We start from the raw sequence: 46,901 nt of genomic DNA, 5'->3' as shown, positions 1-46,901 counted from the left end.
TTTCTATATCAACTACGGATTTGTTTGAGGCAGCATACATTTTAGGACACCACCTCCCACTGTAAACGCAGCGACACCGGCTGACGCATAGCGGTTGCATAATCGCGCCTGCCAACCCCACAACGTTTAGGAGAACGTAATGACAACACCCCCAGAAAATGAGCTGCTGCATAAAGTCGCCATTGAACTTGAAGCTCTTGCAAAAGCCAGAGCGCACTACAGCCCGCAACTCGCTCCCGATTTCAGCGTTTTTGACTATATCGATACCTCGGAATTGGGATTGAGTAGAATCTTAGGAGATTTGCTTAACCCCAAAGGGCGACATGCGCAAGGCACGCTATTCCTGCGGCGGTTTATAGAAACCTGTTTGCCGGATATTGCGCACAATGCGGCTTGGCTGGATTTTATGAAAGACCTGCCCAATACCAGGATTTTTTTGGAAGAACGGACTTCTGCAACAAATGCCTGGCGGCGTATGGATATTTACCTGTCGCAGGCACCACAATTTGGCATCTGCATTGAGAATAAGCCGTATGCACATGACCAGGAAGCCCAAATCTCTGATTACGTCAAAGAACTCAAAGAACGGCATCCCCATTTTCATTTAGTTTATCTGAATGAGCGCGGCATGCCAAGCACATACAGCATCAGCGAAGAAGAACTCAAAGCACTGAAAAAAAGTCAGAGAATTACCTTTTTGACTTACACGAATTTAACAAAATGGTTAAAGGCCTGTATGGCAGATATTCAAAATGCCAGTGTGCTGGAATTTAGCAAGCAACTGGTGCAATTTATCTACAAACAATTTACCGGAGTAAATAATATGAGCGAACAACAACTCTTACTGCAAAATATGGTAAAAAATGAGGAAACCATAACAGCGGCCATAAAAATATCTGCCAATATAACAGAGATGATGAAACTACTTATGATAAAATTAGTTGAAGACTTAGAAAAGTATACAAAAGAGGAATATACTATAACTGCTGATGATTTTACTGGTGCCAGATGGGAAGGAATCAATTTTTCTATACCTGGGAAAGAATATAGCATTCGTTTTGAGTTCGGTAGCACTGGGTTTAATAATCCAGTTTTGGGCATTTTCTCCCCCAAGGATTTAAAAGCATCAGATCATAAGCAAATATTTGATAAAATTGAAAATTTATTCAAGAATCAGGAAAAGAATAGCCTGCATCAAAATATTCGTTTCAAAGATAATGGCCATTGGCCAATGTGGTATTGGTTTTCTCATCTGACTGGTGACAACGGCTCAAAACCATGTACATGGCAGAATGATGCCAAACCTTGGGAAATGATAAAGAGCGGCAAAATGGCAGAAAAAATTATCGCCGAGGTAGATGCGTTATATAAATTTCTGCAAAACGCCGAAAGCGCACCTAAATAAGCCGCAGCAAGGCGCTGCTTACAACCCAAACCGTAGGTAGCAACGCACCATACCATTTACATACACCTGAGCGCTCCATGTGTATGTAAATGTGAGTCTGCAAGGACACCGTGTACATCGTGAGTTCACCCTGCTCCTGCTACGGGTAAGGAATTCTCATATGGCAAACAGCCCTTGAAAGAGATACCCAACCTTTTAAACTAAACCCCGACAGCCGCCTTTCATCAGGCGGCTTTTTCATGCGACACGAACTGACGTTACCCCCTGCATAATGCGTCCCGAACCCTTACCGTTCATCACCCTTTCAAGGAGAACATTATGCAAACTGATACCACAACGACAGCCGCGACCAACTGGCGTCTTGAGCCTTCTTCCCTGAGCCTGTACGCGGAAAAGCTGATTATCCGCATCATTCTGCAACACGACGGCCTAAGAAAAAACTTTGGGCAACATTCCTGGGATGAAGATGTCGCCCTACCGCTGGGACTACCTGAAAAACTGCGGGATGAACCCGATATGCAGCAAATCGTTCGTACCCTGCTGGAAGCGCGCTGGCAAGAAATCCGGCATAAAGAAGATGATGAAACCTCTTTTTTTGTCCAGGCCGAAAAAATATTGACTTTATTACTGCACGTCTCAGTTTTAATGAAACTGAAATTGCCTTATTTCGCTTGGCAGTCTATTTACGTGGCGAAAAAGCATTGCGTGAGATATTTGATAGATATAATATGCGTGATTTTAATCGTTGCAATCATTTTATTGCTGATTTTCTTGATCTTTCACCAAATAATGTTTTTTGCGCTTTGAAAAACAATTCAAAATTATATCTATACGAGTTTATTGAAAGAGGTGGTTATTGCCATAAGGTAGAAGATTACCTCAAATGGGGCGATGCGCTGGAATTTGAGCAATTCATGCACGATCCGTTAACCGAGCAAAGCTGGCTAAGCACTTGCGCTACTGCAAGTGCGCCGCCCTCGCTGCAATGGGATGATTTCTCACACATCACCTTCCTGCGTGACAGTGCCCTGCGTTATTTGCAGCATATGCGCGATAGCGGGCAACCCGGCGCCAATATTCTGCTTTACGGCAAACCTGGTACAGGCAAAAGCGAATTTGCCGCATTGCTTGCCGAAAAAGCCGCCGTTCATCCCTACGCCATACTTAGCCAGGATGAAGATGGCGACTGCATTGATGGCAAAGCACGACTGGTGAAATTTCGTGTTGCGCAAACATTATTGGCAGCGCAGCGTTCTTTGCTGATTTTTGATGAGGTTGAAGACGTTTTTTCTAGTAGCGCATTTCAGCGTTCTGTCGCCGGTTCGCACAAAGCCTGGATCAATGATTTTCTGAGTAACAACCCCGTCCCTACCATCTGGATCAGCAATGATGTTTCCTGCATGGATCGGGCGGCGATTCGCCGTTTTGATTTGGTGATTGAAATGCCGGATTTACCGCGGGAAAAGAAAGCGCGTTTGCTGGAAACGGCAAGTGCGGGGCGACTGTCGGCGGATTATGTTCAGCATTTTTCGCGGCAGCCGCAATTATTGCCCGCCGTGATTGAACGCGGGCTGAAAGTTGCCAGTATTGTTTGCGGTGACAATTCGGATTTTGGCGGGCAGGCGCTGCATATTTTCAACCAAACCTTGCAGGCGCAGCGGCATAAAACGATTGGCAAATTGCCTGCGGCAAAGGCGGCCTATTCTTTGCAATGGGTAAATTGCGACAGCGATTTGGCGGCTATCAGCGCAGGATTGATTGCCCGTCCGCAGGGGCGTATTTGTTGTTATGGCGCGCCGGGGACGGGTAAATCTGCCTGGGCGCAATGGATTGCCGAGCAGGCGGGATTACCGGTGTCGCTGTGCAAGGGTTCGGATTTGTTGGACAAATATGTGGGCGGTACGGAGGAAAATATTGCCGCCGCTTTTCGCCGCGCCGATACGCTTGGCGAGGCACTGATTATTGATGAGGCGGATTCTTTTCTCTTTGCCCGGCAAGGGGCGGAACGCAGTTGGGAGCGCAGTATGGTCAATGAAATGCTGACGCAAATAGAGCAATTCGACGGCCTGCTGGTAATTACCACCAATTTGATGGATGAGCTCGATCCCGCCGTTCTGCGCCGTTTTGATTTGAAGCTGAAATTTGACTGGCTCACCGCTGGGCAAGCCGCCGCACTCGCCGCTGAGCATTTATCGCTATTGCATTTGCCGCCCCTGGATGCGGCACAACAGACGCGTTTGCAACAATTAACTTCGCTTGCGCCCGGCGATTTCGCCGCCATTGCCCGCCGCCACCGTTTTGCGCCATTTGTGAATGCAGCGGAATGGTTGCAGACGTTAATGGAGGAATGTCAATTAAAGGCACCGCATCTGCAAAAACGGCGTATCGGTTTTTAAGAAAATCATCACCGGGTTACAATGGCGTTTTCTATTTTGCAGGGAATCATTCATGCAACTCCAATTCCTCGGTACGGGCGCCGGAATGCCCAGCAAATCACGCAATGTTTCCGCGCTGGCGCTTAATCTCGACAGCCCGGCAGCGCAAACCTGGCTTTTTGATTGCGGCGAGGCGACGCAGCACACTATTTTGCATACCACCGTTCGCCCCGGCCGTATTCGCCGCATTTTTATCACCCACCTGCACGGCGATCATATTTTTGGCCTGCCCGGCCTGCTTTCCAGCCGGGGGATGATGGGCAATGACACGCCGATTGATCTCTACGGCCCGGCAGGCATCCGCCGTTTTCTGGAAACGGCGCTGGCGGTTTCCGCCAGTTTCCTGCCCTATCCGTTGCACATTCATGAGTTTGCCGAAGCCGGCACGGTGCATGAAGACGAGCTTTACGGCGTCAGCGCACGTCCGCTCATCCACGGCGTGGCGAGTTTCGCCTATGTGATTCGCGAGGCGGTGCAGCCCGGCGCGCTTGATGTCGCCCGCCTGCGCGCCGAGGGCGTCCCCACCGGGCCGCTGTATGCGCGGCTGAAAAACGGCGAGACCATCACCCTCGGCGATGGTCGCGTGCTGCACGGCGCCGATTACTGCGCGCCCGCTCGCGCCGAACGCCGTGTGGTGATTTTTGGCGACACCCGCCACGACGACGCGCACGCCGATTTTTGCCGCGATGCCGACCTCATCGTGCATGAGGCGACGTTTGCCGGGGGCGAGGAAGCGCTCGCCGCACGCCACGGACACAGCACCGCCGACGAAGCCGCCCGCCTTGCGCGCGATGCCGGGGCGAAACGGCTCTACCTGACCCACATCAGCGCCCGCTACGATGCGGCGGAAACGGCAGCGTTGCTCGCCCGCGCCCGCAAGATTTTCCCCGCGACCGAACTCGCGCATGACCGTCTGGTGGTGGATGTACCGCGGACGGCACGCGGCGCGGGTTAGGTCGCCGAATTTGAATCGGCGTATCATCGCCAAGTGTCAAACAAACAGTCTTCCAGCCAGCCCCCCAAATGACCGCCAAAAAAATCCTCGCCCGCCTCACCGCCTGCGCCGTCGCCCTCTACCTGCTGACGCTGACCGCGCTCTATTGCCTGCAAGAGCGGCTGCTGTTCCACCCTGCCCCGCTTGCGCCAAATCACAGCTTCCACTTCGCCGCGCCGTTTGCCGAAATCCGCCTGCCCGCCGACGGTGCCACCCTGCACGGCCTCTATTTCCCCGCCACACCGCCCGTCAAAGGTCGCCTCCTCTTTTACCACGGCAACACCGGCTCGCTGGACGACTGGGGCGGGGTCGCCGCCCGCTTCGCCGCGCTTGGTTACGACAGCTACGCCTTCGACTACCGCGGCTACGGCAAAAGCGACGGGCGCATCGAAAGTGAAGCGCAGCTCAACGCCGATGCCGACCGCATGGCGGCATACGTCCAACAACAGGGCGATGGTCGCTTTGCCGTCGTCGGCTACTCGCTCGGCAGCGGACTGGCGGCGCGCGCCGCGCAAAAATACCGCGCCGACACCCTGCTGCTCGCCGCCCCCTACGAACGCCTCGACCAGCTCCAGCAGGAAAAGGTCCCCTTCGTGCCGCACTTCCTGCTCAAATACCACCTCCCCACCGCCGCATACCTCGCCGACGCCCACAGCCAAATCACCCTGATTCACGGCAGCCGCGACACCCTCATCCCGCCCGCACACAGCCGCCGCCTCGCCACACAACTCAAACCCGGCGATGCCGCCTTTGAGACCGACGCCGCACACGGCAACCTCCTCGCCGACCCGCAATTCTGGCAGATTGCGACAGCGCAGCTGACGGCGCCTGACCAAATTGACAGCCCGCCGCCGCGCAACCCCGTTACAATCACTCCCGTCCCCAGTCAATAAACAAGGAGCATCCCAATGAACAAAACCCTCATTGCCCTCGCCTGCCTCGCGGCCTTCACCCTAACTGAACCCGCCCTCGCGCAAGCCACCATCAGCAGCGGCAAGGCCACCATCAGCCGTGCCAAAGGTGCGAAAAAAACCGTGCGCAAAAAAGCCGTCGCCAAAAAACCCGCTGCGGCCGCCGCACAAAACAACACCGACGACGTGCAGCACATCGAAGGCCGCATCAGCGGCGAACAAACCGCCGACTATCCGCTTAATCTCCAGCCGGGACAAAGCCTTACCGTCAAACTCACCACGCCGCACACCAGCACCCACTACCTGCTGATGCCGCCCGAAGGCGACGAAGTACTGCACAACAGCGCACTCGACGGCGCCGAATACAAAGGCACCACCAAACAGGGCGGCAAATACCGCGTTCAGGTCTATATGCTGCAATCGGCGGCCAAACGCGGCGAAACGGCGCCATACAACCTCACCATTACCACCGGCAAGGCTGCGGCCAAAGCCGCTACCGTAGTCCCGCCGCCCGCGGACAACCGCAACATTGACGGCCATATCAGCGGCAGCGAAACCCGCGAATACCCGGTGAACATCAAACAGGGTCAGGCGGTCAACGTCCTGCTCAGCAGCGCCAACAAAAACACCCACTTCAACCTGCTGCCGCCGAAAGGCGAAGAAGCCGTGCATAACGGCACCGTGAGCGGCAACCAGTACACCGGCGTCGCCAAACACAGCGGCGAATACCGCGTGCGCGTTTACCTACTTGACGCCGCCGCCAAGCGCAACGAAACCGCCAAATACAACCTGAAAATCAGCACGGGACAATAAGAACCTGCCCAACATCCGCTACAGGCGTCATGCGCGCAGGATTGGGCGGGCTGCGGGATTACAAGACTTGACAAAGTAGCCCACATTACCTGCGTCTTGCACCCTGCATCCCGTTCCAACCTGCACGCATCCGCCTCGCACCAAGATATTGAGCAGGCTCTGAAAACCACAAGGTGCGCCCTGGCGCACCTTTTTTAAGGCCACGCAAAACCCGCCAGACACCCCTACCATGCCCGAACTGCCCGAAGTCGAAACCACCCGCCGCGGCATCACGCCGCACCTCGAAGGCCGCCGCATCCGTGCCATCACCGCCCAAGTCGCCAAACTGCGACAACCGCTCGATGTCTCCGCACTCAACCGCCTCCGCGGCCACACCATCACCCGCGTCGAGCGGCGCGGCAAACACCTCGTCCTGCACGCCGACCAGCCCGAACTCGCGCTGCATATCCACCTTGGCATGAGCGGCGCGCTGCGCGTCGTCCCCGCCGACAGCCCGCGCAAAAAACACGACCACGTCACCATCGCCCTTGATGACGGTCACGAACTGCGCCTGCACGACCCGCGCCGCTTCGGCCACATCGCCCTGATTGACCCCGCCCGGCCACCGGCGAGTCTCACCACACTGGGCGACGAACCGCTGGACGACACCTTCAACGGCGACCGCCTCCACGCACAAACCCGCGGCAAAACCGCCGCCATCAAAACCCACATCATGAACCAGCGCTACCTGGTCGGCGTCGGCAACATCTACGCCACCGAAGCACTGTTTGCGAGCGGCATACACCCCGCCCGTGCCGCCGACAGCCTCAGCCGCGCCGACTGCAGCCGCCTCGCGGATGCCATCAAAAGCGTGCTGCGCGCCGCCATAGAACAGGGCGGCACCACCCTGCGCGATTTCACCCACCCCGACGGCACCCACGGCTACTTCGCGCAGACACTTGCCGCCTACGGCAAAAGCGGCGAACCCTGCCCGCGCTGTCAGCGCCCGCTGCAAAACATGGTGATTAACGGCCGCAGCACCGTCTATTGCCCGTATTGCCAGGAATAACCGCCGCCATCGAACCACCGACACCCACCACTACGAGCCGGTTTATAGCCATCCCCCGAAAGCCTCATACGGTGTTGCGTCGCCTGACCGGGCACCCTAAAAAAAATGGCGAAGCTATTTTTTAGGGAAACCCGCGCCGTACAAGGATTTGTGAGGATTGCTATACAACGGACGCTCAGCGTTTGCGCCGCAATACGGTGGTCGGGATGTCCTGGCTTTCGCGGTATTTGGTGACGGTGCGGCGCGCGATTTTGTGTCCCTGTTCGGTGAGGATGTCGGTGATTTTTTGGTCGGAGAGCGGTTTGGCCGGGTTTTCTTTGGCGATGATGTCGGCAATCAGTGCCTTGATGGCGACGATGGACTGGTCGTCGCCATCGCTGTTTTCCAGTTGTGCCGAGAAGAAGTAGCGCAGCTCGTAGATGCCGCGTTTGCACATCAGGTATTTGCCGTTCACCGCGCGGCTGACGGTGCTTTCGTGGATGTCCAGCATTTCCGCGACTTTTTGTCTGGACAGGGGCCGCATCGCCGCTTCGCCTTCCTGGAAGAAGTCTTGTTGCAGAGCGACGATGAGGTGGGCGACGCGGCGGATGGTGTCGGCGCGTTTGTCGATGGCGGTGAGGAACCAGCGCGCTTCTTGCAGTTGGGCTTGCAGCAGGGTTTTGTCCGCGCCTTTGGCGGCTTCGGCGATTTTGAGGTAGTCCTGGTTCAGGGTGAGTTCGGGGCGGATGTTGTCGCTGGTTTCGATGTAGCTGATGCCGTTTTTTTCGCGGACGATGATTTCGGGTTCGATGTATTGCGGGGCTGCTTCGCTGTAGCTTTGGCCGGGGCGCGGGTCGAGGCTGCGCAGCAGCGCGATGGCGTGGTCGTAGGTCTCGGCGCTCATTTCGAGGCGCTGGCGGATCATCGCCGGGTTTTTGCTGATGAAGCCGAAGTAACGCCGCATGATTTGTTGGAGTTCGGCCAGCCACGGGGTGTCTTTCGGTAATGCCGCGATTTGCAGGTTGAGGCATTCTTCGAGGTCGCGCGCGCCGATGCCGGTCGGCTGGCATTGTTGCACGATGCGCAGGCCGCGCTGGAGTTGTTCGGGCGGCAGTTGGTGGGTGTGCGCGAGTTGGGCGATGTCGGCCCGGAAGTAGCCGTCGTCGTCGAGTTCAAAGGCGATGGTGAGTGCCGCCTGGCGCTGGGCTTCGCTCAGGTGCGGCATTTGGCTGATTTGTTCTTCGAGCCAGGCGCCGAGGTCGGGGCGGCCGCTGAGGTAGAGTTCGAGGTTGGGGTCTTCTTCCTGGTAGGGCTGGTGGTCTTTCCAGTCGTAGTCGTAGTGTTCTTCCCAGGTGCTGTCGTATTCGAGTTCGCCGGAGAGGTGGTTGAGCAGGCCGGTTTCGGGTTCGTAGTCGCCGTCTTCGTTTTCGCTTTCGCCCGGGCTGCCGCGCTCTTGCTGGTAGTCGTTTTTGCGCTCCAGCATGATGTTTTGGCTCAGCATGGCGCTGATTTCGGTTTGCAGGTCGAGGCTGTTCATGTTGAGCAGTTTGATCGCCTGCTGGAGTTGCGGGGTGAGGGTGAGGCTTTGTTTGAGGCTGAGGTCTAGGCTCTGGTTTTGTTGCATGGTCCTTATGCCGGTTAGTTGAGGGTGAAGTCTTCGCCGAGGTACACCCGCCGCGCTTCTTCGTTGGCGACGATTTCGGCGGGCGCGCCTGCGGCAATGATGGCGCCGTCGGAGAGGATGTAGGCGTGGTCGCAGCTTTTCAGGGTTTCGCGCACGTTGTGGTCGGTAATGAGCACGCCGATGCCGCGATCGGTGAGGTGGGTGATGATGTTTCTGATGTCGCCAACGGCGATGGGATCCACCCCGGCGAAGGGTTCGTCCAAGAGGATGTAGCGCGGGTTGCAGGCAAGGGTGCGCGCGATTTCGCACCGTCGCCGTTCGCCGCCGGAGAGGCTTTGGCCGAGGGTGTCGGCGCGGCTGGCGATGCCGAGGTCTTGCATGAGTTCGTGTGCGCGCGCTTCGCGGTCGGGTTTGTTGAGGTCGGTGGCGAGTTCGAGGATGGCGAGGATGTTGTCGCGCACGCTCAGTTTGCGGAAGACGCTGGCTTCTTGTGGCAGGTAGGAGAGGCCGAGGCGGGCGCGGCGGTGTACGGGCAGCGCGGTGATGTCCGCACCGTCCAGCAGGATGCGGCCACGGTCGGGGCGGACGAGGCCGATGGTCATGTAGAAGCTGGTGGTTTTGCCCGCGCCGTTCGGGCCGAGCAGGCCGACGACTTGCGCGGCGTCCACTTGGTAGCTGGCGTCTTTGACCACGCGGCGGTTGCGGTAGTTTTTTTCGAGGTGTTCGGCGATGAGCATGGTTATTTGGTTTTTGGCTGGAAGGTCATGTTGACGCCGCGCCCGCTGACGCGCTCTTGTTTGAGGTTGTAGGTGAGGTGGTCGGCGCGGGTTTCGTTTTTGTCCTGTTTGACGTGGGCGTTTTTGTCGATTTCGACGGTGGAGGTCAGCACGGTGTATTTCATGTATTGGCCGCTGCCGTCTATCGGCGGCTCTTTGGCGGGGACGTAGTGGAAGGTGGTCGGGTTGCCCCAGCTTTCGATGGTGTGGATTTTGCCCTCTTGCAGGCGGATGACGATTTTGTCGCCTTTCAGGTTCATTTCGCCTTGCGTCACGACGACGTGGCCGGTGTAGGTGGCGATGCCGGTGTTGGCGTCGTATTCGCCGCTGTCGGCCTTGAGGTTGATGGGCAGTTGCTGCGGGTTGTTGGTCGCTTTTTCTTGTGCGTGGGCAATGGTCGCGAGGAAGGCGAGTGCGAGCAGGGTTTTAGCGGGCGGTTTCATAGGTGCTCCTGATGTCGTGGTCGAGGGTGATGCGGTTGCTGTTCATGTCCCAGCGTGCGCCTATGGCGTCGGTGCGGCTGGTTTCGCTGGCAAGGGTTATCGGGTCGGCGGTTTCGGCGATTTGGCTTTCGGGGTGGTAGTGCAGGCTCGCGGTGTCGATTTGGTAGTGGTGTGTGCCGCTCTTTTGTTCGCCGTGGACGCCGCCGCTGAGGGTTATCAGGTTTTTGGCGTCGTTGCGCTCGGCCAGCGCCGCGCGCAATTGGCGTTCGCCGTTTTGCAGGCGGGCGCGCATTTGTGGCTGGTAGAGGCGGTCTTCGCCGCTTTTGAGGTGTTCGGCGCGCGGGCTTTGCAGGACGCTCACTTGCAGGCCGTCGGCGTCGTATTGGTAAAGGGTGCTGTTTTCCAGCGAGAGGCGTACCGGGTCTTCGGCGGCGGGGGCGGTGCTGCCGCTGTTTTCGCGCTGCCACCACCACAGGGCGACGAGGACGGCGGCGGTCGTCCAGATGAGGTCGCGGCGGGTCATGGGCGCGGCTCCTTTACATACAGGGGAGCGCTCATCGTGTATGTAAATTCAAACATCACGCCACCCCCGCGCGCAGCAGGTCGTGGATGTGGATGATGCCGGCGATGCGTTCGCCGTCCAGTACCGGCAGCGCGGTGATGTGGCGTGCTTCCATCTGTTGTAGCGCTGCGGCGGCAAGCACGGCGGGCGCGGTGGTTTGCGGGTCGCGGGTCATGACTTCGGCGATGGGGCGTTGCAAGGCGTCCGGGTATTTTTCCAGCGCACGGCGCAGGTCGCCGTCGGTGAAGATGCCGAGCAGGCGCTCGCCGTCGCTGACGAGTGTCACGCCGAGGCCTTTGTCGGTGATTTGAAACAGCGCGGTTTGCACGCTGGCGTCCAGCGCCACTTGCGGCACGGCGGCGTCGCGGCGCATGACGTCGCCGACTTTGGTCATCAGCCGCCGTCCCAGTCTGCCGTAGGGGTGCGAGCGGGCGAAGTCCTGTTCGTTGAATTGCCGTGCCTGCATCAGGGTGATGGCAAGCGCGTCGCCGAGTGCCAGCGTGGCGGTGGTGCTGGTGGTTGGGGCGAGGCCGAGCGGGCAGGCTTCTTTTTCGATAATGATGGGCAGGTGCAGGTCGGCCTGTTGTGCCAGCGCTGATTGCGGGCGGCCGGTAATGGCGATGGTTTTGACGCCGAGTGCGCGCACAATCGGCAGCATCATCAGGATTTCCTGGCTTTCGCCGGAGTAGGAGATGGCGAGGATGGTATCGTCGGCGGTAATCATGCCGAGGTCGCCGTGTCCGGCTTCGGCGGCGTGGACGAAGAAGGCGGGCGTGCCGGTGCTGGCGAGGGTTGCCGCGATTTTTTCGCCGATGTGGCCGGATTTGCCGAGGCCGGTGACGATGATGTGGCCGCGCGTGGCAAGCAGCAGGTCGCAGGCGGCGAGGAAGGGCGCGCCGAGTTGGTCGATTTGCGCGCGCACGGCGTCGGCTTCGAGGCGCAGCACGTCGCGGGCGTGGTCAAGGCGGGTGTCGCTCATGCGTAATGCTCCAGCGGTGCGGGGGTGCCGCGCAGGGCGTCGAGGTAGAGCGGCACGGCGGCGTCGGCATCGCGCCAGTTTGCCTGTCCGGCGGGATAGACGGCGCGGCTCAAGGGGGTATCGACCCAGCCGGGGTCCACGGTGGCGAAGCCGATGGCCGGGTAGGCGTGTTTTTCGGCGTGCAGGGTGGCGATGAGTTTTTCCAGCGCGGCCTGGGCGACGCCGTAGCTGTGCCAGTAGGCGCTTTGCACGCGGTGCTGGCTGTGCAGGCTAAAGATGACGCGCGGGTTGTCGCCCGCTTGCAGCAGTTCGCGCTGCGTCTGGAACAGCCACAGCGGCGCGGTCAGGTTCACTTGCAGCCCTTGCAGCCAGGCGGTGGGGTCGTCGTGGATGAGCGGGCGCAGGCCGCCGCATACCGCCGCCAGATGGATTTGCGCGTCCAGTTTGCCGTGGTCTTCGCCAATCATCGCGGCGAGGCGGCTGTAGGCGTCGTAGCCGCTGCGCCACAGGTCAAACGGCACGAGGGTGTGGTCGCCGCGCAGTTCGTCGTCGAGCGCTTCCAGCGAGAGCGGGTCGAGGTCGAGCAGCAGCAGGTGATGACCTTCGGCGTCGAGCGCGCGGGCAAGCGCCTGGCCGATGCCGCCGCAGGCGCCGGTGAGGAGGATGGTTTTCATGGTTCAACTCCCAAGAGGTAAGGGCGCAGCGCGGCGACGTCCGCCACGAAAGCGAGCGGGCGGTCAGCAGCGGCGAGTTCGGCGCGGCTGGTGTAGCCGTAGTCGCAGTAAATCGACGGCATCCCGGCGCGAGTGGCGGCGCGGATGTCGGCGTTGCTGTCGCCAATCATGATGCAGCGCTCCGGCCTGACGCCGACGAGCGAGCAGGCGTAGGCGAGCGGTGCCGGGTCGGGTTTGCCAACGGCGAGGGTGTCGCCGCAGACCAGCGCCGCCGCGCGCAGCTCAAAACCGAAATGGCGGGCGATGGCGTAGGTGAAGCGCTCCAGCTTGTTGGTGACGACGCCCCAAGGCACGCCGCGCGCTTCCAGCGCCGCCAGCAGGTCTTCCATGCCGGGGAACCAGCGGGTATGGTCGGCGATGTGTTGCAAATAATCGGCGTAAAAGGCGTCCTGCAACACGGGCAGGCGCGGGTCGTCCGCCTCGGCGGCAAGCGCATGGCGCAGCATCGCGCGCGAACCGTGTCCGGCGTAGGGCAGAATGGCCTCCGGCGGCGCGGCATCGTAGCCGTGTTGCACCAGGGCGCGATTGACGGCGGCGATGAGGTCGGACGCGGTGTCAAGCAGCGTGCCGTCCAAATCGAACCACACCGCCTGATAGGGCGCGCTCACGCCGCCTCCTTGCGCGCGGCGAACAAATAATTGATGTCGAGGTGGCGTGACAGCCGCGCCGTTTGCCGCAGCGGCAAATAATCCATGCCGCAGAAGGCGACCGGGGTCAGCCCGGCGCGCGTTGCCATGCGCGCAAGCTCCGCCGGTTTGATGAACCAGTCATATTGATGCGTGCCCTGCGGCACCAGGCGCAGCAGGTATTCGGCGGCGCAAATCACGCCGAGGCGCGCCTTCACGGTGCGGTTTACCGTCGAAAAAAACGCCCAACCACCCGGCTTCAGCAGCGCGTGAATATCGCGCAGCACCGCCGCCGGATCGGAGACGTGCTCCAGCATCTCCATGCAGGTGACGGCGTCGAACGACTCGCCACGCGCGACCGCATCACGGCTGGATTCGAGGCGATATTCCACCGCCTGCCCGGCACGGTGCGCTTCCGCCGCCTGTAGCGCGGATTCGGCGAGGTCAATGCCGACCACCGACGCGCCGCGTTCCGCCAGCGCCTCACTCAAAATGCCGCCGCCGCAGCCGACATCCAGCACACGCAGCCCCTGCAAATCAACAAAACGCTCAATGAACTGCAAACGCGCGGGATTAATCTGGTGCAGCGTGCGGTAAGGGCCATGCGCGTCCCAAAACGCGCTGCCGTGCTGCTGAAAACTGCCAATATCGGCGGAAAGCGGGACAGATTGCATAAAACCTCCGGTTAAAACGGCTTGAGCGAGGCGAGGAGGACAATGGCAATCAAGGCCACGCTCGGCACCTCATTGAAAAAACGGTAAAACTTGTGACTGCGGCGATTAAGACCTGCGGCAAAGGTGCGGTTGATGCGGCCGCAAACGATTTGGTAGGCGACCAGCCCCGCGACCAAAACCAGCTTGGCGTGCAGCCAGCCCCGGCCAATCAAATGCGCCCAACCACCTGCCCACAGCAGCAGTCCGCCAAACACCAGCGTCAGCCCCATGCCGATATGCCCCATGACATAGAGCTTGCGCTCCATCACACAAAAACGGCGCATCGTGGTGGCATCGCCACCGTCCTGCGCCATCGCGTGATAAACATAGAGTCGTGGCAGGTAAAACAATTCGGCAAACCAGCACACCATGCCGATGATATGCAGCGCCTTCCAGGTCAAATACGCCATAAAACATTGCCTCTTGTAGTGTAATGGCGCGCAGTTTACCGCATTGGCACGAATATTGCTAAGGGCGGCACCCCGCCGCCCCGTTTATAGCCATCCACCGAAAGTTTCAGACAAGGCGCATCGCCGAAGACGGTACGCGGTTGTACGGCGCGGGTTTCCCTAAAAAATGGCTCCGCCATTTTTTAGGGTGCCCGGTCAGGCGACGCAACACAGTATGAGACTTTCGGTGGATGGCTATACATACAGGATAGCGGGGAAGGTGTATATAAACGGCATCCCGTAAAATATCCGCCCCTCCTTTTACAACCTGCCCCGATGACCTTCAACACCCTCGACCGCCTGCTGCATGGCTACTTCGCCGCCTTCATCCTCCTCGGCTGGATTATCCCGAACCACATCGGCGGCGCCCGCTTCATCGCTTGCATGGTCTGGGCGGGGCTGATTATTACCACCCTGATGCGCCGCCAGCACAGTCAGCGCGTCCAGCACCGCTTCCGCAAAGTCGTCGCCACGGGTTTTGGCGCGACCCTGCCGCTGGTCGTCGCCGCGATGCTGTGGTCAGAAACCCTGTCGCTGTTCGATGACTGGCGCAACGGCGACTACCGCGTGCCGCGCGCCGAGCTGCTGTACGCCGCCTTTACCCTGCCGGCGGCGGAACAATGCGACGACAAAAGCTGTCGATTGTCCGCCGATGGTCTCCGCCTGCACTGTACAACCGCAAAAAAATACAACACTTGCGACCACGCCTATCCCTTCGCCGGACAAGCGGCGCAGGTGTGGCATTACGACGGCAGAGTGTACGAACTGCGCGTGGGCGACCGCGTCATTTACGATTACGACGCGCAAATCGCCGCCTTTGAGAACGAGCGCCACGAGCTACGCCTCGGTATGTTGGAGCTGATTTTCTTCGCCGCCCTGCCGCAATTGTGGCTCGCCTGGCAATACTACCGCCTCGGCAAGGCGATGCCGGAAGAAAGCGGCGAAGCGCCGCAATACCGCATCCTGCCGCGCAAGGGCGAACGCGCCCGGCGCAACTGCAACTTCCCGCCGCCATTGAACCGTGCCATCAGCGTCGCCCGCATCTTTGCAGGCGTCCTCCTGCTGCCGCTGCTCGCCGTCTTCGCTCTCGCCGTCGCCAAAGGCACGCTCACCCTGTCGCTGTTCACCACGCTTGCCATCCTTGCCGCTTTTGCCGTTGCCCTGAGCCGCTATCCGGGCAGCCGCTACTGGCGCTACCGCGCGGCCAGTCACACCATCGAGCGCGCCCGCGTTCGCCGTATCGAAGCGGCGTACCCGCTCGCCGACTGGCAGGCGGTCGCGGTCATGCAGGATAAGGAAGACGAATGGGCGGTCTGCCTCATCGGCGACGACGGCGCAAAAACTGTCGAACTGGAACGCTTCCGCGTCTTCACCGGCGGTCGCACCTACGCGCGCCGCTACCGCAAACAGGTCGCCCGCGCCACCGGGCTGGCCGAATGGGAAGAATGCTAAAGGCGGTTTGCCAAAGAATATAAACCGACCTTGGCCTTAACCCTCGATTTGCCGTAACTCCTCTGCCCCGTAGGGTGGGCCTTGGCCCACCATCACTAACATCTGGCCAATATCTGGTTGAATGGTGGGGCAAGCCCCACCCTACTTGATCCCTGCGCTTGCCGTAATGGGCTATTGCGCTGCGCCATTCTTTTCCACATTCGCCAGGCAATCCGCCAGGGATTTTTTGAAAGAGCGCGGCGATTTGTTTTCCCCGCCTGGTTCGAGTAGGTCGGTAATCTGGCATTTTCCCGTCGTGCAGTCGAATTGGTAGGTGACGGTGGTCGGCTCATCGAAATTTTTGAAGGTTGCCGCGACGGTGTTTTTGTCCAGCGTTTTGATTTTCAGGGTGCGTTTGATGCTGGCGGCGTCGTAGTCCTGTCCCTGAATGATAAAGTCGTAATCGATACAGCCCATTTCGCCGCCTGCCAGTTGTTCATCTTTGGCAAAGAGTGCTTTTATTTCGGCGCTGGCGTAGTCGTCAAAGGACACGCCGCTGTCCGTGGCATTTTCTTCCTGATAGACGCGATAGAGTTTTTGCACGATTTGTTCCGGCGTTTCCGCTTTTCCGGCGTCCTTGGCGAAGGTTGTGCTGACGGCTAGCAGTAACAGGGGAAAAAGGTTTTTTTTCATGGCAATTCCTGTTTTTTGGTGTGGTGTTTATTCGGCGTGAATGCCCCAGGCGGCGTACTGTTCGCGGTCGGCGTCGCTGATTTGCCGCAGGACGCGGCAGGGGTTGCCGACGGCGAGGCTGTTTGCCGGGATGTTTTTGGTGACGACGCTGCCCGCGCCAATGACGCTGTTGCCGCCGAGCCAGACGTTGTTGCCGATGGTAATCGGCGCAGTGTGTTCCCAGGTTGCGTTGCGCAGCGCGGGGTGCAGCGGGTGGTTGACGGTGTAGAGGGCGACGTTGGGTGCAAGGAGGACGTTGTCGCCGATGGTGACAACGCCGCCGTCGAGGATGGTACAGCCGCTGTTGGCGTAGAAGTTGCGGCCAAAGCGGATGCCCTCGCCGTAGTCGCAGTGAAAGGGCGGGGTGATGTGGATGCCGTCGGGTAGTGCGCCGAGGAGTTCAGTGAGCAGCGCCTGTTGCGCGGCGGTGTCGTCCGGTGGGATTTGCGTGTTGTAGCGCCAGAGCAGGCGGCGGCAGCGGTCGCGGCGCGCCTTGAGGTCAGGGTCGTAGGGCAGGTGCGGCGCGCCGCTGCGCATCGCGTCCCAGGCGGCGCTCATCAGTAGTCTCCGAGCGGTTTGGCGGGGTCGTAGGCGGCGTCGGTTTCTTTGACGATGGCCTGGCCGCAGTAGCGACCATTGGCATCGCCGGTCAGTTGCGGGTCGCCGTAGAGTTCCCAGCCATTTTGCAGGGCTTCGGTAACACGGCGGCAGAAGCTGCTGTCGTCGGGGCCGGTGAGGAAGCGGTAGATTTTCATGGGGTCTCCGGGGGTTGGGTTTTATGGTTACAGCCAAGGGCTGTTTGTGTCGTTTATTAGACCTCTTCCAAACCAGGCAAAGGCATACGTTTTTTGGAATTTGTATCCCTGCCCCCACCCCAGCCCTCCCCCACGGGGGAGGGAGCCGTTCTGCGGCAGATTCAAATAACTGCTGCCGTATCGCATATGGATAGTTATGAAACTGTTGCTATTTTTGCAGCCAATGAGTTCCCTCCCCCTGTGGGGGACAGGAACAGCTCAACCGCAGGATGAGAAAGTTAGGGTGGGGGCAGCAGACAACAGCCTGGCAGGTTCGGGATTTTGTCGGGTTGTCGTGCAAGTTATGGTTTGGAAGGAAGTCTATTTAAGGAAATGCCCGCGCGTGGCGGGCATGGTTTATCTGTTCCGGATTCAGGCGAGCAGTTGCGGGATGACTTGTGCGACCCACGCTTCCAGCCGTTCCTGCGTTTTTTCCGGCTGGCTGTCTTCGTCCAGCGCGAGGCCGATAAAGTTGCCGTTGGCCTTGAGCGCCTTGGACGAGGTGAATTTGTAATCCGCGCTCGGCCATTCGCCGATAAAGGTCGCGCCTTGTGCGCCCAGTTGTTCGGCGAGCATTCCCATCGCGTCGAGATAGTATTCGGGGTAGCCGATTTGGTCGCCGAGGCCGAACATGGCAATCACCGTGCCCTTGAGGTCGGCGCTGGCGATTTTATCGACGACGAGCTCCCAGTCGTCCTGGTATTCGCCGTAGTTCCAGGTCGGCATACCGAGGATGATGCGCTTGTAGAGGAACATGTCGTTCGGGTCGTCGAGGTCGATGATGTTGATCGGCACGATTTCCAGCCCGAATTTTTCTTTGATGCAGGCTTCGATGCGGTAGGCGACGTCTTCGGTCATGCCGGTGGTGCTGCCGTAGAAGAAGCCGATTTCTTGGCTCATGTGCGGTCTCCGTGAAGGGTTGGTAATGGCGGTTATTGTCGGTTAATCGTGCAGGGCGTGCAATGCTTTCGCGCACGCCAGGGTGTTGCGCAGCAGGCAGGCGATGGTCATCGGGCCGATGCCGCCGGGGACGGGGGTGATGGCGCTGGCGACTTCGGCAGCGCTCGCAAAGTGGACGTCGCCGACGAGGCGGGTTTTGTTGCCGTCCGCGATGCGGTTGATGCCGACGTCAAGCACGGTCGCGCCGGGTTTCAACCAGTCGCCGCGCACCAGTTCGGGTTTGCCGACGGCGGCGATGACGATGTCGGCTTCGCGGCAGCGCGCGGCAAGGTCGGCGGTGCGTGAGTGGGCAATGGTGACGGTGGCGTTGGCGGCGAGCAAGAGCGCCGCCATCGGTTTGCCGACGATGTTGGAGCGGCCAATGACTATGGCGCGTTTGCCGGAGAGGTCGCCGATGCGGTCTTTCAGGATAAGCGCGCAGCCGAGCGGGGTGCAGGGGACGGAGACGGGGTTGCCCGTCCACAGGCGGCCCACGTTCACCGGGTGGAAGCCGTCCACGTCTTTGTCCGGGGTGATGGCGTTCAAGACGGCGTCAGCGTCGAGGTGCGCGGGCAGCGGCAGTTGGATGAGGATGCCGTGTACTTGCGGGTCGGCGTTGAGCGCGGCGACCTGGGCGAGCAGCTCCGCCTGGGTGGTGTTTTCCGGCAGGCGGTATTCAAGGCTGTTAAATCCCGCTTCTTTTGCCTGGATGCCTTTGTTGCGCACATAGACTTCACTTGCAGGATCTTTGCCGACGAGGACGACGGCGAGGCCGGGCTGGATGCCGGTTTTTTCGCGGAAGGCGGCGGTTTCTTGCGCGACCTGGGCGCGGATGGTGGCGGCGAAGGCTTTGCCGTCGATGATTGCGGCGCTCATTTTTTTCTCCGGCTTTGTTTTACAGGGCAGCGGCGATGGCGGCGGCGGTTTCGCGCAATTCGTTTATATCCGCCGGGCTTTGTGCGTGTGCGCCGAGATTTTTGCCCGCCCATACTGGGATGAGGTGCATATGGTAATAGAAGACGCTTTGTCCGGCGGCTTCGCCATTGTATTGCACGATTTTGATGCCATCGGGGTTCAGTGCTTTTTTCTGCGCCCGCGCCAGTTTTTGGCTGAAGGTGATGATGTGCCGCAATGATTCGGGGTCGGCGGTAAAGAGATCGGGGGCAAAGGTTTTCGGGATAATCAGGCTATGTCCCTTGCTTTGCGGGAAGGCATCCATGAAGGCAAATAGATGTTCGTCTTCGTATATTTTGGCGCAGGGTATTTCGCTGGCAAGGATTTTATGGAAGATGGTGTCGCTCATGTTCAGACTCCGTTCGGGGTAATAAAAAAGGCACGAGATTCGTGCCTTTCCGTGCAATTGACAAAATCAGATTTGCATATCGTGTTCGCTGATGCCGCGTTCGAGGTTTTCTTTGAACCATTGCGGTTGGCGTCCCATGCCACTCCAGGTTTGGGCATGATTGTGCGGGTTGCGATAGCGCGGCGGCATGGCGGTGCGTTGTGCGGCCGGTTTGTTTTCGACGCTATTGATAAAGCGGGATGCCTGGCGTTGTGCTTCGGCAAGGATATCACGGGCGCGACGTTTTTTTTGTTTGTCCACATGATTGATCAATGCTTCAAAGTCGTCATTGTTCAGGTTATCGACCTGGTTAAAGAGTGCTTCAAGACTCATCTTTGGGTTCCTCGTTTGTATTAAAGACGGGGCGAATTATAGCGGTGCCGGTAAAAATGTAAAGCCCTTTTTGTTTATTTTTCGTCCTGCTCGTGCAATTGTTCATAGCGTTTTTGCAATGCGCGTGCTTTTTGTCTTTCATTGGCGGGAAGGGTCGGGTCTTTCAGTGCGCGTTCGACTTGTGCAGCCGCCAGTTCGTAATCGCCAATGAGGGCATAATATTTGGCGGTGAGGATAAACTGTTCGCCGCGCCGCCCCTGTTTTTCCAGTAAATCGCCATAGAGATCATAGTATTGGACTGCGCCTGCATCACGCGCGATTTGTGTCTGCAACAGTTTTTCCGCTTCCCGGTTTTTGCCGTTGGCTATCAGGCTGCGGGCATAAGGTATTATCAGGTTTTCATTGTTTTTCCAACGCTGCCATGCCTTGCCGAGCAGGGTTTCAGCCTGCGCCGCATTGCCGGTTGCCAGCGCCTGTTCGCCATGCAGGCGGGCAAACAGGGCATTTTTTTCTGGCGGCAATGCGACGAGCATGGTCGGCATTATCGCGCGGTCGTTGCGCCGCTGCGCTTCGAGGTATTGCCGGTATTGTTCGGCAAAGGGGTCTTCCGGGCGGTATTCACGCAGTTTGTAGCGGCTGTAGCGCTGGATGGCGGTTTTTGCCAATTGGTATTCCAGCGGATTGTGTATGGTGCCGCTTTTCCGGTTTTTGCGACGCTGGCGGTCGGCGCGATTTTCCGGCAAGGGGTGGGTCAGGAGAAATTCGGGCGGATGGCTGCCGGTTACGGTCAGCTTTTCAAAAAAGACGGCCATTTGGGTGAGGTCATATCCCGCTTTTTCCAATACCTTGGCGGCGACGTCATCGGCCTGCTGTTCATGCGTGCGCGAGTATTCCAGTTTCTTTTCCATGATATAGGCGTGGGTACCGGCGACGGCTGCCTGCGCGCCATCCGTGCTGTTTCCCGCGGTGGCGGCGGCAATTCCGGCGAGGATGCCAATCGCCTGCATCCAGCCATATTTTTCGGCATTGGCAATGGAGCGGGCGATATGCGATTGATTGACGTGGCCAATTTCGTGGGCAATGACTCCGGCAAGCTGGTCTTCGTTATCGGTCATCGCAATCAGGCCGCTGTTGATGCCGATATAGCCGCCGCTGGTGGCAAAGGCATTGATGGCGGGCGAGTCAATAATAAAGAAGTGATAGCCGGATGGTGCGGGTGCGTACAGCGCGAGGCGATTGCCCAGCGCGCGCAGGTATTGGGTGATTTCCGGCTGTTCCAGCAATTCGCCGCGCTGGCGCAATTGTCCTTCAACCGCCATGCCAATATTGCGCGCACGGTCGCCGACAAAGATGCGTTTTTCGGGATTGCCGAGATCGGGTAATTCAATATCGGCGGCGTGAATGCCGCAGGCGCTAACGGCGGCAGCGAGACAAAGCAGGGATTTGCGCATGGGGAATGGAGGGTTGCAAAAGAAAGACGCGCATTATATTTAAGTCGCATCCATGACGCAGTCCATATAAAAAAACGGGCGACGATTGCGTGACCATTCGTCGCCCGTATCCGCAGTGGCTATCGCAGAAACATCAAACCATGCAAACTTGTGTCAGCCGTGCCACAAACCCTGCGCAGAAACTGCGCACGGAAAAAACTGTTTTTCAGTCGCGGGGTAAGCACTTGTCCACCGCGTTTATGCACAGGAAATGTGGACAAGTAGCGCCGCTAATCCGTTGGCTGCAACCGCAACACGCCTCCTTCCTGATGCCAACGGAAATGGCGCAACACCTGCATTCCCAGCAACACCTCGTCATCCATGCGCGGCATGATGAACGCGGGCACATCGGCAAATTCCCAGCCACCAAAAGCGAGCGAATCCAGCCGCGCCAACTGCGCGTCCGTCACCCCGTTGGCGGTGCTGACCTGCCCTGCCCCGCGCCCGCTAACGCCCAGCCGCCGCGCCAGCCCCTCGCTCAGGGCGACACCACTCGCGCCGGTATCGAGCATGAACACCACCGGTTCACCGTTAATCATACCGCTGGTGCGGAAATGGCCGTCGCCGGAGACCTTGAGCGACAGCCCGTCTGCGGTGGCCGTTGCGTTACCGCTCGGCAAATACGCCTGCTGTTCGTGCCGCTGAAAAAAGAAAAAAAACAGAAAAAACAGCAGAAAAAACACGATCAGCGCGAAAACCGTCGCATAACGCTGCCCCACCGGTTGCGATTGCATAAAAACTCCCAAACATGACATGATGACCGCCCATTTTCACCCACACAGGAGCCACAGATGGACTTCAACAGCATTCTAAATCAGGTACTCGGCGGCGGACAGCAAATCACGCAGCAGCGCAGCAACGGCGGCCTCGGCGGCAGTTTGGGCGGTGGCCTGGGCAACCTCCTCGGCGGCATCAACAAGGACACCCTCAAAGGCTTCGGCGGCGGCATGGCGGCGACCGGCCTGCTCTCGCTGCTGACCGGCAACAAGGGCTTTGGCCGCAGCGCCCTGCAAGCCGGCTCCATCGCTGCCCTCGGTGCGCTCGCCTACAACGCCTGGAAAAACTACCAGGGCAGCCAGCCCGCCAAAGCAGGCGCGGCGATGCAAGGACAATTCATCCCTGCCGAACAGCGCAACGCCGCGCAAAGCGCGCAGGCGAGCGAGCTGACCATCCGCGCGATGATTGCCGCCGCGGCGGCAGACGGCCGCATTGACAGCGCCGAAAGTAGCGCCATCCTCAGCCAAATCGGTGGCGAAGACGCCGAAGCCCGTGCCTGGCTTGAGCAACAAATGCAAAACCCGCCGACGCCGCAACAAATCGGCGCCGCCGTCGGTAACGACCCGGCACTCGCCGCGGAAATCTACCTTGCCTCGCGCATCGTCTGCGGCGACCTTGACCGCAAAGAAATCGTCTATCTGCACGAACTCGCCGAAGCGCTGCACCTCGATGACGCGCTGGTAGAAAAACTGGAACACCAGGCAGGCTTCTGAAGCAAGAGCCTTTGCCCAGGCAAAGCCTGCCCGATACGGCAGGCTTTTATACATTTATATAACCGTATATATGGAGACCCCATGAAACCCGTAAACGTCGGCATTATCGGCCTGAGTGCCACAGGCGGCTGGGCGGCAATGGCGCATTACCCTGCGCTCTGCCAATTGCCCGAACAATTTGCCCTGAAAGGACTGACCGCCAGCAGCATGGCAAAAGCGCAACAATCCGCAGAAAAATACGGCGTGCCTTATTACAGCGACGATGCCGCCGCCCTTGCCGCCCGTGACGATATCGAATTGCTGGTGGTTGCCGTCAATTTGCCGCAACACCAGGCAATCATCGAACAAATAGCGCCTTTCGGCAAAGCCATCTATTGCGAATGGCCGCTGGGCATTCATCCCGGCGAATCCCGCATCCTGCAACAAATCGCTGCACACCATAATTGCCGCACCTTTATCGGCCTGCAAGCACTGCATTCGCCCCATATCCAAAAACTCCGGCAAATTGTCAATGACCCGGCAAGTGGCAGACTGATTAGCTGCATTATCAGCGGCAGCGATCCGAGTCGCGGTCACGTAATAGATCCGCGCTATCTCTACGCACAAAATCAGGAAAATGGCGTCAATACCCTGACCATTCCCTTTGCGCATAGCCTCGCCGCCCTGCAATCCGTCTTTGGCACCTTGCACGATATGCACGCCCTGACCGCCTGCCAGTATCCCAAAGTCATCCGCAAAGATACCGGCGAAACGGTCTCCCGCACCACCATCGACCACGTCCTCTTTCAGGGAAAAACCCAGGACGGCGGCCTGCTGAATATCGCCTATCGCGGCGGCGGCAGCGGCCTGCGCATGGAAATCGAATGCGAGCACCGGCAAATTGTTGTCACCGCAAACAGCGGCCATCTCCAGTACGAACCGCTCACCATCGAAATCCTCCGTGACGGGCAAAGCGAAATTATCGCCCCTGAAGGCAATACCGCCGACATCCTCGCCAATACCTACCGCGCTGTCTGGCAGGATATGCGCCAGGGGACATATACCGTCCCCAATTTCGCCCACGCCGTCGCCCATCAACAATTGCTGTCCGAATTGGCGCAATAAAAAACACTATGGCCGCAGCATCATATCCATATGCGGAATACCATCTTCCAAATAAATCGCTGAAGTCGCCGCAAAACCAAAAGACTGATAAAACCGCTGCAAATACGTTTGCGCCTGTGCGTAAATCACCCGCTCCGGCCACTGTTGCCGGGCATACGCCAGCGCAAACGCCACCAAATCCCGCCCCAATTTTTGCGCCCGCCATTCGGGCATCACCAAAACCCGCCCCAAATGCACCGCATCAATATGCGGAATCAAACGACAATACGCGGCAATCCCGTCCGCATCACGGCGAAAAATATGCAAAGCCTGCACATCCGCCGCATCCACTTCCTGATACGCGCATTGCTGCTCCACCACAAAAACCGCTACCCGCGCCTGATAAATCGCGTGCAATTCCGCCACGGACAAATCCGCAAAAGATTTCACCTGAAAATCCATAAAAGTCTCCCGATAAAAAGGGCGTATCATAACGGACCGGACGCCGCCTGCTTGCGTGCAGCGGCGACGCCGTGCAGGCCTTGCAGGACGCCATCGAAAGCGTGCGCGACGACAACGCCATCCCCTCCGGCCTCGTGCGCGTGACCCTGTCGCGCTTCGCTTACCAACTGATATTCCGGCCATTTATCGCCGAATTTGGCGCGCGCTACCCGCACATCCAGCTCGAACTCTCGCTCTGCGACGGCACCATCAACATCCTTGACGCGGGTTACGACCTCGGCATCCGCTTCGGCGACACCCTCGAAGAAGGCATGGTCGCACGCCGCCTGCTGCCGCCCTTTGCGGAAGACCTCTACGCCGCCCCGGAATACCTCGCGCACCACGGCACGCCGCAGACCCCGGACGACCTTGCCCGGCACCGCCTCATCGGCTACCGCTACATCACCGCCAACTGCCTGCTGCCACTCACCCTCGACGCCGACGGCGAACCGCTCGGCGTAGCCATGCCAACACCGCTCATCTGCAACGACATCGACGTCACCGCTGACGCCATCCGCGCCAGCCTCGGCATTGGCCGCCTGTTCACGCCCATCTGCGCACAACAGCCCGACCGCGAGCGCTTCCGGCCGGTACTGCGCGACTACTGGAAAACCTACCCCGGCGTCTATCTCTACCACCTGCCGCACGCCCAAAAAGCCCGCCGGGTACAGGCGCTCATCGCCTTTCTCACCGAAAAGACGGCGACGATTGACGTCGAATAACAATCTCTGCACAAACAAGCCACTATCGAATTGTTCACATTTTTTCCAAGGAAAAAATGGCGTTCACGCACACAAACACCAAGGAACTATTGCGAAAAATCGCATTTTTACCCACGAATTTCGCCCTCATTCCCGCTCAAGTCTTGCGTGTTACACTCGCCGCTTCCCCATCAACCGGAGCATCCCATGCCCACCCGCCGTCAAATCCTCGTCCGCGCCGCCGGCGCAACCGCCCTGCTGACACTGAACCACAGCGCATTCGCCGCCGCCAACCCGGTGCAGCACGCCACCGCCATCACCCGCGTTTACGGTGACGGTATGCGCCTTGTCGCCATCGCTGTCGAATACCGCGACGCCGTTATCGCCGCCACGCTGGACAAAAACGCCTGCCGCGTCGCAGACCGCAACATCACCAACGCCTACCTCAGCGACAGCCCTACCGGCGCGCCCGCCGCATCCGGTCGCTACCTCATCCTTGAACTCAATCCCGATGACGACGGCGCGCTGCTCACCGTAAAAAAAGGCCGCCCCGCCAAGCAAAAAGACGATCCCGCGAAAAACGGCCCCGGCAAAGTGGGCGACAAAGCCGACAGCGCGCCCACCCTCAAACCGGCCAGCGCCGAAATCAGCATGGGCGGCGACACCCTCAAAACCGACGGCGTCATCAACCTCGTCTTTGACGACTTCAAACAATACGAATTCGCCGACGCCGCCACCGGCAAAACCGTGCGCTACAACCTGTTCATCCCGAAAAAACTTGCGGCCGACAGCCATTACCCGTTGGTGCTGTTCATGCACGACGCGGGCGTGACCGGCAACATCGTCACCGCCCCGCTCTACCAGGGCAACGGTGCCATTGCCTGGGCAACCCCGGAAGCACAAAAAGACAACCCCTGCTTCGTCCTCGCCCCCGAATACGACGAAATCATCGTCGATGACAGCAGCACCGCCTCATCCTACCTTGACGCCACCCTCAACCTCATCCGCGAGCTGGTCAAAAGCCACCCGATAGACGACAAACGCCTCTACACCACCGGCCAGTCCGGCGGCGGCATGATGTCCATTGCGATGAACATCAAATACCCCGACTTCTTCGCCGCCTCCTACCTCGTCGCCTGCCAATGGAATCCCGAGCTGCTCACACCCGCGATGAAAAACCTCAAATGGTGGATAACCGTCTCCGAAGACGACAGCAAAGCCTACCCCGACGAAACCGCCATCACCGAAAAACTCGCCAGCTTTGGCGCGAAAGTGGCGCGCGGGCAGTGGAATGCCCAATGGACGGCGGACGAATTTCAACAAGCATTCGCCCAAATGGACGCCGAACACGCCAACATCAACTTCGTCCACTTCACCAAAGGCAGCGTCTTCAAAACAGAAGCCGAAGCCAACGCGGGCGGCGCATCCGGGCATACCGCCACCTGGAAATACGCCTACAACATCGCGCCCATCCGCGAATGGATATTCCGCCAGCAAAAATCCTGACAGGAGGACGAACCATGCCCATTATCCGCACCGACAATGCACTCGCTTACCAAGCCGAAAACGGCGAAACCCTTGGCAAAATCACCTGGCGCACCATTGACGCGCACACCATCGACGCCAATCACACTTACGTTGCGCCCGCCCTGCGCGGTCAGGGCATCGCCCGCCAATTGCTGGACGCCCTCGCCGCCCTGGCGACAGCAGAAGGCTGGCGCATCCACGCGAGTTGTCCGTATGTGGTCAAAATGTTTGCCCACAGCAACCGCTACGACGCGGTCAAAACGGCATAAGCCTGGCGCAGAATTTCATTGCTGCGTTTGCGTTCGTAATTCTCACGTTCCAGCGCCTTGATGCGGGCGTTCTGCTCCTGTTGGGCTACAGTAGCGGAGTTTTGTGCGTCCTGATGCTTGCGGTACCAGACGCGTAATGCCTACAGCCACTTGGACGCAATCGCCTGGATGGCAGCCCAGTCGGAAGAACGCTGTGCGCGGATTTCTTCGAGTAGCCGGATGGCACGTTCACGCACTTCGGGGATGTATTTTGGGGGGCGCTGTTTTTTCCTTCATGGGGATGCCTCTCACAGATAGTGCTCCCTCCTGATTTCTTGGGGCGGTTCACTTTATGGAAGAAGCGGATAAAAATTATTGATAAACACCAACCCCGCTATCCTGTATGTATAGCCAGCCACCGAAAGCCTCGTACGGTGTTGCGTCGCCTGACCGGGTACCCTAAAAAATGGCGCAGCCGCCATTTTTTAGGGAAACCCGCGCCGTACTACCGCGTACTGTCTTCAGCGAGATGCCTTGTCTGAAACTTTCGGTGGATAGTTATAAATAACGAATCACCTTCACCCGCCACCCCGCCCATGAAAAACGCCCCCTCGCTGCGCCTGCGCCTTGCCGCCAGCCTCACCGCCGCGACTCTCGCCGTCGCTCTCATCTCCGGCATCACCGCCTGGCTTGCCATCCACAACGAGGCCAACGACTACCAGGACGACATCCTGCGCCAGACCGCGACCCTCATCGACCCGCACAACCCGCCGCGCCGCGCCGACCTCGACGACGACAACCGCATCGACATCGAAGCCGTCGCCCGTACCGGTCGCTATGGCCGCTTCCTCGGTAAAAACCCGCACGACGGCTACCACGACCTGCGCCGCCACGACCGCGCCTACCGCGCCTACATCCACACCTACCCCGGCGGCGAACGCCTCGCCCTCATCCAGGACACCGAAAGCCGCGACACCATCGCCAACGCCAGCGCCTGGCACGCCATCGCGCCGCTGTTGCTGCTCGTCCCCATCCTCGCACTGACCAGCCTCTACACCATCCACCGCGCGCTGCGCCCGGTGCGTCGCTTGAGCCGCGACATCGAAGCGCGCGGCGAAAACGACCTCTCGCCACTCGCCGACAGCGGCGTGCCGCAAGAGTTGCGCGGCATCACCCGCGCCATGAACCGCCTGCTGGCACGCATCGCTAGCACCATTCGCCGCGAACAACGCTTCATCGCCGATGCCGCGCACGAACTGCGCACCCCAATGACCGCGCTCACCCTGCAAGCCGAACGCCTCACGCCGCACCTTGCCGACAACGCCGCCGCACGCGCGCAACTGCACACCCTGCGCGACGGCATCCGCCGCACCAGCGCCCTGCTTGAACAACTGCTGCTGCTCGCCCGCAGTCAACACAGCGAAACCGCCGCCCCCGCCGCGAGCCACGTGCAGGCTGTCTTTCGCCAGGTTATCGAAACCCTGCTGCCGCTTGCCGACGCCAAACAGAGCGACCTCGGCATCGCCAGTGACACCGACGCCACCCTGCCCCTCCCCGCCGCCGAACTCTATACCCTCATCAAAAACCTCGCCGACAACGCGCTGCGCTACAGCCCGCGCGGCAGCCGCATTGACCTCGGCCTCGAAACCCGCACTGATGCGACCATCCTCATCGTCGAAGACAACGGCCCCGGCATCGCACCAGACGAACGCGCGCGCGTGCTCGACCCGTTTTACCGCCAGCTCGGCAGCGACGAAGAAGGCACCGGGCTGGGACTCGCCATCGTCAAAACCCTCTGCGACAAATACGACGCAAGCCTCACCCTGCACGATGCACGAAGCCATCCGCACGGTCTGCGCGTGGAAATCCGTTTTCCACGCCAGATACCCTAACCCAAAGGGTCAGGCATAAAAAAACAATAAACACGCCAATCAACCGCCATCAAAAAAGCCACGGCAAAACCGTGGCTTTTCGCAAACCATAGAGAAAGAAAAAATCAGCCCTGACTCGCCTCATAAGCATCGAGTACGCGCGCCGAATAGACCATCGCCGCACCGGCATTCATCGCCACGGCGACGCCCAATGCCCCGGCAATCTCTTCGCGGGTACAACCGGCCTTGATTGCCGATTCCACGTGCACGGTAATACAACCATCGCAGCGGGTCGTCACCGCCACCGCCAGCGCAATCAGTTCGCGCGTTTTCAAATCGAGCGGGCTGTCTTCGCCCGCCTGGTTCAGCGATTGATAACCCTGCAACGTTTTCGGTTGCAATTTGCCAAAAGCGCCAATGCGATTCTTTAATTTCAGACGATAATTTTTCCAGTCAAGCATAAAAACTCCGATAACAGGTTTAAAGAAAAGAGGCGCGCATTATAAAAACCACGCCGCGTCGCGTTGTCGCAAAAAAACGCTGCGCCGTCTCGCCGCCAAACCTTTGAGGCTTGTCATAAAAGCGCACAAACCCCGCCGCTATAATGCCCGCGAATCCCACGGAGAATCCCTATGGACAGCATCGACCGCTATCTCGACCTGCTTGACCTGCAAACCCGCATCGAAGTCTATTGCCACCTGCAAGCGCCCTTCCGTATGCCGCACAACACGGACGAACCCGGCACCGCCTGGTTTCACCTGCTGCTTGAAGGCCGCTGCACCATCGAAGTGAACGGCAAAAAACACGAACTGCAAGCGGGCGATTTCTTCCTCCTCACCGCGGGCAGCCAGCACACCATCTACGCGGGCGAAGGCGACAGCGCCATCAGCAGCGATCGCAAAAACGGCCTGCTGCAACTGTGCAACGACGCCGACGGTGAACCGCTGCGGATGCTCTGCGGCATCTACCAAGTGCGCAACCGTGCTGCCACCGCGCTGCTCGCCATCCTGCCCGAACCGCTGCGGGTACCGCTCGGCGACATTCCGCAACTGCCCGCCCTTTGCACCCTCATCCATAACGAAGCGCTGGCGCGGCGCGAAGGTAGCGTCAGCATCGTCCGCGCCCTCTGCGAAATCCTGCTGCTGCTCGCCCTGCGCCACATCAGCGACCTGCCGCAACAGCACCGCCTCACCGCGCTCTTTGCCGACCCCGGCCTCGCGCGCGTACTCGCGCACATCCTCGCCAACCCGTTTGCGCCCTGCACCACCGAAGCGCTGGCGGAAATCGCCTGTATGTCGCGCGCCACCTTCGCCCGCAAATTCCAGCAGGCGGCAGGTAGCGGCGTGCAAACCTTCATCCGCGCGCTGAAAATGTCGGCGGCGGCGAAAATGCTGCGCGACAGCAACCGCGCGGTTGGCCGCATCGCCGAAGAAACCGGCTACCAGTCCGAAGCCGCCTTCAACAACGCCTTCAAGGCACAATTCGGCATTACCCCGGCGCGTTATCGCAAGCAAGAGGGGGGAAAAGACGAAACCCGTCAGGATACCCCCTGAAAAATATCCATTTCCCCATCCAGCTTCACGGTATAAACCCGTTCTTGTGGCAATAATTCCCGCGCTGCATCGGGTCGGTTTTCCTGATAAACACGGATGGATTACCTGTCATAATGGGCATCAATCATATGCCTTAAAAAAATCATAAAATTCCCCCAAAAAACATAAAACATTTACCATAACCAAACAGTAACCGCAAAACCATCACGCCCCGCTATGATGCCTGCTCCCTTTCCAACCCCCAGGAGTTATCCATGAATATCCGTACCACCTTGCTGGCCGCTGCGTTCGTTTCTGGTGCTGCCATTGCCGCCCCGGTCAAATACGACATCGACCCGACCCATTTCTTTGTGCAAATTGACGTGCCGCATTTGGGCTTCAGCCATATCCCCGGCCTTTTCAAGGAAGTGAGCGGTTCTTATGTTTATGACAGCGATACCGGCGAAATTAAAGACGTGAGTGTTACCGTGAAAATCATCTCGCTTGATACCGGCCACGGCGAGCGCGACGAACATTTGCAAAAATATTTGAACAGCACCAAATTCCCGGAAGCCACCTTCAAATCTACCGGCTGGAAAGACGGACAATTAAGCGGCGATTTGACCTTTAATGGCCAGACAAAAAGCATCACCGTACCCGTGAGCAAAAATGGCGAGGGCAAAGATCCCTGGGGCGGTTATCGCAGCGGCTTTGAAACCGCCTTTACCCTGAAACCCGCCGATTATGGCGCCAATATTGAAGTCGCCCCGGAAGTTGCCATCAAAGTTTCCGGCGAAGGTATTCAGGCCAAATAAAAACGCCTGCATAAAAAAACCACGGTTCACCGTGGTTTTTTTATGGCGCCATGTTGAAACTGTTACCATGCCGCAAATTTCAAGGAGCCATCCCCATGAACATTCGTCATATTCTGTTTGTCGCCGCCCTCTTTTGCACCGCCGCCTTTGCCGCACCCGCTTCGCGGCCACCGGTCGTCGGTTCGTGGCAGTTGCGTTATGCCGAGGAGTTTGACGGTTCAGGCGCGGATTTGCAGCAGCGCGGCTGGATGACTTTGCGCGGCAGCGGCAACGGCTATCGCGCGCCGTTCAATCCCGACCTGGACGACGCCGCCTTTGACAGCCGTTATGCCACCCTGCAAAACGGCAATCTGCGCCTGCGCTGGGCGCCGGTCGCCCTCACCGATGACGGCAGGTCGTATCCTTACACTGCAGGCATCGCCACGACCGCCAGCGGTTTCAGTTTCCGCTATGGTCTGATTGAGGCGCGTATCTGGCTGCCCAGCACGGCGGGGATTGCCCCGGCGTTCTGGCTGTTGCCGTCGCCGGTGGATTCGGCCTGGCCGCCGGAGGTGGATATTGCCGAGTTTTCAACCACCGACCGCGGCCAGGTGGATGCGCATTCCAATGTGCATTATCGCTAGGGCGGGCGGTTGCGGCAGATTTATGGTTTTCCCGCTTATGGTGAGAATGTGGGCGGCGCTTGGCACATTTATACGCTCGACTGGTGGCCGGACAGCATGACGATGCTGCTCGATGGCCGCACGGTGTATCGCTATACCGGCGCCGGGATTCCTGCTGTGCCGATGTATATTGTTTTCTCCGCCGGGGTGCTGAAGGGGCAGCGGCCGGGCGCGGGAAATATGCTGGTGGATTATGTGCGGGTGTGGCAGTAGTTGTCCGCTGGCTGCGGGGTAGGGCTTGCCCTGCCGCTGTTACGGTGGCGAGAATCCGGGTCAGCACGAACCTTGCACCCTATGGTTATTTTGGTGTCGGCCATAAATGGCCGACCTACGAGTACTGATACGATGGCGAGAAACGCGAACAGCGCAGACCCTACGCCCAGAATCTGCCATAGGGTGCGCCTTGGCGCACCGTCCCGATAACTTCACGGAAACCCGGCTCGTAGTCAACCGTGTTCCCCAACCGACGGGTTGGGGAACACAGTTGACTACGCCTGAACCTATGGTTGTTTGGAGAACGGGCGGTTACGCTGCGCCAACCGCCCTTGCACGTTGGACGCAAAGCGCAGGTTTAACGGTGGGGCAAGCCCCACCCTACGCCGCAGCGGTACAACGCCGTACAGGGCTTTGTGAGGATTGCTATACGCTGCGTTTCTCCCGCAGCCCCGCTACAATACCCGCCCTTTTCCGCCCTGCCCTTCCCTGCCATGCGTTTCTTTTTTCTCGTTTTTGCTTTTTTCATCGCCACCGCATCCGCCCAGTCGCTCGATGATGCCGGGTCGGTGCCGTCGGCCAGCCAGCTCGCGCAGCTGGAAGCCATCATCACCCAGACGGAGGCACGCAATGAGAGCTGGCAGAAATTGCTGCCGGCGGCGCAGGATGAGGAGTTGCCGGAGGTGGTCGGCGAGCGCGATTTGGCCGCCATCCGCGTTTCGCTGGAGCAGGTGCAGGCGGATTTGGCCGGGCTGCGCGGCGAGCAGGCGGCGGTCGGGCAGGCGATGGAGATGGAGAAGAAGCGCAGTGATGCGCTGAATGCCTTGTTGCAGAAGCAGTCCAACCCGCTGCTGCGCGGCAATGGCGATGTGCATGGCGACCGCGCGCAGACGGAGGCGCAACTCGCGGCGAGCCAGCGGCACAGCCAGTTGTTGCAGCGGCAGAAGAATGCGCTGGTGCAGGCGGTGGCGCTGGCGGAGCAGTTTCATGCGGCGCTGGAGGCGCGTTATCAGCGTTTTAATGAGCGTTATTTGGAGTCATCGCGGCAGGCGCCGACGGCGAAGTCGCGCGCGGCGGATTTGGCGCAGCTGGAGCGGCAACTGGCGCAGTTGGGCGAGCAGTTGAACAACGGCAGTTTGAGCCGTGAGGCGCGGCTTGACCGCTATATTGAGCTGACGCTGGTGCATTCGCAGATTTTTTTGACCAACAGCGAGGATGAGCTGCTGGCGCTGGAGGCGCGCTTGCAGGAGTTGCAGTTCGCCGATTTGACTTCGCTGTCGCTGGAGCGGATTGACCGCATCCGCGCCGAGCTGGACGCGACGCTGCGCCGTTTTGCGGCGCTGCAACCGCAGATTGAGAGCAACCGCCATATTGTCGGCGAACAGTACCAGTTGTATGAACGCCAGCGCGGCACGGTGCCGGGGACGGTGGCGGCGCGGCGCAAGGCGCTGGACGCGCAGTTTCAGCGGCTCACCGCCCTGCTGGAAAGCAATACCACCAGTCTGAAGATGAATCTGGATATCGCCGACCGCCAGTATTCGCAGCTCGCTAGGGAGCGCCTGACCGAACAGTACCGCTTCGGCGGCGACCTTGCCGCGCTGCCGCAACGCGCTACCGCCATCGTCAAGGCGGGCGGCACCTTCCTCGGCCAGTACGCCGTCGCCCTGCAAACGCTTTACCGCAGCCTGCACACCCTGAGCGGCACGCAATGGCTGCTCATCGCCTTCGCCGCGACGCTGCTGCCACTCGCCACCCTCGGCGCGATTGCCGTGTTGAACCGCCTCATCCGCCGCTATGCCAGCCAGAAAAAGCTCACTTTCGCCGGGCGGCTGCTGTTTTTCCTCTGCAAAATGCTGAAGAACAACCTGCCCTACCTCGCCCTCTTCCAGTTCGCGCTCGTCCTCATCCACACCAGCGGCATCACCGCGCCCGCCTCGCATATGCTGCGCCTGCTGCCTGCGGTGCTGCTGTTCAACACCATCCCCTATTACGCCGCGCGCAACCTCATCAGCACCGGCCTCATCGCCACCCCGGAAAAACGCCGCATCATCCGCCCGACCATCATCTACGCCGCCGTCGGCAGCCTGCTCTTCTCGCTGGTGCTGATGGCGGGCTGGATACTGGACGACGCAGTCATCACCGACGCCTACCGCTGGATCTTCGCCCTCTACAACCTCTTGGTCGGCATCCCCGTCTGGCGTGCCACCAGCCGCAGCCTCGCCTACATGGACGGCTTCTACCAGGAATACTCCACCTACCGCATCCTGCGCCCGCTCATTCGCGCCATCCCGGCGGGCATCCTCGCCTTCGGTGCCATCGGCACACTGGGCTACCTTAACCTCGCCTGGCTCATCGCCGCACACCTGCTCATCTTCCTCCTCTACGCCCTCATCTGGGTCGCCATCACCGCCATCCTCAAAGACAGCGCCCGCCGCGCCAAACGCCGCGCGCTGCGTACCGGACGCGGCGTCTTCTGGACGCAGGACGTCATCAACCCGGTACACACCTTCCTCACCTACGGCAGCCTGCTCCTCATCCTCCGCCTGCTGCAACACAGCTTCGGATGGGACGAGCGCACCCCGGTCATCCAGGAAATCCTGACCCTGCTCAAAACCCCCATCACCAAAGGCGACAACAGCCACTTCACCCTGCTCAACATCCTGCTGATGGCGGTACTGCTCTACATCATCTACCGCGTCGGCGGCTGGATAAAATCCTTCAGCTACCGCTGGATATACAACAAAATCGCCGATCTGGGCATCAGGAACAGCCTCGCCGTCTTCAGCCAGTACGCCGCCGTCACCTTAGGCTTCTTCCTCGCGCTGCGCGTCATCGGCATCGACCTCACCGCCTTCACCGTCTTCGCCGGCGCCCTCGGTGTCGGGATCGGTTTCGGCATGCAGACGATTGCCAACAACTTCATCAGCGGCATCCTGCTGCTGATTGAGCGCCCGTTGCGCAACGGCGACATCATCACCGTCGGCAACTACGAAGGCACGGTAGAGCGCATCGGCATGAGGTCGCTGACCATCACCACCTTCAACAACGAAAGCGTCATCCTGCCGAACTCCGACTTTGTGACGAGCGCCTTCATGAACTGGTCACACCAGGACCCGATCACCCGCACCATTCTCTACCTTGATCTCGGCTACCGCCACGATCCCGGCTACGTCAAAGGCCTGCTGATGCAAACCCTCGCCCAACTCGCCGAAGAAGGCCACATCCTCGACAGCCAGGAGCACGACTACGGCGCCTTTGCCTACGACTACTCGCCGCGCGGCATGACCTGGCGGGTACAATTCCACATCCATATGCAAACGCACCACCGCCTCACCAGCCGCCACCTCGTGATTGAGCGCATCTGGCAAACCTGCCGCGCACACGGCATCGAAATCGCCTACCCGAAACAGGACGTGTACTTCCCCGCCACCCCCGACCAACCTGCCCGCGAGCTGCGCGACTGGCCGGAATTACCACCGCCGAAGGCATAGGCCTGCCCCCCACCCCCGCTCCGGCGGGGTTTTTTGACTACAATACCGCCCCTTTCACCCCACGGAGACCACACATGGCAAGCCTTGACGAACTCGTCGCCACCACACCAGCCTGGATTTCCAACAGCCGCAGCGCAGAACAAGCCATCGCCCCGGCAAATCCTGCTCAACTGCATCGCGTAAAAACTTCTTAAATATGACTTATGGCAGCAGATAATCCCGTTATCACAAAAGTATATGAACCGCAGGGCGCGGATATTTCTGAAACCCGTATCCGTGAAGAAATGCCCGAAATTCTCGATATCCTGCTGGCAGACCGGATGGCTTCCAGAAGCTGTCGCAAAAAACGTAATATTATCTGGGCAAACGACAACTATATTCACCACCACAAAAAACATTATGCACCCGGTGCGGAAATACGCCCGGCGTTAATTACCGGGAAAATGGGGCATCTCATCATGCCACGGGAGCTAAAACCGGCAGAGCTGCAAAAAGAACGTACCAAAACGCGTGCAGAAGTCTTTACCCCCGCCTGGGTCGTCAAAAAACAGAATGACGAAATCGAACAAAGCTACCTTGACGATGACCTGGAAACCTATATCAAACGCACCTGGCTGGAAATCACCTGTGGCGAAGCGCCTTATATGGCAAGCCGTTACGATATGGCTACAGGAAAAATCATTCCCCTGGCAGAACGGGCAGGGTTTGTGGACCGCAAGTTGCAACGCATCAATGACGGGACAAAAAGAAACCAAAAAGTATGGCAGCGTCTGGTAACGCTTGCCTATCAGGCCAGCTACGGCTTTGAATGGAATGGCGATTCATTGCTGCTGGCACGGGAAAACCTGCTCTATACTTGCCGCGACTATTACATCGCCAAGTGGGACGGGGAAATACCCTACGATTTCTTCAAAAAAATTGCCCGCATTATCAGCTATAACGTTTTTCAGATGGATGGCATCAGTCTTGCCCCGCTTTCATCCATAAAGTTTTCTACAGATAGCAATGTCCAGCTGGAAATGTTCCAGCAAAAATCCATACCGCCACAAGCGGTAAGGCATCATGTGCAGATTATGAACTGGAAAACCCGCAAATGGGAAAACCTGGACTTGGGAGATTAACCATGAATAACACCATTATCAAAACCACCAAAACTATTTATCCGCAGATTTATGCTTATATTCTTCCTACGGTAACAGAGAAGGAAGGCTGGATTAAAATTGGTTATACCGAGCGCAAAAATGTGGATGAGCGCATCCGGGAACAAACCCAAACTGCCGCCATTACGCTTGCTTACCAAAAACTATGGTCGGCACCTGCCAAATTTGCCAATTCTGATGGATGGTTCAAAGACCATGATTTTCACCGTTATTTGCGCAATTTCAGAAAAATCGAACAGCGTAAAAACAGCGAATGGTTTTTCTATAACGGTACGCCTGAAAATGCCAAAAGCGATTTTGACGCTTTTATCCATCATAAACTTGAACAAGACCAGGAGACGAGCGATTACCAACTCCGCGCCGAGCAAGCTGATGCCGTAGCGCAAACGCTTGCCTGGTTCAACGCCAACCCGGAAGGCGAGTTTTTATGGAATGCCAAGCCCCGTTTCGGCAAAACACTCGCGACTTATGATCTGGCGCGCAAACTGGATGTGCAAAAGGTGCTGATTGTTACCAACCGTCCCGCGATCGCCAATTCCTGGTTCGATGATTTTGGCAAATTTATCGCCTGGCAAACCGATTTTGCCTTTGTTTCTACCAGTGACTCACTCAAAGACCGCCCCGTACTGACACGCGACCAATTCTTGCAACAACTCGGGCAAGCCGGTGGCAAACAACGCATGATTGCCTTTATTTCCCTGCAAGATTTGAAAGGTTCACTTTATTTTGGTGGCAGTTATGACAAGCTGCAATGGGTTAGCGGACTCGCATGGGATTTGCTGGTCATTGATGAAGCGCACGAAGGGGTGGATACCTTAAAAACCGATGTCGCCTTTGACAACATCAAACGCAAATTTACCCTGCACTTATCCGGTACGCCATTTAAGGCGGTAGCATCGGGCAAATTCAATGCCAACGAGATTTATAACTGGAGCTATGCCGACGAACAGGCAGCAAAAGCGCACTGGGATACTGCCGCAGAAGAAAACAATCCATATGAAGCGCTACCACGCCTTAACCTGTTTTCCTATCAAATCAGCCCAATGCTTACCGATGAAATCAATCAGGGGGCGCAGATTGACGGGGAAGACCATGATTATGCCTTTGACCTCAACGAATTTTTCGATACCGATGAAAATGGCCACCTAAAATACAAGAAAGAGGTCAAAAAATGGCTGGACACCTTAACCGCCAACGAAAAATACCCGTTTTCCACGCCGGAATTTCGCAGCGAACTCAAACACACCTTTTGGCTGCTTAATCGTGTCGCTTCTGCCAAAGCGCTGAAAGAATTGCTGAAGAATCATCCGGTATTTGAAAATTATGAAATCATCCTGGCCGCTGGCGACGGCAGTGATGATGACACACCGGCAGCCAATCAAAAAGCCCTTGACCGCGTCAGGAAGGCCGTTAAAAAACACGACAAGACTATTACCCTCTCCGTCGGCCAGCTTACTACCGGCGTTACCATTCCCGAATGGACAGCGGTATTGATGCTTTCCAATATGCAATCACCCGCCCAATATATGCAGGCTGCTTTTCGCGCACAAAATCCGTGGCGTTATGAAACAGACGGGCAGCGTTATCAAAAGCAAAACGCCTATGTCTTTGACTTTGCGCCTGAGCGCACGCTGATTATTTATGATGAATTTGCCAACAGCCTGCTGGGGAAAACCGCAGGCGGGCGCGGCACCAGCAGCGAGCGTGAACACAATATCCGCGAGCTGCTCAATTTCTTCCCGGTAATTGCCGAGGATAGCGAAGGGAAAATGGTGGAGCTGGATGTCAATCAGGTACTCACCATTCCCAAAGCCATCAAGGCGCGGGAAGTGGTGCGGCGCGGTTTTATGTCCAATCTGCTGTTTCAGAATATTGGCGGTATCTTCGCCTCCACCGCAGCGCGCGAAATCTTGGAACAACTCAATCCGGTAGCGGAAGGCAAGAATGTACCGCGCCATACCTCCAGGCCGATTGATACAAATGGCGTTGCCGTGGATGAAAACGGCAATGCCGTGGTCGCCCCCGAAATGGTCATTGCCGAAACCGATGCCCGCTTTGGCGAGAAAATCTATCAGACCATCAGACAAACCGCTGCCGGGATAGCGGAACAAGACAAGGATAATGCGATTGCCGCCAATATTGGCGAAAGCGTCAAGGCGGAAACGCAAAATGCACTTAAAGAACTTGCAAAAGAAAAAGGCATCAATGATAAAGAGCTGGAGAGAATTTCCGGTAATGCAGGCACTGCCGTCGCGCGTGAAGTAGAAAGAGTACAGGCGCAGACTTATATCGAACAGGCCAAAGCGAAAACCGCTTATGAAAAAGCGGTTGTCGCAAGCAATGGTGACGCGCTCAAGCTGGCCGAAGCCGAGGCGGATTATGAAGTGCGGCAGCAACAAATCGCGCAGGCGGCACAACAGCAAATCGAGACCGCTGTTACTACTGCGGTTCAGGAGCAGGCGCAAGCCGCTACCCAGGCCGTTCTTGCCCGTGCCGAGGAAAATAAAAAGGCAGTTGTAGAGAATGACATCCGCGCCCGCTTGCGCGGATTTTCCCGCACCATCCCGTCATTCCTGATGGCTTATGGCACGCCTGATACGACACTGGCGAATTTTGACCAAACGCTTGATGATGCCGTCTTTACCGAAGTAACGGGCATTACCCTGGCGCAGTTCCGCCTGCTGCGCGATGAATACCGGTTTTTTGATGAAGCGGTATTCAATGAATCCGTGCAAGAGTTTTTGCACAAGCGGGCGGCGCTGGCTGATTATTTTGACGAGAATCAGGGCGAAGATATTTTTGACTATATCCCGCCGCAAAAAACCAACCAGATTTTTACCCCGCGCAAGGTGGTGCAATTGATGCTGGACGCGCTGGAAGCGGAAAATCCCGGTATTTTCAATAATCCTGCGCATACTTTTGCTGATTTGTACATGAAGTCCGGGCTGTATCTTGCCGAAATTGTCAAACGCCTGTTTGTTGGCCTGCAAGCGCAAATACCCGATGACCAACTGCGCCTGAAGCATATTCTGGAAAAGCAGGTTTACGGCTTTGCGCCGGGTGAAATCATTTACAACATCGCGCGTAATTTTATTTTGGGCTTTGATGAAGCGACGATGAATATCAACAGCAAGCATATTGTCTGCCTTGATACCACGCCTTACGCAATGGGTAACGCGGATTTTGGCGCGAAACTGAAAGAATTATTTGGAGAGCATATGAAATTTGATGCGGTTGTGGGCAATCCGCCCTATCAGGAAAGCGGGGAAGCGCGTGATGAACCAATCTATCACCATTTCTATAATCTGGCAGCGCAATTTGGCAGGCGCTATTGCCTGATTTCGCCCGCCCGCTTTTTGTTCAGGGCGGGACAAACGCCCAAAGAATGGAACGAGAAAATGCTGAATGACGAGCATTTGCGCGTCCTTGTTTATCAGCAGGATTCTTCCGCAATTTTCCCCAATACCGACATCAAGGGCGGCATTGCCATTCTGTACCGGGACGAAGAAAGGCATTTTGGCGAAATCGGCGTATTTGCCCATTTCACCGAACTTAACAGCATTGCCGCAAAAGTTGCCGCCCTGGGCGAGCCTTCTTTTGCCGACCTGGTGCAAGCGCAAGGCATTTACCGTTTCTCGCCGGATTTTTTCAAAACGTTCCCGCTGGCGGAAGCCATGCAAGGCAAAGGCACGAAAAGCAAGATTGTTTCCAAATCTTTTTCCCAAATGGATTTTGCCTTCTTTGCAGAACCCCAAAATGCGGATGCGGTAAAACTGCTTGGTTTGGTAAAAGGCAAGCGGGAATACAAATGGATTGACCGGCAATTCTTATCCACGCCAGCCAGCTTTGAAAAATGGAAAGTCATGCTGCCCGAAGCAAACGGGACGGGCGCAATAGGCGAAGTGCTTAGTACACCCTTGATAGGGGAACCCTTGATAGGGCATACCGACACGTTTTTATCAATAGGCGCATTTGATTCTGAAGCAGAAACGCAGAATGCGCTAAAATATGTAAAAAGCAAATTTGCCCGTACCATGCTCGGCATTTTGAAAATTACCCAGCACAATTCCCGCTCAACATGGACAAAAGTCCCGCTGCAAGATTTTACGGAAAACAGCGATATTGACTGGTCGCAATCCGTTGCCGGGATTGACCGCCAGCTTTACCGGAAATATGGCCTGAATGCGGAGGAAACCGCCTTTATTGAAAGCAAGGTCAGGGCGATGGATTGACCCTGGGCGGCCACCCCTTTCCCGCCGCCGCAAAAACCGCCAGATACCTGCCGTTACCAGAAGCGGCACCGCCGCGCGAAGCCCTGAAAATCCGCCCGCTGCGGGCGTTTTGTGATACATTGCGCGCGCGCCGCTCCGACCAGACCGGCGCTTTCCCAAACCTTTCGGAGTACAACAACAATGAGTAAATCCCAATCCCTGCAAGACCCTTACCTCAATGCCCTGCGCAAAGAACGCATCCCGGTATCCGTGTATCTGGTCAATGGCATCAAACTTCAGGGACAAATCGAATCGTTTGACGCTTTCGTGCTGCTACTGCGCAACAACATCTCGCAGATGGTGTACAAGCACGCGATTTCGACCATCGTGCCGGCGCGCAACGTCCGCCTGCCCGGTGAAGACGAAGAAGGCGAGGAAGGCGAACAACCCGCCGCTCCCGCTGCGGAAGCCGTCGCCCGTCCGAGCACCGACCCGCTTTATTGATGATGCAACGACAGCCGACTTTCGCCGCGCTTTCCGCAAGGGAGGCGCGTTTTGTTTGAGCGACCGAAAAGCGGCGAACGCGCCGCGCTGGTGCAGGTGGACATCAACCGCACCCCGGATCCGGCGGTCGAAGAGGAGTTCCACCAGCTCGCCCTCTCTGCCGGAGCGCAAATCATCTGGTCGGAACGCTACAGCCGTGGCGAAGTGGAGCCGCGCTATTACATTGGCCGTGGACAGGCGGAAGCGCTGGCGGCGGCGGTGAAGGCGCACGACATCGAGCTCGTCATCTTCAACGCGCCACTCTCGCCCTCGCAGGAGCGCAATCTGGAAAAACTGTGCAGCGCGCGCGTGCTCGATCGCAGCGGGCTGGTGCTGGACATCTTCGCGCAGCGGGCGCGCAGCCACGAAGGCAAACTGCAAGTGGAACTGGCGCAGCTCAACCACCTGGCGACGCGGCTGGTACGCGGCTGGACGCACCTGGAGCGGCAAAAAGGCGGCATCGGCCTGCGCGGCCCCGGCGAAACCCAGCTCGAAACCGACCGCCGCCTGCTCGCCGTGCGCATCAAACAGTTGCAACGCCGCCTCACCCACGTCAAAAAACAGCGCGAAGAAAACCGCAAGGCGCGCTCACGGCGCGACATCCCGACCGTGGCGCTGGCCGGCTACACCAACTCCGGCAAATCGACGCTGTTCAACACCTTGACCGCCGCCGACGTGTACGCGCAAGACCAGCTCTTTGCCACCCTCGACCCGACCTGGCGCAAACTCAACCACGCCGGGGCGCAGACCATCCTCATGGCCGACACCGTCGGCTTCGTCAGCGACCTGCCGCACGAACTCGTCGCCGCCTTCTCCGCCACATTGGAAGAAACCGCGCGCGCCGACCTCCTGCTGCACGTCATCGACGTCGCCGACCCGCACCATCTGGAGCGCGAAGCCGTCGTCGAAGACGTCTTGAAAAGCATTGACGCCGCCGACGTCCCCACCCTGCGCGTCTATAACAAAATCGATCTGCGCGGCGAAGCCCCGCGCGTCAAGCTCGGCGCGGACGGCAAGGCGGAAGCCGTCTTCCTCTCGGCGCTGACCGGCGCGGGCGTGGACCTGCTGACAGACGCCATCATTAACCACTTCAAAAGCGACGAAAAAAACGGCTGGCTGCACCTAGCGCCGCACGAAGGCGCGCTGCGTGCCGCGCTCTACGCCGAACACGCCGTACTGGAAGAACGCAGCGCCACCGACGGCAGCCAATGGCTGCACATCCGCCTGCGCGAAAAGCACTATCACCAGATACAATCAAAGTATAATCGCCGCCTTGAACTCCAAACCCATTCAGACATACCGTAAACAAAGGAACCCGCAACCCATGTTCACCTTCCTGCTCGGCCACCTGAGCCGGCGCCGACCGCAGCCGGTCGCCATGGCACAAGACCCTTGGGGCAACGACAACGACGGCAACAAAAAAAACGACCAGCCGCCGGATCTGGACGAATTCTTCAACAAACTGCTGCGCCGCAACCCGCGCCGTAGCGGCAACGGCGGCGACAGCGGCGGCAGCCCTGCCGTCTTCCGCCTCTCCGGCAAAATCATCCTGCTCATCCTGGCCGCCCTCTTCGTCGCCTGGCTATCAAGCGGCGTCTATACCGTGCGCGAACGCGAAAACGGCGTCGAAACCTTCCTCGGTCGCTACTCCCGCACCACCAAAGCCGGCCTTAACTGGCACGTCCCCGTGCCCTTCGGCCAAGTCAACAAAGTGGACGTCACCTCCATCTCCTCGATGAAAGTCGGCGAATTCAAAAGCCAAAGCGGCCGCGTCAGCACCAGCGACCAGCGCAACGGCCAAATGCTGACCAGCGACGAAAACATCGTCGAAATCGGCGCCGCCGTGCAATACCGCATCCGCGACGCGAAAAACTACCTCTTCCAGGCGAACCAGCCCGAAGAAGTGCTGCGCGACATCGTCATCTCTGCCATCCGTGAAGTCGTCGGCAGCAACACCGTTGATGACATCCTCATCGAAAAACGCGGCGAGTGGCCACAAGAAGCCAAACAAATCATCGACAAAACCCTCGAACAATACAACCTCGGCTTCGAAATCGTCGCCTTCGAACTCCAAGACGCGCGCGCACCGGTAGAAGTCCAGGACGCCTTCGAAGACGCCGTACGCGCCCGCGAAGACGAAGAACGCCTCGGCCTCGAAGCCGAAGCCTACGCGCGCGAACGCATCCCGGTCGCTAGAGGCGAAGCCAAACGCCTGCTACAAGCCGCACAAGCCTACAAAGCCGAAACCCTCGCCCGCGCCGCCGCCGACAGCAGCCGCTTCAACAACCTGCTCGCCGCCTACCGCGAAAACCCGGCCGTCATGCGCGAACGCCTCTACCTCGACACCATGGCAGGCATCTACGCGCAGAGCAACAAAGTACTGGTCGATGCCGACGACGCGCGCCCCATTATCAACCTTGGCGACGCCCCTGCCCTGCCCGCTCCGCTCGCGAGCGAAAGCACAGCCCCGGCGGCAAACATCCCGCCCGCACCCGTCGTCACCCCCGCCGCCGCCAACGGCAAAACCCCGGCCAGCAACAACAACCGCAACGACCGCAGCCGCAGCCGCTAACGCCAGGAAACCCGCATGAACCACAGAACCAACGCCCTCCTCGCGGCCATCATGGTCGCCCTCATCATCCTCGCCAGCAGCGCCTACATCATCAACGAACGGCAAATCGCCGTCGTCACCCAATTCTCGCGCCTCATCAGCACCGACGACGAAGCCGGACTCAAATTCAAAGTCCCCTTCGTGCAGAACGTCGAATTCTTCGACGCCCGCATCCAGCGCCTGGACGTCGAACCCGAGCGCTTCATGACCAACGAAAAAAAATGGCTCATCGTGGACTATTTCGTCGAATGGCGCATCAAAGACATCCGCACCTTCTACACCAGCGTCCAGGGCAACTTCGACCAGGCGAGCCGCCTCCTCGACAACATGGTCAAAGAAAACCTGCGCGGCGAATTCGTGCAGCGCTCCGTCAAAGAAGCCATCTCGCAAGACCGCGGCACCATCATGGACGCGGCAAGCCGCCGCATCTCCGGCCAGGCAGAAGCGCGCTACGGCATCGAAGTCCTCGGCGTGCGCCTGAAGCGCGTCGACTTCTCCGACGAAATCCGCGACCGCGTCTTTGACCGCATGCGCGCCGAACGCGAGCGCGTCTCCAAAGACTTCCGCGCGCGCGGCCAAGAAAAATCCTCGGTCATCCGCGCCACCGCCGAACGCGAAGCCGCCGAACTCCTCGCCAAAGCACACGAAGAAGCCGACATCATGCGCGGCGAAGCCGACGCCAGCGCCGCCAAACAATACGCAGCCGCCTACGGCGCCGACCTTGACTTCTACCGCTACTGGCGCAGCCTCACCGCCTACCGCGACAGCCTCGGCGGCAGCACCCTCATCGTCAAACCGGACAGCCGCTACTTCCGCTATCTGAACGGCGACGACACCCCGCCGGAAACCGAAGCCGACAACACCCCTGCCGCCCTGCCCGCCCCGGCGCTCAACCCCGTCCCCGACCCGGTCATCCCGCCCGAAGCAGCCACCACCGCCCCGGCAAAAGACCAAGAACCGATGCTGCCATAAACCCGCCACACGGCTCACAACCCCATTTACATACACCTTGAGCGCTCAAAGCGCGTAGGGGCGGTTAGGGCGAAGCCCGTAACCGCCCGCCACACGAAACGGGCGGTTATGCTGCGCTAACCGTCCCTACCGGATCCGTTTACATACACATGGAGCGCTCAAGTGTAGTATAGCCATCCACCGAAAGTTTCAGACAAGACGCGCCGCTGAAGACAGTACGCGGTTGTCGGCGAAGCGGCGCAACACAGTATGAAGCTTTCGGTTGGATGGCTATAGCTACGCCACCTCATCGTACAGCGTTTGTGAGGATGACTATAACAACAAGCCCCTGCGAACAGGGGCTTTTTCATGGCCAATAAGACGCTGCAATCAGGGATTGCCCGCTGCCAGCAACGGACGCGGTTGCAAATCCGGTACTGCTAACGCATCCAGCGGCTGCGCCTGGCTATTCAGTGAAGCAATCGCCTGGTTCATCTGCAACGCTTGGGCAGCGGGGTCCGTATAGTTCCCCTGCGGTGGATTTTGCGCGCCGGTCAAGGAATTAATGGCGTCATGGTCAAGCGTCATGCCGTCGGCAAAGTAAATACTGTCTATTTGCCAGCCCGGCTGGAAATGGTTGGTAACGGTGATTTGGTTGTTTCCATCCTTGCTACGCAAGACGAGATTGTTGCCTTCGCGACGGATGTCAAAATCGCTGCGGTTCATGTCGCTAAAATCAATACTGTCATGCCGTCTCGCCCCGGTATCGTGGTTGTTGATGATGTCATTACCGTCTCCGCGTGCGAAATGATAGATGTCATTACCACTCCCGCCATCCAAAACGTCATTTCCTTTATCACCGTACAAATCATCATGAAGATTACCGCCAACAATGGTGTCATTGCCGCCATAACCATGAATTTTAATATTCACACCATATGCACTTCGTACTATTCCTTTTAATACGTCATCTTTATCGCTGCCTATCAACCCTATTTGTGGAAATTTTCCTCTTATCATCAGTACACCGCTGGCAGATTCACCTGCTTTGTCGGTAGCCGTTATCCTGACGAAATAGTCTTTTCCTCCTCTGACAAAGGGCAGGCTTCCGGTTAAAACACCCGTTTCGGAGTCTATGGAAAGCCAGGAAGGCAATGGCTGACCATCTCTCATTTCAGCGCTAAAGGTTAATTTGTCGCCTTTATCTATATCCCGTATATAGATTCGCGAATTACATTTCACTTCCCCGTCACTATTCGCGCTATGCAAAGAGAAAGGAGCGCTTTTATATGGCGCATCGTTGACATTAATCACATTCAGCGCAAGGTGCTGGCTGGCAGCACCGCCTTTGCCCTGGACGCTGATTTCAATATCGAGTACGCCGACATCGTCATTGCCGGGGGTACCGCTAAAGGTGCGGGTTGCGGCATCGAAATTCAGCCACTGCGGCAACGGTTTGCCATCTGCCAGGCGGGCGCTGTAGCTCAGTTTGTCGTCCTTGTTGGCCGTGTGGAATGCATCTTCCGCAAGGGTATAAGTCAGCTTGTCCTTTTCATGAATGCTCTGTGCTGCCAGCGGTTTACCTGCGGTTGGCGCCTGCGGCTGTTCCGGCTTGGGCTGTTCCGGTTTGGGCTGTTCCGGCTTGGGCTGTTCCGGCTTGGGTGGTTCAGGTTGGGGCGGAACGGGTTGGGGCGGAACGGGTTGGGGCGGAACGGGTTGGGGCGGAACGGGTTGGGGCG

Annotated in this window: 44 protein-coding genes and 1 pseudogene; 24 read left to right on the top strand and 21 right to left on the bottom strand. The window is 58.3% G+C overall.

The features are described 5' to 3' along the window. Positions 1-139: 139 nt before the first annotated feature. From ACO54Z_RS11310 to mutM, 7 genes are all read left to right on the top strand, one after another. Complete coding sequence (locus ACO54Z_RS11310) at positions 140-1,405, top strand: PDDEXK-like family protein (protein ID WP_485997104.1); 1,266 nt, start codon at positions 140-142, stop codon at positions 1,403-1,405. A 318-nt stretch (positions 1,406-1,723) separates the two neighbouring features. Then, positions 1,724-2,212 carry a hypothetical protein gene (locus tag ACO54Z_RS11305; protein WP_485997103.1) on the top strand — a complete coding sequence of 163 codons (489 nt, stop codon included), beginning with the start codon at positions 1,724-1,726 and terminating at the stop codon, positions 2,210-2,212. After that, the gene (locus tag ACO54Z_RS11300; RefSeq protein WP_485997102.1) at positions 2,134-3,801 is read left to right on the top strand and encodes an AAA family ATPase; all 1,668 of its coding nucleotides are present in this window, start codon (positions 2,134-2,136) and stop codon (positions 3,799-3,801) included. The genes ACO54Z_RS11305 and ACO54Z_RS11300 overlap by 79 nt, the downstream gene beginning before the upstream one ends. Positions 3,802-3,853: 52 nt before the next feature. After that, positions 3,854-4,795: a ribonuclease Z gene (rnz, locus tag ACO54Z_RS11295; protein WP_485997101.1), complete on the top strand. Its 942-nt coding sequence runs from the start codon at positions 3,854-3,856 to the stop codon at positions 4,793-4,795. Positions 4,796-4,863: 68 nt separating this feature from the next. Beyond that, the gene (locus ACO54Z_RS11290) at positions 4,864-5,727 is read left to right on the top strand and encodes an alpha/beta hydrolase (RefSeq protein ID WP_485997100.1); all 864 of its coding nucleotides are present in this window, start codon (positions 4,864-4,866) and stop codon (positions 5,725-5,727) included. A gap of 15 nt (positions 5,728-5,742) precedes the next feature. Next, entirely contained in the window at positions 5,743-6,558 is an 816-nt protein-coding gene (locus tag ACO54Z_RS11285) for a hypothetical protein (protein WP_485997099.1), read from the top strand. Positions 6,559-6,787: 229 nt separating this feature from the next. Then, positions 6,788-7,606: a bifunctional DNA-formamidopyrimidine glycosylase/DNA-(apurinic or apyrimidinic site) lyase gene (mutM, locus tag ACO54Z_RS11280; protein WP_485997098.1), complete on the top strand. Its 819-nt coding sequence runs from the start codon at positions 6,788-6,790 to the stop codon at positions 7,604-7,606. Positions 7,607-7,781: 175 nt separating this feature from the next. Here the strand turns inward: mutM and rpoN are convergent, their stop codons facing one another. The 9 genes from rpoN to ACO54Z_RS11235 are packed head-to-tail and all read right to left on the bottom strand — an operon-like array spanning position 7,782 to position 14,452. Beyond that, positions 7,782-9,209: an RNA polymerase factor sigma-54 gene (rpoN, locus tag ACO54Z_RS11275; RefSeq protein WP_485997097.1), complete on the bottom strand. Its 1,428-nt coding sequence runs from the start codon at positions 9,207-9,209 to the stop codon at positions 7,782-7,784. Between the two features lie 14 nt (positions 9,210-9,223). Then, positions 9,224-9,946, bottom strand: a complete 723-nt coding sequence (gene lptB, locus ACO54Z_RS11270) for an LPS export ABC transporter ATP-binding protein (RefSeq protein WP_485997096.1) — start codon at positions 9,944-9,946, stop codon at positions 9,224-9,226. 2 nt (positions 9,947-9,948) lie between these two features. Beyond that, on the bottom strand, positions 9,949-10,428 hold the full coding sequence (gene lptA, locus ACO54Z_RS11265; protein WP_485997095.1) for a lipopolysaccharide transport periplasmic protein LptA: 480 nt from the start codon (positions 10,426-10,428) through the stop codon (positions 9,949-9,951). Continuing rightward, positions 10,412-10,951: an LPS export ABC transporter periplasmic protein LptC gene (lptC, locus tag ACO54Z_RS11260; RefSeq protein WP_485997094.1), complete on the bottom strand. Its 540-nt coding sequence runs from the start codon at positions 10,949-10,951 to the stop codon at positions 10,412-10,414. The genes lptA and lptC overlap by 17 nt, the downstream gene beginning before the upstream one ends. Before the next feature lie 55 nt (positions 10,952-11,006). Beyond that, positions 11,007-11,969 carry a KpsF/GutQ family sugar-phosphate isomerase gene (locus tag ACO54Z_RS11255; RefSeq protein ID WP_485997093.1) on the bottom strand — a complete coding sequence of 321 codons (963 nt, stop codon included), beginning with the start codon at positions 11,967-11,969 and terminating at the stop codon, positions 11,007-11,009. Further along, positions 11,966-12,643 (bottom strand): SDR family NAD(P)-dependent oxidoreductase, encoded by a 678-nt coding sequence (locus ACO54Z_RS11250; RefSeq protein ID WP_485997092.1) that lies wholly within the window; start codon positions 12,641-12,643, stop codon positions 11,966-11,968. The genes ACO54Z_RS11255 and ACO54Z_RS11250 overlap by 4 nt, the downstream gene beginning before the upstream one ends. Further along, positions 12,640-13,311, bottom strand: coding sequence for an HAD family hydrolase (locus ACO54Z_RS11245; RefSeq protein ID WP_485997091.1), 672 nt, complete (start codon positions 13,309-13,311; stop codon positions 12,640-12,642). Before ACO54Z_RS11245 ends, ACO54Z_RS11250 begins: the two co-directional genes overlap by 4 nt. Further along, a complete protein-coding gene (ubiG, locus tag ACO54Z_RS11240) occupies positions 13,308-14,003 on the bottom strand; it encodes a bifunctional 2-polyprenyl-6-hydroxyphenol methylase/3-demethylubiquinol 3-O-methyltransferase UbiG (protein ID WP_485997090.1) in 696 nt (231 codons plus the stop codon). The genes ACO54Z_RS11245 and ubiG overlap by 4 nt, the downstream gene beginning before the upstream one ends. An 11-nt stretch (positions 14,004-14,014) precedes the next feature. Continuing rightward, positions 14,015-14,452, bottom strand: coding sequence for a CopD family protein (locus ACO54Z_RS11235; RefSeq protein WP_485997089.1), 438 nt, complete (start codon positions 14,450-14,452; stop codon positions 14,015-14,017). Between the two features lie 315 nt (positions 14,453-14,767). Between ACO54Z_RS11235 and ACO54Z_RS11230 the strand changes: the two genes are divergently transcribed. Then, positions 14,768-15,943: a hypothetical protein gene (locus ACO54Z_RS11230; protein ID WP_485997088.1), complete on the top strand. Its 1,176-nt coding sequence runs from the start codon at positions 14,768-14,770 to the stop codon at positions 15,941-15,943. Between the two features lie 171 nt (positions 15,944-16,114). On the opposite strand, the gene ACO54Z_RS11225 is transcribed toward ACO54Z_RS11230, so the two are convergent. From ACO54Z_RS11225 to ACO54Z_RS11185, 9 genes are all read right to left on the bottom strand, one after another. After that, the gene (locus tag ACO54Z_RS11225) at positions 16,115-16,615 is read right to left on the bottom strand and encodes a DUF3828 domain-containing protein (RefSeq protein WP_485997087.1); all 501 of its coding nucleotides are present in this window, start codon (positions 16,613-16,615) and stop codon (positions 16,115-16,117) included. A 27-nt stretch (positions 16,616-16,642) separates the two neighbouring features. After that, positions 16,643-17,212 carry a sugar O-acetyltransferase gene (locus ACO54Z_RS11220; protein WP_485997086.1) on the bottom strand — a complete coding sequence of 190 codons (570 nt, stop codon included), beginning with the start codon at positions 17,210-17,212 and terminating at the stop codon, positions 16,643-16,645. Then, the gene (locus ACO54Z_RS11215) at positions 17,212-17,409 is read right to left on the bottom strand and encodes a DUF1737 domain-containing protein (protein WP_298079486.1); all 198 of its coding nucleotides are present in this window, start codon (positions 17,407-17,409) and stop codon (positions 17,212-17,214) included. The genes ACO54Z_RS11220 and ACO54Z_RS11215 overlap by 1 nt, the downstream gene beginning before the upstream one ends. Before the next feature lie 411 nt (positions 17,410-17,820). Further along, entirely contained in the window at positions 17,821-18,348 is a 528-nt protein-coding gene (locus tag ACO54Z_RS11210; protein ID WP_298079485.1) for a flavodoxin, read from the bottom strand. A gap of 42 nt (positions 18,349-18,390) precedes the next feature. Beyond that, complete coding sequence (gene folD, locus ACO54Z_RS11205) at positions 18,391-19,263, bottom strand: bifunctional methylenetetrahydrofolate dehydrogenase/methenyltetrahydrofolate cyclohydrolase FolD (protein WP_485997085.1); 873 nt, start codon at positions 19,261-19,263, stop codon at positions 18,391-18,393. A gap of 19 nt (positions 19,264-19,282) precedes the next feature. Then, entirely contained in the window at positions 19,283-19,690 is a 408-nt protein-coding gene (locus tag ACO54Z_RS11200) for an HIT family protein (RefSeq protein WP_485997084.1), read from the bottom strand. A gap of 66 nt (positions 19,691-19,756) precedes the next feature. Beyond that, a complete protein-coding gene (locus ACO54Z_RS11195) occupies positions 19,757-20,062 on the bottom strand; it encodes an H-NS histone family protein (protein ID WP_485997083.1) in 306 nt (101 codons plus the stop codon). A gap of 74 nt (positions 20,063-20,136) precedes the next feature. After that, positions 20,137-21,513, bottom strand: coding sequence for a M48 family metalloprotease (locus tag ACO54Z_RS11190; RefSeq protein WP_485997082.1), 1,377 nt, complete (start codon positions 21,511-21,513; stop codon positions 20,137-20,139). 269 nt (positions 21,514-21,782) lie between these two features. Continuing rightward, positions 21,783-22,286 carry a retropepsin-like aspartic protease family protein gene (locus ACO54Z_RS11185; protein WP_485997081.1) on the bottom strand — a complete coding sequence of 168 codons (504 nt, stop codon included), beginning with the start codon at positions 22,284-22,286 and terminating at the stop codon, positions 21,783-21,785. A 57-nt stretch (positions 22,287-22,343) separates the two neighbouring features. Here ACO54Z_RS11185 and ACO54Z_RS11180 point away from each other — a divergent pair, with 57 nt between their 5' ends. Together ACO54Z_RS11180 and ACO54Z_RS11175 are read left to right on the top strand one after the other, a co-directional pair. Then, positions 22,344-23,042, top strand: a complete 699-nt coding sequence (locus ACO54Z_RS11180) for a tellurite resistance TerB family protein (RefSeq protein ID WP_485997080.1) — start codon at positions 22,344-22,346, stop codon at positions 23,040-23,042. A gap of 81 nt (positions 23,043-23,123) precedes the next feature. Further along, positions 23,124-24,146, top strand: coding sequence for a Gfo/Idh/MocA family protein (locus ACO54Z_RS11175; RefSeq protein ID WP_485997079.1), 1,023 nt, complete (start codon positions 23,124-23,126; stop codon positions 24,144-24,146). A gap of 6 nt (positions 24,147-24,152) precedes the next feature. Here the strand turns inward: ACO54Z_RS11175 and ACO54Z_RS11170 are convergent, their stop codons facing one another. After that, positions 24,153-24,587: a GNAT family N-acetyltransferase gene (locus ACO54Z_RS11170; protein WP_485997078.1), complete on the bottom strand. Its 435-nt coding sequence runs from the start codon at positions 24,585-24,587 to the stop codon at positions 24,153-24,155. Between the two features lie 71 nt (positions 24,588-24,658). Here ACO54Z_RS11170 and ACO54Z_RS11165 point away from each other — a divergent pair, with 71 nt between their 5' ends. From ACO54Z_RS11165 to ACO54Z_RS11150, 4 genes are all read left to right on the top strand, one after another. After that, positions 24,659-25,348: a LysR substrate-binding domain-containing protein gene (locus ACO54Z_RS11165; protein ID WP_485997077.1), complete on the top strand. Its 690-nt coding sequence runs from the start codon at positions 24,659-24,661 to the stop codon at positions 25,346-25,348. Between the two features lie 186 nt (positions 25,349-25,534). Continuing rightward, positions 25,535-26,833, top strand: a complete 1,299-nt coding sequence (locus ACO54Z_RS11160) for a Tat pathway signal protein (RefSeq protein WP_485997076.1) — start codon at positions 25,535-25,537, stop codon at positions 26,831-26,833. 14 nt (positions 26,834-26,847) lie between these two features. Next, complete coding sequence (locus ACO54Z_RS11155; protein WP_485997075.1) at positions 26,848-27,123, top strand: GNAT family N-acetyltransferase; 276 nt, start codon at positions 26,848-26,850, stop codon at positions 27,121-27,123. A 575-nt stretch (positions 27,124-27,698) separates the two neighbouring features. Next, positions 27,699-28,994, top strand: a complete 1,296-nt coding sequence (locus tag ACO54Z_RS11150; RefSeq protein ID WP_485997074.1) for an ATP-binding protein — start codon at positions 27,699-27,701, stop codon at positions 28,992-28,994. A gap of 104 nt (positions 28,995-29,098) precedes the next feature. On the opposite strand, the gene ACO54Z_RS11145 is transcribed toward ACO54Z_RS11150, so the two are convergent. After that, positions 29,099-29,434 carry a carboxymuconolactone decarboxylase family protein gene (locus ACO54Z_RS11145; RefSeq protein WP_298078806.1) on the bottom strand — a complete coding sequence of 112 codons (336 nt, stop codon included), beginning with the start codon at positions 29,432-29,434 and terminating at the stop codon, positions 29,099-29,101. 171 nt (positions 29,435-29,605) lie between these two features. Between ACO54Z_RS11145 and ACO54Z_RS11140 the strand changes: the two genes are divergently transcribed. From ACO54Z_RS11140 to hflC, 10 genes and pseudogenes are all read left to right on the top strand, one after another. Further along, entirely contained in the window at positions 29,606-30,526 is a 921-nt protein-coding gene (locus tag ACO54Z_RS11140; protein ID WP_485997073.1) for a cupin domain-containing protein, read from the top strand. Between the two features lie 254 nt (positions 30,527-30,780). After that, the gene (locus tag ACO54Z_RS11135) at positions 30,781-31,320 is read left to right on the top strand and encodes a YceI family protein (protein ID WP_485997072.1); all 540 of its coding nucleotides are present in this window, start codon (positions 30,781-30,783) and stop codon (positions 31,318-31,320) included. 50 nt (positions 31,321-31,370) lie between these two features. Continuing rightward, positions 31,371-32,195: pseudogene (locus ACO54Z_RS11130) on the top strand (glycoside hydrolase family 16 protein). Positions 32,196-32,689: 494 nt separating this feature from the next. After that, complete coding sequence (locus ACO54Z_RS11125) at positions 32,690-35,686, top strand: mechanosensitive ion channel family protein (protein WP_485997071.1); 2,997 nt, start codon at positions 32,690-32,692, stop codon at positions 35,684-35,686. Positions 35,687-35,889: 203 nt separating this feature from the next. Continuing rightward, the gene (locus ACO54Z_RS11120; RefSeq protein ID WP_485997070.1) at positions 35,890-36,807 is read left to right on the top strand and encodes a restriction endonuclease; all 918 of its coding nucleotides are present in this window, start codon (positions 35,890-35,892) and stop codon (positions 36,805-36,807) included. Positions 36,808-36,809: 2 nt separating this feature from the next. Next, positions 36,810-41,078, top strand: a complete 4,269-nt coding sequence (locus tag ACO54Z_RS11115; RefSeq protein ID WP_485997069.1) for an Eco57I restriction-modification methylase domain-containing protein — start codon at positions 36,810-36,812, stop codon at positions 41,076-41,078. Positions 41,079-41,258: 180 nt separating this feature from the next. Continuing rightward, complete coding sequence (hfq, locus tag ACO54Z_RS11110) at positions 41,259-41,561, top strand: RNA chaperone Hfq (protein ID WP_298080961.1); 303 nt, start codon at positions 41,259-41,261, stop codon at positions 41,559-41,561. A gap of 51 nt (positions 41,562-41,612) precedes the next feature. Further along, positions 41,613-42,905, top strand: coding sequence for a ribosome rescue GTPase HflX (hflX, locus tag ACO54Z_RS11105; RefSeq protein ID WP_485997068.1), 1,293 nt, complete (start codon positions 41,613-41,615; stop codon positions 42,903-42,905). A gap of 19 nt (positions 42,906-42,924) precedes the next feature. After that, the gene (gene hflK / locus ACO54Z_RS11100) at positions 42,925-44,172 is read left to right on the top strand and encodes an FtsH protease activity modulator HflK (RefSeq protein ID WP_485997067.1); all 1,248 of its coding nucleotides are present in this window, start codon (positions 42,925-42,927) and stop codon (positions 44,170-44,172) included. Positions 44,173-44,187: 15 nt separating this feature from the next. Further along, positions 44,188-45,183, top strand: a complete 996-nt coding sequence (gene hflC / locus ACO54Z_RS11095) for a protease modulator HflC (protein ID WP_485997066.1) — start codon at positions 44,188-44,190, stop codon at positions 45,181-45,183. 369 nt (positions 45,184-45,552) lie between these two features. On the opposite strand, the gene ACO54Z_RS11090 is transcribed toward hflC, so the two are convergent. Continuing rightward, on the bottom strand, positions 45,553-46,901 hold a 1,349-nt coding region (locus ACO54Z_RS11090), incomplete at its 5' end, for a putative Ig domain-containing protein (protein WP_485997065.1).

The sequence above is a fragment of the Cardiobacterium sp. genome (assembly GCF_057314735.1).
The sequence above is the reverse complement of the archived record's forward strand: the minus strand, read 5'-3'. Positions and strand labels throughout refer to the sequence as shown.

Excerpts from the sequence above, each read along its gene's own strand:
- lptB (WP_485997096.1), bottom strand. The coding sequence starts at position 9,946 with ATGCTCATCGCCGAACACCTCGAAAAAAACTACCGCAACCGCCGCGTG.
- ACO54Z_RS11175 (WP_485997079.1), top strand. The coding sequence starts at position 23,124 with ATGAAACCCGTAAACGTCGGCATTATCGGCCTGAGTGCCACAGGCGGC.
- ACO54Z_RS11135 (WP_485997072.1), top strand. The coding sequence starts at position 30,781 with ATGAATATCCGTACCACCTTGCTGGCCGCTGCGTTCGTTTCTGGTGCT.
- ACO54Z_RS11155 (WP_485997075.1), top strand. The coding sequence starts at position 26,848 with ATGCCCATTATCCGCACCGACAATGCACTCGCTTACCAAGCCGAAAAC.
- ACO54Z_RS11125 (WP_485997071.1), top strand. The coding sequence starts at position 32,690 with ATGCGTTTCTTTTTTCTCGTTTTTGCTTTTTTCATCGCCACCGCATCC.
- ACO54Z_RS11190 (WP_485997082.1), bottom strand. The coding sequence starts at position 21,513 with ATGCGCAAATCCCTGCTTTGTCTCGCTGCCGCCGTTAGCGCCTGCGGC.
- ACO54Z_RS11255 (WP_485997093.1), bottom strand. The coding sequence starts at position 11,969 with ATGAGCGACACCCGCCTTGACCACGCCCGCGACGTGCTGCGCCTCGAA.
- ACO54Z_RS11250 (WP_485997092.1), bottom strand. The coding sequence starts at position 12,643 with ATGAAAACCATCCTCCTCACCGGCGCCTGCGGCGGCATCGGCCAGGCG.
- hfq (WP_298080961.1), top strand. The coding sequence starts at position 41,259 with ATGAGTAAATCCCAATCCCTGCAAGACCCTTACCTCAATGCCCTGCGC.
- ACO54Z_RS11160 (WP_485997076.1), top strand. The coding sequence starts at position 25,535 with ATGCCCACCCGCCGTCAAATCCTCGTCCGCGCCGCCGGCGCAACCGCC.
- ACO54Z_RS11220 (WP_485997086.1), bottom strand. The coding sequence starts at position 17,212 with ATGAGCGCCGCCTGGGACGCGATGCGCAGCGGCGCGCCGCACCTGCCC.
- ACO54Z_RS11230 (WP_485997088.1), top strand. The coding sequence starts at position 14,768 with ATGACCTTCAACACCCTCGACCGCCTGCTGCATGGCTACTTCGCCGCC.
- ACO54Z_RS11215 (WP_298079486.1), bottom strand. The coding sequence starts at position 17,409 with ATGAAAATCTACCGCTTCCTCACCGGCCCCGACGACAGCAGCTTCTGC.
- ACO54Z_RS11170 (WP_485997078.1), bottom strand. The coding sequence starts at position 24,587 with ATGGATTTTCAGGTGAAATCTTTTGCGGATTTGTCCGTGGCGGAATTG.
- ACO54Z_RS11145 (WP_298078806.1), bottom strand. The coding sequence starts at position 29,434 with ATGCTTGACTGGAAAAATTATCGTCTGAAATTAAAGAATCGCATTGGC.
- ACO54Z_RS11235 (WP_485997089.1), bottom strand. The coding sequence starts at position 14,452 with ATGGCGTATTTGACCTGGAAGGCGCTGCATATCATCGGCATGGTGTGC.
- ACO54Z_RS11180 (WP_485997080.1), top strand. The coding sequence starts at position 22,344 with ATGGACTTCAACAGCATTCTAAATCAGGTACTCGGCGGCGGACAGCAA.
- ACO54Z_RS11150 (WP_485997074.1), top strand. The coding sequence starts at position 27,699 with ATGAAAAACGCCCCCTCGCTGCGCCTGCGCCTTGCCGCCAGCCTCACC.
- rpoN (WP_485997097.1), bottom strand. The coding sequence starts at position 9,209 with ATGCAACAAAACCAGAGCCTAGACCTCAGCCTCAAACAAAGCCTCACC.
- hflK (WP_485997067.1), top strand. The coding sequence starts at position 42,925 with ATGTTCACCTTCCTGCTCGGCCACCTGAGCCGGCGCCGACCGCAGCCG.
- lptA (WP_485997095.1), bottom strand. The coding sequence starts at position 10,428 with ATGAAACCGCCCGCTAAAACCCTGCTCGCACTCGCCTTCCTCGCGACC.
- ACO54Z_RS11300 (WP_485997102.1), top strand. The coding sequence starts at position 2,134 with ATGCGTGATTTTAATCGTTGCAATCATTTTATTGCTGATTTTCTTGAT.
- ACO54Z_RS11200 (WP_485997084.1), bottom strand. The coding sequence starts at position 19,690 with ATGAGCGACACCATCTTCCATAAAATCCTTGCCAGCGAAATACCCTGC.
- rnz (WP_485997101.1), top strand. The coding sequence starts at position 3,854 with ATGCAACTCCAATTCCTCGGTACGGGCGCCGGAATGCCCAGCAAATCA.
- ACO54Z_RS11120 (WP_485997070.1), top strand. The coding sequence starts at position 35,890 with ATGGCAGCAGATAATCCCGTTATCACAAAAGTATATGAACCGCAGGGC.
- ACO54Z_RS11290 (WP_485997100.1), top strand. The coding sequence starts at position 4,864 with ATGACCGCCAAAAAAATCCTCGCCCGCCTCACCGCCTGCGCCGTCGCC.
- ACO54Z_RS11305 (WP_485997103.1), top strand. The coding sequence starts at position 1,724 with ATGCAAACTGATACCACAACGACAGCCGCGACCAACTGGCGTCTTGAG.
- folD (WP_485997085.1), bottom strand. The coding sequence starts at position 19,263 with ATGAGCGCCGCAATCATCGACGGCAAAGCCTTCGCCGCCACCATCCGC.
- ACO54Z_RS11285 (WP_485997099.1), top strand. The coding sequence starts at position 5,743 with ATGAACAAAACCCTCATTGCCCTCGCCTGCCTCGCGGCCTTCACCCTA.
- lptC (WP_485997094.1), bottom strand. The coding sequence starts at position 10,951 with ATGACCCGCCGCGACCTCATCTGGACGACCGCCGCCGTCCTCGTCGCC.
- ACO54Z_RS11210 (WP_298079485.1), bottom strand. The coding sequence starts at position 18,348 with ATGAGCCAAGAAATCGGCTTCTTCTACGGCAGCACCACCGGCATGACC.
- mutM (WP_485997098.1), top strand. The coding sequence starts at position 6,788 with ATGCCCGAACTGCCCGAAGTCGAAACCACCCGCCGCGGCATCACGCCG.
- ACO54Z_RS11115 (WP_485997069.1), top strand. The coding sequence starts at position 36,810 with ATGAATAACACCATTATCAAAACCACCAAAACTATTTATCCGCAGATT.
- hflC (WP_485997066.1), top strand. The coding sequence starts at position 44,188 with ATGAACCACAGAACCAACGCCCTCCTCGCGGCCATCATGGTCGCCCTC.
- ACO54Z_RS11310 (WP_485997104.1), top strand. The coding sequence starts at position 140 with ATGACAACACCCCCAGAAAATGAGCTGCTGCATAAAGTCGCCATTGAA.
- ACO54Z_RS11195 (WP_485997083.1), bottom strand. The coding sequence starts at position 20,062 with ATGAGTCTTGAAGCACTCTTTAACCAGGTCGATAACCTGAACAATGAC.
- ACO54Z_RS11140 (WP_485997073.1), top strand. The coding sequence starts at position 29,606 with ATGGACAGCATCGACCGCTATCTCGACCTGCTTGACCTGCAAACCCGC.
- ACO54Z_RS11225 (WP_485997087.1), bottom strand. The coding sequence starts at position 16,615 with ATGAAAAAAAACCTTTTTCCCCTGTTACTGCTAGCCGTCAGCACAACC.
- ubiG (WP_485997090.1), bottom strand. The coding sequence starts at position 14,003 with ATGCAATCTGTCCCGCTTTCCGCCGATATTGGCAGTTTTCAGCAGCAC.
- ACO54Z_RS11185 (WP_485997081.1), bottom strand. The coding sequence starts at position 22,286 with ATGCAATCGCAACCGGTGGGGCAGCGTTATGCGACGGTTTTCGCGCTG.